This is a genomic window from Hungatella hominis, assembly GCF_014288005.1.
In the GTDB taxonomy this organism is placed as follows: domain Bacteria; phylum Bacillota; class Clostridia; order Lachnospirales; family Lachnospiraceae; genus Hungatella; species Hungatella effluvii.
In genome coordinates, this window is sequence record NZ_JACOPB010000026.1 from 1 (window position 1) to 57,671 (window position 57,671).

46 protein-coding genes, 1 tRNA gene, 1 rRNA gene and 2 pseudogenes (1 of these 50 running past the window's edge) are annotated in these 57,671 nt (G+C 48.8%); 42 read left to right on the plus strand and 8 right to left on the minus strand.

Annotated features, from left to right (window positions below; all coding sequences use genetic code 11):
* The 10 genes from H8S75_RS29620 to H8S75_RS29660 all read left to right on the plus strand — a co-directional run.
* Nucleotides 1-105 (plus strand): 23S ribosomal RNA (locus H8S75_RS29620); the annotation flags it as partial.
* 130 nt (nt 106-235) lie between these two features.
* A tRNA-Gly gene (locus H8S75_RS29625) sits at nt 236-307 on the plus strand.
* A gap of 59 nt (nt 308-366) precedes the next feature.
* Nucleotides 367-552: a beta-L-arabinofuranosidase domain-containing protein gene (locus H8S75_RS33485; protein WP_349769014.1), complete on the plus strand. Its 186-nt coding sequence runs from the start codon at nt 367-369 to the stop codon at nt 550-552.
* 412 nt (nt 553-964) lie between these two features.
* On the plus strand, nt 965-2,344 hold the full coding sequence (locus tag H8S75_RS29630; RefSeq protein WP_187024580.1) for an ABC transporter substrate-binding protein: 1,380 nt from the start codon (nt 965-967) through the stop codon (nt 2,342-2,344).
* Between the two features lie 229 nt (nt 2,345-2,573).
* Nucleotides 2,574-3,272 carry a carbohydrate ABC transporter permease gene (locus H8S75_RS29635; RefSeq protein ID WP_243270522.1) on the plus strand — a complete coding sequence of 233 codons (699 nt, stop codon included), beginning with the start codon at nt 2,574-2,576 and terminating at the stop codon, nt 3,270-3,272.
* A 13-nt stretch (nt 3,273-3,285) separates the two neighbouring features.
* Entirely contained in the window at nt 3,286-4,116 is an 831-nt protein-coding gene (locus tag H8S75_RS29640; RefSeq protein ID WP_110326140.1) for a carbohydrate ABC transporter permease, read from the plus strand.
* A gap of 45 nt (nt 4,117-4,161) precedes the next feature.
* Nucleotides 4,162-5,961: a sensor histidine kinase gene (locus H8S75_RS29645; RefSeq protein WP_187024582.1), complete on the plus strand. Its 1,800-nt coding sequence runs from the start codon at nt 4,162-4,164 to the stop codon at nt 5,959-5,961.
* Nucleotides 5,933-7,423, plus strand: coding sequence for a response regulator transcription factor (locus H8S75_RS29650; protein ID WP_187024583.1), 1,491 nt, complete (start codon nt 5,933-5,935; stop codon nt 7,421-7,423). Before H8S75_RS29645 ends, H8S75_RS29650 begins: the two co-directional genes overlap by 29 nt.
* A gap of 15 nt (nt 7,424-7,438) precedes the next feature.
* Nucleotides 7,439-10,618: a hypothetical protein gene (locus tag H8S75_RS29655; protein WP_187024584.1), complete on the plus strand. Its 3,180-nt coding sequence runs from the start codon at nt 7,439-7,441 to the stop codon at nt 10,616-10,618.
* Complete coding sequence (locus H8S75_RS29660) at nt 10,612-11,301, plus strand: MBL fold metallo-hydrolase (RefSeq protein WP_187024585.1); 690 nt, start codon at nt 10,612-10,614, stop codon at nt 11,299-11,301. The genes H8S75_RS29655 and H8S75_RS29660 overlap by 7 nt, the downstream gene beginning before the upstream one ends.
* A 70-nt stretch (nt 11,302-11,371) precedes the next feature.
* On the opposite strand, the gene H8S75_RS29665 is transcribed toward H8S75_RS29660, so the two are convergent.
* Genes H8S75_RS29665 through H8S75_RS29675 form a run of 3 tightly spaced genes read right to left on the minus strand, consistent with a single transcriptional unit; the run spans nt 11,372 to nt 15,746 of the window.
* The gene (locus H8S75_RS29665) at nt 11,372-13,456 is read right to left on the minus strand and encodes a CocE/NonD family hydrolase (protein WP_187024586.1); all 2,085 of its coding nucleotides are present in this window, start codon (nt 13,454-13,456) and stop codon (nt 11,372-11,374) included.
* A gap of 14 nt (nt 13,457-13,470) precedes the next feature.
* Nucleotides 13,471-14,637 (minus strand): DUF819 family protein, encoded by a 1,167-nt coding sequence (locus H8S75_RS29670; RefSeq protein ID WP_187024587.1) that lies wholly within the window; start codon nt 14,635-14,637, stop codon nt 13,471-13,473.
* 38 nt (nt 14,638-14,675) lie between these two features.
* The gene (locus tag H8S75_RS29675; protein WP_187024588.1) at nt 14,676-15,746 is read right to left on the minus strand and encodes a mandelate racemase/muconate lactonizing enzyme family protein; all 1,071 of its coding nucleotides are present in this window, start codon (nt 15,744-15,746) and stop codon (nt 14,676-14,678) included.
* Nucleotides 15,747-15,937: 191 nt separating this feature from the next.
* Between H8S75_RS29675 and H8S75_RS29680 the strand changes: the two genes are divergently transcribed.
* A complete protein-coding gene (locus H8S75_RS29680) occupies nt 15,938-16,510 on the plus strand; it encodes a helix-turn-helix domain-containing protein (protein WP_187024589.1) in 573 nt (190 codons plus the stop codon).
* Nucleotides 16,511-16,736: 226 nt separating this feature from the next.
* Nucleotides 16,737-17,476, plus strand: a pseudogene (locus tag H8S75_RS29685) (DUF3825 domain-containing protein).
* Nucleotides 17,477-17,734: 258 nt separating this feature from the next.
* Here H8S75_RS29685 and H8S75_RS29690 read toward each other — a convergent pair.
* Complete coding sequence (locus tag H8S75_RS29690; RefSeq protein ID WP_187024590.1) at nt 17,735-18,928, minus strand: response regulator transcription factor; 1,194 nt, start codon at nt 18,926-18,928, stop codon at nt 17,735-17,737.
* 30 nt (nt 18,929-18,958) lie between these two features.
* Nucleotides 18,959-20,797: a sensor histidine kinase gene (locus H8S75_RS33490; RefSeq protein WP_187024591.1), complete on the minus strand. Its 1,839-nt coding sequence runs from the start codon at nt 20,795-20,797 to the stop codon at nt 18,959-18,961.
* Between the two features lie 277 nt (nt 20,798-21,074).
* Between H8S75_RS33490 and H8S75_RS29700 the strand changes: the two genes are divergently transcribed.
* From H8S75_RS29700 to H8S75_RS29780, 17 genes are all read left to right on the plus strand, one after another.
* A complete protein-coding gene (locus H8S75_RS29700; RefSeq protein ID WP_242840534.1) occupies nt 21,075-21,887 on the plus strand; it encodes a carbohydrate ABC transporter permease in 813 nt (270 codons plus the stop codon).
* Nucleotides 21,888-21,889: 2 nt separating this feature from the next.
* A complete protein-coding gene (locus H8S75_RS29705) occupies nt 21,890-22,723 on the plus strand; it encodes a carbohydrate ABC transporter permease (protein ID WP_002602231.1) in 834 nt (277 codons plus the stop codon).
* 35 nt (nt 22,724-22,758) lie between these two features.
* Nucleotides 22,759-24,150, plus strand: a complete 1,392-nt coding sequence (locus H8S75_RS29710) for an ABC transporter substrate-binding protein (RefSeq protein WP_187024593.1) — start codon at nt 22,759-22,761, stop codon at nt 24,148-24,150.
* Nucleotides 24,151-24,215: 65 nt separating this feature from the next.
* Nucleotides 24,216-27,428 (plus strand): glycosyl hydrolase, encoded by a 3,213-nt coding sequence (locus H8S75_RS29715; RefSeq protein ID WP_187024594.1) that lies wholly within the window; start codon nt 24,216-24,218, stop codon nt 27,426-27,428.
* Nucleotides 27,429-27,440: 12 nt separating this feature from the next.
* On the plus strand, nt 27,441-28,784 hold the full coding sequence (locus H8S75_RS29720) for a sulfatase family protein (protein WP_187024595.1): 1,344 nt from the start codon (nt 27,441-27,443) through the stop codon (nt 28,782-28,784).
* A 241-nt stretch (nt 28,785-29,025) separates the two neighbouring features.
* Entirely contained in the window at nt 29,026-29,589 is a 564-nt protein-coding gene (locus H8S75_RS29725) for a type II toxin-antitoxin system PemK/MazF family toxin (RefSeq protein WP_207729249.1), read from the plus strand.
* Between the two features lie 476 nt (nt 29,590-30,065).
* A complete protein-coding gene (locus H8S75_RS29730; RefSeq protein ID WP_187024596.1) occupies nt 30,066-30,281 on the plus strand; it encodes a helix-turn-helix domain-containing protein in 216 nt (71 codons plus the stop codon).
* 281 nt (nt 30,282-30,562) lie between these two features.
* On the plus strand, nt 30,563-31,540 hold the full coding sequence (locus H8S75_RS29735) for an SIS domain-containing protein (RefSeq protein WP_187024597.1): 978 nt from the start codon (nt 30,563-30,565) through the stop codon (nt 31,538-31,540).
* Between the two features lie 92 nt (nt 31,541-31,632).
* Nucleotides 31,633-33,003: an ABC transporter substrate-binding protein gene (locus H8S75_RS29740; RefSeq protein WP_187024598.1), complete on the plus strand. Its 1,371-nt coding sequence runs from the start codon at nt 31,633-31,635 to the stop codon at nt 33,001-33,003.
* A 26-nt stretch (nt 33,004-33,029) separates the two neighbouring features.
* On the plus strand, nt 33,030-33,920 hold the full coding sequence (locus tag H8S75_RS29745; protein WP_187024599.1) for a carbohydrate ABC transporter permease: 891 nt from the start codon (nt 33,030-33,032) through the stop codon (nt 33,918-33,920).
* Complete coding sequence (locus H8S75_RS29750) at nt 33,920-34,768, plus strand: carbohydrate ABC transporter permease (RefSeq protein WP_187024600.1); 849 nt, start codon at nt 33,920-33,922, stop codon at nt 34,766-34,768. Before H8S75_RS29745 ends, H8S75_RS29750 begins: the two co-directional genes overlap by 1 nt.
* 5 nt (nt 34,769-34,773) lie before the next feature.
* On the plus strand, nt 34,774-35,589 hold the full coding sequence (locus tag H8S75_RS29755; protein ID WP_025531049.1) for a PfkB family carbohydrate kinase: 816 nt from the start codon (nt 34,774-34,776) through the stop codon (nt 35,587-35,589).
* Between the two features lie 135 nt (nt 35,590-35,724).
* A complete protein-coding gene (locus H8S75_RS29760) occupies nt 35,725-36,489 on the plus strand; it encodes a GntR family transcriptional regulator (protein ID WP_025531050.1) in 765 nt (254 codons plus the stop codon).
* A gap of 12 nt (nt 36,490-36,501) precedes the next feature.
* Nucleotides 36,502-37,164 (plus strand): helix-turn-helix transcriptional regulator, encoded by a 663-nt coding sequence (locus H8S75_RS29765; protein WP_002602241.1) that lies wholly within the window; start codon nt 36,502-36,504, stop codon nt 37,162-37,164.
* A 144-nt stretch (nt 37,165-37,308) separates the two neighbouring features.
* Complete coding sequence (locus tag H8S75_RS29770; RefSeq protein WP_187024601.1) at nt 37,309-37,686, plus strand: RidA family protein; 378 nt, start codon at nt 37,309-37,311, stop codon at nt 37,684-37,686.
* A gap of 12 nt (nt 37,687-37,698) precedes the next feature.
* A complete protein-coding gene (locus H8S75_RS29775; protein WP_117623645.1) occupies nt 37,699-38,922 on the plus strand; it encodes a pyridoxal phosphate-dependent aminotransferase in 1,224 nt (407 codons plus the stop codon).
* A gap of 15 nt (nt 38,923-38,937) precedes the next feature.
* Nucleotides 38,938-40,350 (plus strand): Na+/H+ antiporter NhaC family protein, encoded by a 1,413-nt coding sequence (locus tag H8S75_RS29780; protein WP_055660306.1) that lies wholly within the window; start codon nt 38,938-38,940, stop codon nt 40,348-40,350.
* A gap of 84 nt (nt 40,351-40,434) precedes the next feature.
* Here H8S75_RS29780 and H8S75_RS29785 read toward each other — a convergent pair whose 3' ends face one another.
* From H8S75_RS29785 to H8S75_RS29795, 3 genes and pseudogenes are all read right to left on the minus strand, one after another.
* The gene (locus tag H8S75_RS29785) at nt 40,435-40,968 is read right to left on the minus strand and encodes a cysteine hydrolase family protein (protein ID WP_187024602.1); all 534 of its coding nucleotides are present in this window, start codon (nt 40,966-40,968) and stop codon (nt 40,435-40,437) included.
* 59 nt (nt 40,969-41,027) lie between these two features.
* Nucleotides 41,028-41,416: pseudogene (locus H8S75_RS29790) on the minus strand (winged helix-turn-helix transcriptional regulator).
* A 118-nt stretch (nt 41,417-41,534) separates the two neighbouring features.
* Nucleotides 41,535-43,472, minus strand: a complete 1,938-nt coding sequence (locus tag H8S75_RS29795; RefSeq protein WP_187024603.1) for an EAL domain-containing protein — start codon at nt 43,470-43,472, stop codon at nt 41,535-41,537.
* Nucleotides 43,473-43,783: 311 nt separating this feature from the next.
* Here H8S75_RS29795 and H8S75_RS29800 point away from each other — a divergent pair, with 311 nt between their 5' ends.
* From H8S75_RS29800 to H8S75_RS29860, 13 genes are all read left to right on the plus strand, one after another.
* On the plus strand, nt 43,784-46,462 hold the full coding sequence (locus tag H8S75_RS29800; RefSeq protein ID WP_187024604.1) for a PRD domain-containing protein: 2,679 nt from the start codon (nt 43,784-43,786) through the stop codon (nt 46,460-46,462).
* 43 nt (nt 46,463-46,505) lie between these two features.
* Nucleotides 46,506-46,922 carry a PTS sugar transporter subunit IIA gene (locus tag H8S75_RS29805; protein ID WP_187024605.1) on the plus strand — a complete coding sequence of 139 codons (417 nt, stop codon included), beginning with the start codon at nt 46,506-46,508 and terminating at the stop codon, nt 46,920-46,922.
* A gap of 14 nt (nt 46,923-46,936) precedes the next feature.
* Nucleotides 46,937-47,407: a PTS sugar transporter subunit IIB gene (locus H8S75_RS29810; RefSeq protein ID WP_187024606.1), complete on the plus strand. Its 471-nt coding sequence runs from the start codon at nt 46,937-46,939 to the stop codon at nt 47,405-47,407.
* 22 nt (nt 47,408-47,429) lie between these two features.
* On the plus strand, nt 47,430-48,200 hold the full coding sequence (locus tag H8S75_RS29815) for a PTS mannose/fructose/sorbose/N-acetylgalactosamine transporter subunit IIC (protein ID WP_055660326.1): 771 nt from the start codon (nt 47,430-47,432) through the stop codon (nt 48,198-48,200).
* On the plus strand, nt 48,187-49,023 hold the full coding sequence (locus H8S75_RS29820; RefSeq protein WP_187024607.1) for a PTS system mannose/fructose/sorbose family transporter subunit IID: 837 nt from the start codon (nt 48,187-48,189) through the stop codon (nt 49,021-49,023). Before H8S75_RS29815 ends, H8S75_RS29820 begins: the two co-directional genes overlap by 14 nt.
* Nucleotides 49,024-49,044: 21 nt before the next feature.
* A complete protein-coding gene (locus tag H8S75_RS29825) occupies nt 49,045-49,872 on the plus strand; it encodes a BtpA/SgcQ family protein (protein ID WP_243270523.1) in 828 nt (275 codons plus the stop codon).
* On the plus strand, nt 49,873-50,616 hold the full coding sequence (locus tag H8S75_RS29830; protein WP_187024608.1) for a tryptophan synthase subunit alpha: 744 nt from the start codon (nt 49,873-49,875) through the stop codon (nt 50,614-50,616).
* A 49-nt stretch (nt 50,617-50,665) separates the two neighbouring features.
* Entirely contained in the window at nt 50,666-51,826 is a 1,161-nt protein-coding gene (locus H8S75_RS29835) for an iron-containing alcohol dehydrogenase (protein WP_187024609.1), read from the plus strand.
* Nucleotides 51,827-51,871: 45 nt separating this feature from the next.
* A complete protein-coding gene (locus H8S75_RS29840; RefSeq protein WP_110326188.1) occupies nt 51,872-52,153 on the plus strand; it encodes an HPr family phosphocarrier protein in 282 nt (93 codons plus the stop codon).
* 470 nt (nt 52,154-52,623) lie between these two features.
* Nucleotides 52,624-54,156, plus strand: a complete 1,533-nt coding sequence (locus H8S75_RS29845) for an ABC-F family ATP-binding cassette domain-containing protein (protein ID WP_187024610.1) — start codon at nt 52,624-52,626, stop codon at nt 54,154-54,156.
* Between the two features lie 100 nt (nt 54,157-54,256).
* Nucleotides 54,257-55,588, plus strand: coding sequence for a glycoside hydrolase family 30 protein (locus tag H8S75_RS29850; protein WP_187024611.1), 1,332 nt, complete (start codon nt 54,257-54,259; stop codon nt 55,586-55,588).
* On the plus strand, nt 55,585-57,192 hold the full coding sequence (locus H8S75_RS29855; RefSeq protein ID WP_187024612.1) for a PucR family transcriptional regulator: 1,608 nt from the start codon (nt 55,585-55,587) through the stop codon (nt 57,190-57,192). The genes H8S75_RS29850 and H8S75_RS29855 overlap by 4 nt, the downstream gene beginning before the upstream one ends.
* A gap of 232 nt (nt 57,193-57,424) precedes the next feature.
* Nucleotides 57,425-57,671: the beginning of an S-methyl thiohydantoin desulfurase family protein gene (locus tag H8S75_RS29860; protein WP_187024613.1), read on the plus strand. Its footprint extends 851 nt past the window's final position; the window shows 247 of its 1,098 coding nt (coding positions 1-247); the start codon lies at nt 57,425-57,427; its stop codon lies off the right edge, out of view.

Consider the following 57,671-nt stretch of genomic DNA (forward strand, 5'->3'; position numbering starts at 1 on the left):
TCGCAAGAGTAAGACCCCTTGAAGACGACGAGGTAGATAGGGCAGAGGTGGAAGCATGGCAACATGTGCAGCTGACTGTCACTAATAGGTCGAGGGCTTAACCAAGTTGGTTTAGGTTGTCAGAAATGGCAGAGGAAGTAAGAACGGATGAAAGATATGTACAATGTGTGGTTTTGAGGGTATATGCCCTAAGAGAAAACGGAGAGATGAGAGTCGCTTCGTTTTTATAGAATAAGCGCGAGTGGCTCAGTGGTGGAGTACAACCTTGCCAAGGTTGGGGTCGCGGGTTCGATCCCCGTCTCGCGCTTTTATTATGTAAGAAAACGGATTTCCAGAAATGGAAATCCGTTTTTTTCATCCAGCTGCATAGTTTACCTTTATAACGCCAATGCGACAATACCGGAGATTCATGGCTGTGCCAGAGCCTATGAAATGACAGGAGAGGAGCAATACAGAAAAGTAGTGGAGAACTACTGGCAGCTGGCTGTAAACAGGCGGGGAAGCTTCGCAACCGGAGGACAGACGGCTGGAGAGAGCTGGCTCCACCGATGAAGTCCGGTTTCACGGAAATAAGGACAATCCACAGTCGATCCTGACTCCTTCCCATGAGCGGGAGTGGGAGCACTGGAAGGAGGATTACCGGACGGTAGGACAGGAACGGAATTTCTGTTTCAAGCCTTTGAAAAATATTGGCAGAGAGATGTATACGGTTTATTTTCCGGTAGCAGATACAGATTCGACAGTGCACAAAAACTAATACGGAAGCGGATTTCTAAGATATGGAAATCCGCTTTTTTAATTCTGCTGCCAATGCAATGCGTTTCCAAAGAGAAGAGATGAATTTCTGCATTCAACTCTGGCGGATTGTCCATGTCGTATGTTAAGGCCGGTATGCTATAATAAGGATACTTTAACAGGCTTCTGTAAATAGACAATGGTAATCAGTATTGAAGGAGGGTATTTTATGAGAAAAAACAGACACATCTTAGCATGGACACTGGCTGCACTGACAGCAGTATCTTCTCTTTCCGGATGTTCCGGCTCTGCAAACCAGACAGCAGCTGTGGAGACAAGCGCAGAAGAAACTACAAGAGCAGAAGAGACCACGAAAGCAGAGGAAACTGCAAAAGAAGAGGAAACCACACAAGCGGAAAAGAAAGACGTGACATTATCTCTTTTGATTGACAACAACGTATCTTTAGACGGACTCCAGGCCGTGTGCGATCTAGCGAAAGAAAAGCTTGGAATTACGATTGAGATCGAGTACAAGGTAGATGACAGTGTGCTTAAGACGAGACTTGCCTCCGGAGAGATGACGGACCTGCTGGTATATAACTCAGGTTCTCTGCTGGACGCATTAAATCCTTCTGAGTATTTTATTGACTTAACCGACCAGCCTTTTGTAGAAAAGTATGATGAGACCTATAAGAATTCTGTTACTGTAAATGGGGCTGTCTATGGTGTTCCATTTGCATCTACGCAGGCAGGTGCAGTTATGTACTATAAGCCAATTTATGAAGAATTGGGATTGAAGATCCCTGATACATGGGCTGAATTCATATCTAACTGTGAGAAGATAAAAGCAGCGGGGTATACCGCCTATATTAGCTCTACGGCAAAAAAATCCATGACACAGGTGCTGTTCTTAGGTGACCACTATAACCTGGTGTCAGCCAATCCAAATTTTGTAGCAGAATTTGAAAAAGGAAATGCAAAATATGCTTCAGATCCGGCGGCTATAAGAAGCTGGGAGAAGTATGAAGATGCGTGGGGCTATCTGCAGGAAGGACACACGGCAACTACATATGATGAAGCTTGCGATATGCTGGCTAACGGAGAGGGGGCTCATTGGATCAGCCTGACGCAGGCTCTGTCCAATATTTATTCTTTATATGGAGAAGACACGGTTAATAAGATAGGTGTATTTGGGGTTCCAGGAGATAAGGCGGATGATCATGGCCTGACCGTTTGGATGCCCAATTCCCTTTATGGGAATATCAATTCCGATAAGAAGGACGACATACTTCGCTTTATGGAGTTCTATATTTCGGACGAAGCACTGAATGCATACGCGGGAGCAATACTTCCCGATGGTCCGTACTGTATTAAGGGGTACTCTCTTCCGGATAACTCTTATGATGCAGTAAAAAATGATATGCAGGCTTACTTTGATCATAATAAAGCAAAAGTTGCCATGGAATTTGAGACAGCAGTGAAAGGTGCGAATTGTTCTACTATTACGCAGTCACTGATATCTGGTCTAACTACTGGAAAAGAGGCCGCTTCCGATTATGACGAGGACTGTAAGCTCCAGGCGCTTCAGCTTGGACTCGATTGGAAATAGTTGATTCAAAATAAGTGATTGAAAATAAAAGAGGATGTGGAAACATCCTCTTTTGTGAAAGCAGGTGAGAGTTTTGAAACAGAAAAAACGATATTCCGGATGGTTTTTAGCGCCTACGTTGGTGGTTTTTATCGGACTTTTTATATTACCACTTATTATCTCTCTTTATTTTAGCCTGACAGTCTGGAGCTTTACGAATGTCACTTTTGTAGGACTGGAAAATTTTAAAATGTTCTTTAAAGATAAAGCGCTCAGCCGTAGCATCATCAACACGTTTCTCTACGCGTTTTCCACTTGTGCCATAAAAGTCGTGCTGGGCTTTTTTCTGGCCGTATATCTAACCGGGAATATCCGCTTAAAAAGAACCCTGAGGTCAATGGTGTTTTTTCCTCATCTGGTCAGTTCTGTTGCTGTAGGAATTACATTTGCGGCATTGATGCATCCATCCAGGGGATTGTTTAATAAAGTTATTATATTTTTTGGAGGACAAGGGATTAACTGGCTTGGAAACCCGGATATTGCATTATTTTCTGTTATAGGTACAGATGTATGGAAAGGACTGGGAGTCGCAACGGTCATCTTTATTTCTGGAATCCAGGCCATAGACAGGATTTATTATGAGGCGGCGGAGGTGGATGGAGCGAGAGGGATTCAGCTTCTGCGTTATATCACAATGCCATTATGCCGGCCGGCAATGAATTCTGTTATTATCCTGGCGCTGGTGACAGGTATGAAAACATTTGACTTAATTAAAGCCATGACAGAGGGAGGGCCGGGGACTGCAACCGAAGTAATCGCACTTTCTGTATATAAACAGTTCGCCGCGGGATATTACGGCCTCTCTACAGCAGGAAACGTTATTATGCTGGTAGTAATTGGACTCATTGCTTATCCTCTGCAGAAGTTTCTGATCAGCCGTGAAGAATAGGAGGGCAGTTAAAATGAAGAAGAAAAATATACGGTGTTTTGCAGCGACTGCAGTCGGTGTTGTATCGGGGTTTATTATATTTGTTATTCCTTTTTTATTTATGCTCGTTAATTCTTTAAAAGACAGAAAATCGGCTAACCAGTTGAGGCTTTCACTACCGGAAAGCGTACATTTTGAAAACTTTCTTGACGTCATAAAGGAGCAGAACTATATGCTGCTGCGGGCGTATAAGAATAGCTTTATTCTGGCGTTCTTTTCCATTCTGCTGCTGGTTGTATTTTCATCTATGGCCGGATATGTGCTGCAGAGGCGCAGCGACAGAAAAATTACAGCCGCAAACGCTGTAATTCTGGTTGGCCTTATGGTGCCGCCAGCCATTATGCCTACGATCTGGGTACTGCAAAGTGTAGGCCTTTACAAAACTATGGTGGGGATGATTCTTATCGAGGTGGCGCTTCATACTCCGTTTACTGTCATGCTGTATCGGGGATTTATGGCATCAATTCCCATTGAACTGGAGGATGCCGGATATATCGATGGATGCTCCCAATGGAAGATGTTCTGGACGGTTGTATTTCCACTGCTAAAACCAGTGAGTGCCACAGTTACGATTCTCAATATGGTTTCCGTTTTTAATGATTTTATGAATCCGCTGTATTTTCTTCCAGGAACAAAGAATGTAACGCTTCAGCTGACACTATACAGTTTTATGGGGCAATTTTCCAGTTCTTACAATTTATTATTTGCGGATGTGATACTGATTGTCTTGCCTATGCTCATAATTTTCTTTATACTGAATGATAGAATTGTTGATGGTATGACGGCGGGGGCGGTCAAAGGCTAGGTTGAGGCATAAGGTCAGCTACGCCCGGAAAAGGTGGGGAATGGTATGAGGTTTCAGCGAAAAATTCTGTTGAATTATGTACTTCTTCTTTTTATATCTGTGGTGATTATAATTGTGCTGTATTATAATTCCTCCCGAAAACGGTACGCGGAACAGGAGTATTCTTACTTACAGACCCTGTCAGGACAGATGATGCAGCAATTGGAGATGGAATACCGATCCATGCAGGAGATGACAGAGTCTCTTCTTTCTGACCCTGTGATTCTGGATAATTTAAAAATTCTGGCTACCATTTATGAGGACAGCGATTATCGGGTAGAAGCGAAAAAGAAGATTATGATCAGACTGAACACCTACCATATTGTGAAAAATTTTTACAGGGTTTTAATTTATAATAATCGTGGCGACATATTTGCAAGCTATGATTTTGATGAACGAAAGATCAAAAATATGATTCCAGAGGAACAGGAGGTATGGATAACAGGCGCTACGGGTAAGAAAGGAAGGACAGGACTGGTTCTGCCTCATGAGGATCCCTGGGGAATGAAGGCCTCACCTGTCATATATGGGGTCATCCGGGAGATTTTAGGCAGCAATATGGGATATTTAGAGGTACAGAAGACAGAAGATTCGCTGAAACGCATCTTTGAGATTTTTGATGACAATATTCGGGTAGCCGCTGTATACGATGGGGGAGGCGCCCTATATGGACTTGAAAACGAAGAGATGATGCAGTACTATGAGGGGCTGGGTAAGAGTGAGAAGCACACAGTAACGGATAGAAAGAACCCTGTGACGGGCCGTAATGAGATCGTGTCCAGTGTCTACTCTGAACTTACAGGAGTTACAATTTTGCTGGCAGAGGACAGACGTGTCATTACGCAGAAGATGTCCGGTCCACTATGGATGGCATTCTGGATTCTGCTTCTTTTCGTGTCACTGTCTATCTTGTTTATTGTCCGTATATCACAGAATCTTGCGCGGCCGATTAACGAGCTGCGCAGGCAGATGGAGCAGACTAATACAGAGAATATGGGGGAAGCAATCCATATAGAGAACAGCATGGACGAGATTACAGCTCTTACGAATACATATGAAAGGATTTTACGGAGACTGAAGGAATCCCTGATTCAGGAGAAGAACTTATCCTATCTGCAGCTTCAGGCAAGATACGATCTTCTGCAGGCTCAGATTAATCCTCATTTTTTTCATAATGTATTGAACGTTATCTCTTCGAGGGGACTGATGTTGGGGGACGAAACCATCTGTGAAATTTGTGGAAGCTTGTCCGGTATGCTTCGCTATGCCACTGGCAATAAAATACGTTATGCCACGATAGCGGAGGAGTTAATCTATTTGAAGCAGTATCTGTATCTGATGAAGCTTCGGTATCAGCATAAGTTGGAATATCTTATCGAGGTGGATGAGACGCTTGGCAGTCAGCTGGTACCTAAAATTGCGTTTCAACAAATTGTAGAAAATTCCATTAAGCATGGGTTTAACGGGAAAAATGACGTGATGAAGATAACTGTTACCATAAAGCTTACGGAGTCGGGAGAACACTGGATTGTGGTATTCACTGATAACGGAGAAGGGATTAAAAAAGAGACGGTGGAACAGCAGATGATACGAATGAGGGATAGTCTGCTAAACCGTCATGAAAACATCGAGATGGAAATTGGCGGTATGGGTCTGCTTAATACCTATGCTCGTCTCGTACTGTTTTTTGGCGATGATGTGAAACTGGAGATTATGGGACTGGAAAGCGGGACAACCGTAGTCATAACGGTGCCAGTATCGGCAGGAGCGGGGGAAGATGTTTCGAGTATTGGTAGTGGACGATGAGCCAAGTGCAGTGGAGTATATCTGCAATATAATAAAAATGAAATGTCCTGATTTGAACGTGGTGGGAACGGCGGAAAATGGACTGGAAGGTCTGGCGGAGTACCAGGTGCTGGAACCGGATCTGGTGGTAAGTGACGTTAAGATGCCGGTTATGGATGGCCTTCTTATGGTAAAAGCCATCAGGGAAATGAATCCTGAGGCACAGATTCTTCTGGTAAGCGGTTATCAGGAATTTAAATATGTAAAAGAAGCTCTTTCGATCGGAGTTTCTGATTATGTTTTAAAACCAATGACACCAGCTAATTTTGTAACATCAGCTGCCCCGATTATTAAAAAGTTGAAAGGCAGGATGTATGAACAGCGGAAAGTACTGGTACGTCAGGTGGTGGCCGGAGAAAAGGCCGATGAGGATGAAATCAGAGCATATTTTCCGGAAGAGGAATACTATCTGGCTGTCATTCGGGAAAATGGGCTTCCAAGGCGTTTTACCGGGAATTATGGAATGGAAATGCTCTCTGAGCTGGAAGATACGATATTTGTGTATGGGCGTGATGAGAGGGAGGCTCTCTATATCTGTCCTGCCAATGCACTTAACGATCTGGCATTCAGTTTTATGATTGAGAAGGAGGCATTCAGAAAAAAGAATGACAGCAACTTTGTGACTACGGTGATGATAGAGAAGGCCGTGGAAAGAAACTGGGTTCCTAAGGCTATGGAGCAGATATACAGAAGTTTAAACAGCCGCCTGTCCATAGGGGTCAACCAAAGATTTTTTGCGGAGGAAGGCGAAAAGGACATGGACAAGAGGAAGGAGCTCTATGATAAGGAGGCGTTAAGGAGCATGGAACGCTTCCTGGAGAAGAAAGAGTATGACATGCTCTTAGAACGACTATGGGAATTTATAAAGAGTACAGAAAGGGCGGCTTATCCGCAGCTCTGTCTGGAGCGGTTCGTGAGGCAGCTGGCGCTTAAAATTCAGCAGTACAGGAACTTTAGGGGGGATGTATTTGAGGATGAGATGATGATGGAGGATGCATTTTACTATGCTGGCAGTGTAGAAGAACTGTTCGACAGCTTAAAAAGTATCTTTATACGGTATTGGAAGGAGGACAGAGAGGCAGTAAAACTGGATTCTAATCAGTTTTTAGACACGATGAAGTGCTATATTGACCAGCATATGGCGGAAGATATCACGGTTTCCACGGTTTGCAGGGAATTCGGACTGTCTCAGTCCTATTTAAACATGATATTCCGGAAATATGGGATGCAATCGTTTAATATCTATCTGCGCACAGTCCGCATTGAGAAGGCAAAACGCATCATGGAGAGGAATCCACAGATGTTTATTAAGGATATCGCTATGATGGCGGGCTATAAGGACCAGTTCTATTTCAGCAGAATATTCAGAGCAGTAACGGGAGTGTCTCCATCGGAGTATATTGAACGTGGTTCGGTGGGATGAGTTGGAGGTAGTTAGGTGTATCGGGTAAATCAGAAAGAATTTTCAGAAGAGATATTTGCAGACCCGCCGGTGGAATACAGGGGGTTTCCATTCTGGGCGTGGAATACAGAGATGACAAAGGAAGACATCGATTTCGGCCTTTCTATTTTTAAGGAGATGGGAATGGGAGGGGTATTTCTTCACAGCAGAACGGGGCTGAATATCCCCTATTTAGGCGAAAAATTCATGGATCTAATTGATTATGCGTGCAGCCGCGCGGAAGAAACAGGGCTTATTCCGTGGCTTTATGACGAGGACCGGTGGCCTTCCGGCTTTGCAGGAGGTCTCGTGACGAAGGAGAAGGCGAACCGCAGCCGTTTTTTGGTCTGGTCTCCAGAGCCGCTTAGGGAAGGACAAATTGTGGAGAACAGAGGTTTTACTTCCTCTGCGGCCCCTGTCAGGAGTGGAGAAAGAAAATTTTACGGTATATATGAAGTAACTGGAAAGAATGGTTATTTAAAATCGTATCGAAAACTGGAGGATATAAACTTACGTAAGGCACAGACGGAGGAGGGAGAGCAGACCTTTCTGTGGTGGGCTTACCTGGAAATCTCAGGGAATAATCCATGGTTTAATGGCCAGTCGTATGTGGATACATTAAATACGGAAGCGATAAAGCAGTTTATTGATATAACCTATGAGGGATACCGTCTAAAGCTTGGCGATAAATTTGGCTGCATGATCCCTGGAATATTCACGGATGAGCCTCAGTTTACACCGAAGCAGCGGGCGGAGGGGATAGAAAGCCGGGAAACGGTCATTCTCCCTTTTACGGATGTACTTCCAGAGCTGTTTTTGGAGAAATACCATTTTGACCTGATGGATGCACTGCCGGAATTGTTCTATGACTGGGAGGACAGAGTTTCCCTGGCCAGGTACTGTTATCATGATTTGACAAGCCAGATGTTTGCCGAAAGTTATGCCGGACAGATTGGTAAGTGGTGCAGGAACCATAGACTGGCTCTGACCGGTCATCTTATGAAGGAACCGCTCCTCTCGTCCCAGACCCAGTATGTGGGGGAGGCGATGCGCATTTATCCGGCATTTGAAATTCCCGGTATCGACATTCTCTGCGACCGGCATGAGTATACGACTGCAAAACAGGCGCAGAGCATCGTTCATCAATATGGAAAATCCGATATGATCAGTGAACTGTTCGGGGTAACGAACTGGGACTATGATTTTCGGGGGCATAAGCTTCAGGGTGACTGGCAGGCAGCTTTGGGGGTTACAATGCGTGCACCTCATCTTTCCTGGACATCAATGGAAGGGGAAGCAAAAAGGGATTATCCTGCCTCTATTTTTTACCAGTCCCCATGGTATCAGGAGTATCGGCTGATGGAAGACTATTTTGCCCGGATTTCGTCTGTCATGAGCCGGGGGAATGCAGTTGTAAGAATCGGGGTAATTCATCCGATAGAAACGTGCTGGCTGCATTGGGGAACACTGGAAAAGACGGGAGAACGGGTAAGGGAGCTGGATGAGCAGTTTTTGCAATTGACGGACTGGCTGATCGGAGGCAGTTTTGATTTTGATTTCATATCGGAGGCGCTGCTTCCGGAATTATACAGAGGGTGTGCCGGGGCTGGTTTTTCTGTAGGGGAAATGAGGTATCGTGTGGTTATTGTACCAAATATGGAGACGATCCGATGGGAGACACTGGAGGCACTAAAGGAGTTTCACAGCAGGGGAGGCGCTGTTGTTTTTTGTGGCAGAATTCCGGCCTGTGTGAATGGAACGCTTTCCAGTGAAGGAGTGAGGCTGGCGGAGCAGTGTAAAACAATTCCGTTTATCAGAAGCAGCCTGTTGAGTGAACTACAGGAGTTTTCAGAGGTTGAATTATTCGAGCAGGGGCGTGGGAGAATTGATGATGTTATCTGCCAGCTTCGGGAAGAGGGAACAGAACGTTTTCTTTTTATGGCGCACAAAAAGAACCCGAAAGAAAAGGATATGGCCAGAGCACGGATTATAACCGTGCGAATGAGGGGGAGTTGGTTATGCCGGCGGCTGGATGCTGTGAGTGGTTGTGGAGAAGATATGGAAGCGCGGCCAGGCCTTGATGGATGGACAGAGACAAAGGTAAGAATTTATGAGCACGACAGCGTATTGATCCATTTAACTCCATTTTTCAGAGAGGGGCAGGAGACACGGACAAAAGGAGAGAAGGCAAGCCAAGAAGGATATGCAGTTAGAGAAAAGGCTGGAGAAGAAGGGGAGAGAGGGGGAAGCAGAGGCCAGGAAGTCCAATACTGCAAACGAACGCGAGTGTCCCTGTCTGAGCCGAACGTACTCGTATTAGATATGCCGGAGTATTCATTGGACGGTGAGGAATGGAAGGAAGAAGAGGAAATACTGAGGATTGACAATGAAATACGGAAACGGCTGGGATATCCTCTGCGCATGGAGGCATGGCCTCAGCCATGGGTAAAGCAGAAGGAGGACGAAGAAATACACAAAGTTGAACTTCGTTACTTTATATACTCGGAGTGTGAGGTCAGGGAGGTATGGCTGGCCCTGGAACGGCCGGAAGAGACTGAAGTTTATTGGCAGGGGAATCCTATTACAGGAGAGCCGGTTGGCTGGTATGTGGACAAGAGGATTCGAAAAGTAACTTTAGGGGGACTGAAAAAGGGCTGGAATGAACTTCGTATGGTCCGTTTATTTGGCAGCAGGACCAATCTGGAAGCGGTTTTTCTTTTGGGTGGGTTTGGTGTTAAGGTAACTGGGCGCAGAGCAGTGGTGACAACATTTTCAGGTTTCCTGGATTTCGGGGACTGGACAGTACAGGGACTTCCGTTTTATGGAGGAAATGTGACCTATCACATAAGTGTTATAGGGAAAGGACATCCGATGAAAATCAAGGTGGGAAAGTTTCGTTCACCGGTTCTCCGTGTTGATTATCGTGAGAAGAAGCAGGGGAATATCGCATTTTCACCGTATGAGCTGATAACGGAAAAAATTGAGAAAGGAGAACAGCGCATAGACATTACGGCGTTTGGAAACAGGTTAAATACATTTGGTGCACTCCATAATTGTGATGATTCCGACCATAAAGCGGCGCCGGAATACTGGAGGAGCGAGGGGAATGCCTGGTCCTATGAATACTGCCTCCAATCAGCCGGAATATTGAAGGCGCCGGAAATCACAAGATGTTAGAACTCCATTTCCTGGGAACAGGAGCGGCTTTTTATCCGGAACTGGGCAATACAGCTGCCTTTTTCCTGCATGGTGATACTTTATATCTGATAGACTGCGGGTCTTTCGTGTTCCACAAACTCTATCAGTTGTCTGAATATAAGGAGGCTCGCCACATTACTGTTCTTATTACCCATATGCACACGGATCACATTGGCAGTCTGGGAGATTTAATTGCTTATTCCTGGTTTAAAAAGGGAATTCGTGTCAAGGTTTTCTATCCGGATGAGCGGTTGAATGTATATTTAAAATTATGTGGGATTGATCGTGAAATCTATGAATATACTGCCTGGTGGCCGGAGGAATTGCCTTTAGGGATTAAGGCGAGACGTGTGTATCACGATCCCTCTATGGGGTGTTTCGGGTATGAGATTGGTGACGGAGAGGAGACAATCTATTATAGTGGAGACAGCGGGCTGGTTGACAGTGAGATGCTTGATGGACTGAGGTCGGGGAAATTCACACACCTCTATTTGGATACCGCCAATTATGCACCCGCTGAATCGGGGCATGGCAATTTCAATGCACTGAAGATGGTGGCGGATCCTTCCCTTAGAGGAAGGATTACCTGCATACATCTTGACTGTGATTTTAAAGAAGAGATCCTGGAGGCGGGATTTTGTGTGGCGAAAGTGGTAAATTAAACAGTTGCTCCGTATCGTAGAACAGGCTCCCAAACCCTGGATTTCAGATTTGGAAGCCTGTTCTTTGTCGTTACGTCTCCTCCCGCAGAACCACCCGCGAAGCGCAGCTTCCGCCCCGGTGAATGCGGTTGTGGGCGGTCTTTATGGCCACGCTGTTGAAGCCATCACGGGTGTTGCGGTTTGGAAAGATGAAATTCTCCGCACTGGAGGTGATGGTAACTCTCAGGCGGTGACCTTTTAAGAAGGTATGAGATACTTTTGTAGTTCTGATCTTTACCGGATAAACCGTGCCCGGCTCCATGAAATCGGGATGATCGAACTGATTCCGGTAGCGGACGCATAAGACTCCGTCGGCCAGCTTCATGGAGCGGCCGGCTTCGTCTACATCTGTGATGCGCACGACGAGATCGGTATCCTCACAGTCGGAGGAAAGAAAAATCTCAGCGGTGGCGTCTCCGGTAATCGTTAAGTCTTCGGTCAGGCATTCGGTGGTATAGCACAGGACATCAGACCGTTTCTCTTCTTCCGCGTAATCGGCAGGGACCTCCAGTTCATTTTCCGACATGTCAATAAGATGGATCGCCGGATCTTCCGGATTATACAGATAAGAATCGGAAGATTCGTGCACCGGAGAGTCCGTAGTCAGAAGACCGCCGTTTGATGCGGCCGCATCCTCGCGGCTGCCATCCAGATAGAGCACCAGCTCTTTTGTCTCTGGTACAGGCCAGTTACTGGCCGTCTTCCACTGGTTGGACCCACAGGTATAATACTCTGCCTTCGGTGTCCGGTCGATTCCGTTATCTACACCTTTTAAATAGTGTTCCAGCCAGGCGAGGCAGATGAAATCCATGTCGTAGCGAAGGGCGTTGCTGCCAAGCGCAAGGCCGCCCGGATCGTAGGACGCATTGCCGCTGTGCAGCCAGGGACCCAGAATGACTTTCTTTTCCGGATAGTCCCGATATAATTCCAGGGCTTCCGTTGTACCCATGCCGTTATCATCAAACCAGCCGGACATGATCAGAGCGGGGACCCGGCTCGCTTCAGTCCGTTCCTTCCAGTTTCCGCGCTGCCACAATTCGTCATAGTCCATATGGCTGAGCCATTTCTTTAAAAATGGGATGTCGTAGCCGAGAGCTTTTGGCGCCAGCTCCTCCAGAGGACGGATGTTCAGAACGTCATCCCAGTCGTCTCTCGCCATGAGCTCCGGGTTGGCATGCTGTCCAGAGACGAGGAAGGCCCAGGCGAGCATACCGGAATTAAAGCAGCCGCCTCTTCGCGGAACATCCACGAAGGGACTGCCGGCACAGACATTGCTGAGCATGGCTTTCAGATGCGGATTGCCGCTGGCCGCCGCTGCCCACTGGACATAGCCCAGGTAGGAACCTCCGGTCATGCTGACGCTGCCGTCACTCCAGGGCTGGCCGGCAATCCAGTTCAGCGTGTCGTCACCGTCCTCGACTTCATAGTACATGGGAAGCCATTCGCCTTCGCTGTCTTCCCGGCCGCGGACATCCTGGATCACCACGGCGTAGCCGCGCTGTACAAAACGATAGTACGCGGCTGTGCCAATGGTTTTTCCATAAGGGGTACGCACTAATACGGTGGGGACTCTTCCCGCGCCCTCCGGCAGATAAATATCCGTTGCCAGACGTATGTTGTCACGCATTGCCACCATCTCTGTGACTGGGGGTTTCACCGTGAAAAGAGGGGTCCCGCCCATTGTCTTCCAAACTTTCAGGATCGTTCTGTCTTCATACCCATCTTTTACCAGAACCGCGCACTGGTCGCGAAACGGAGTGACGAAAGCAATAACGGTTCCCTCTTCTGTGATCAGATCGACTGGAAACTTAATGTTTCGCTGTACAAAGGAGTCTTCGTTTTTTCTCTCATATATCTCTCCGGAGGGAGTGGTGAAGCGCGCTGCCTTTTCCTTTGTGACCTCGCTTATTCCCGCCTCGTAGTCAGGCAGCTTAAGAAGGATATTGCGGACATCCATTTTCCCAAGCTCGAGGTACCAGGTTTCATCCTCTGTAAGCTCTTCCCATTCTTTAAAAAGACCGGTATGTACATCAAGCGGCCGATGGCAGACCCGGTCTTCTGTCCGTTCACAGATACCATATAAAATGCCGGACAGATAAAAGTTCCATTTTTCCATAGATTCCTCCTTGTTTATGCGCCAATGAAAAATTTGATCAGATAAGCAACCATAATGCCCACATAGTTTCCACAGACGCCGCCGATTACACCCATGATCAGCCCGACGCTGACAAGCCGGTTCCATTTGGCGCTGGAGGCGACTAAAGATGCAGTGGTACCGTCGGCAATTGCACCGGTGATTCCCAGAATTACGTATTCGTAAGGAACCTTAAACAGTCTGGAAAGGAATAAGTGAAGCGCGATGCTTCCGACGATAACACAGAAGCAGAAGAGCGTGATCGTCATGGTGGAGCCGAAGAAGGAGACAAGATCTACGCTGAAGCCGATGATGGATAAGTACATTAACCCGAAAAACAGCCCCAGATTCAAATTCCCTCTCAGTTTTCCTACGGCTGGAATCTGGGCGGCCGCGATGGAAATCGTGGAGATCAGCAGGATTCTGCCTGCGCTTGCGATGGAGGAGGGCAGAAGTGCCGACAGTTTGGTGGCGATGGTAACTATGGTAACCGCGATGGCCAGGAGCCATGCGATATCCTGGATACTCCATTTCTGTTCAGCCATCAGCACAGGCTCGTCACCGTCGCCGATGCGGTCCTCATCCGAGAGATGGTAGGGCCAGATCTTCTTTAAATATTTCACATTCTGGAACAGGGCCGGGGCGGCAAACATCAAAAACAGGGTCGGCATACCGATAACATAATCCGCCGCATTAGCGGCAGCGATGGTCTCATTGGCCGCATCAAGTCCGACTGCGATCGCTGTTAAGTTGGAACTTCCGCCGGTGTAGGTGCCTACGAACATTCCGGCAATCTTCCAGCCTTCAAACATCTTGTTTCCAAATATGACACCGAACACCGTAGCCATAAGGCAGACACTGAATACGGCGCAGACCAGAGCCACCAGCGCCTTTCCGGAAAGCTTGGCCAGCTCTTTTAAATTGATATTCAGCAGATAGATCGAGATGGACATCGGGACGCAGTATGTAATGATGACACCGTATACGTCCTGATATCCCGGAACAATGTGCAGGTTTACAAGCGCAAGTCCGATAACGATAACTGTAAGCGCCGGGCCCACGTATTTAAATGCCTTAAAACGCTGTACCCACAGGGAAAATGCCACCATTACCAGTATAACTGTCAATAATTCGTCGGTTGTTTGAAAAATCGGGAACTGCATACTCATACCTCTTTCGTTAGAATTTGTATTATCTCGGTTTACATGTTAAAGGTTATGCCAAATCCCGGCTCATCCAACAGTGTGAACGTATCCTTATCCTGGATAAACCCGCCCTCGACCGGATTCTCTTTATAGTACAGGAAGCTGTCACAGTCAGCTTCGGTCACATTTTTCTTAGCGGCGACCAGACTCAGACCGGCGGTAATGGCCAGCTTGGTTTCCAGCATACAGCCTACCATACAGGTGACTCCGTTGGCTTCGGCGATAGCATTGATCTTGGCAGCAGGATACAGGCCGCCGCATTTCATCAGCTTGATGTTGAGAATATCGGCTGCCTCCAGCCGGCAGGCTCTGGCCGCATCCACCGGTCCATGGATGGATTCGTCCAGCATAATCTGGATTCCGCCTGTTTTTTTGCGGATATAAGCGGAACCTTCCATATCCCAGTGCGGCAGACACTGTTCGACGGCTTCGATTCCATACTCCTTAAAACCTTCCAGTGCGCAGACGGCGCTTGATACGCTGTATCCCTGGTTTGCATCAACACGGAGGCGGACTGCAGGGCCCACGGCTTCGCGGATGAGCTTCATAGCACGGATATCTTCTTTATAGTCGATTCCTGCCTTGATTTTCAGAATGCGGTATCCTTCCGTACAGACAAGCCTCTTCGCTTCGGCTGCCATGGCTTCCGGGCTGGTGATGCCGATGGTGATATCGTTCTGCACCACGTTTCCGCAGCCTCCAAGCAGCTTGTAAACAGGCTGTCCCATGGATTTCCCCATCAGATCGTACATCGCTAAGTCCACGGCACATTTTGCCGCTCCGTTTCCCACGATCACGTTGTCCATCATGGCATGAATGGCTTCGATATCCATGGGGTTCATACCCATCAGTCCCTGCTTAAAGATTTCCAGGACAGCAATGACGCCATCGATGGTCTCGCCGGTGACAGGAGCAAAGGGCGCTGCCTCCCCGTAGCCTGTGAGTCCGTCCTCTGTAGTTACTCCGATCAGTACACTCTCCAGGCTGCTGACGGTAGCAAAGGCCACCTTGAACGGTTCCTTCAGCGGAATCTGTACTTTTTCAATTTTCATACCAGTAATCTTCATGATTATCCTCCTTATATTATGGCTATATCATAATTTTCGCGTTATAATATAAAATAATTTTACTATAGCTTAAAATAGCGGTCAACCATTTCTGGACATTTCGTCATGAAAAACAGGAAATAATCAGTAAAAATCTTGCGAAAGTATCTGAGACACGCTATGATAGAATAATCAGAAAAAAGGAGCTTTAAATGTTAGGTACAAATATCAGAGAATATAGAAAAAAACAGAAGCTTACCATGAAGGAGCTGGCGGAGCGGACAGGCCTTTCCATCGGATATATTTCCCAGGTGGAACGGGGGGAGACAGAACCGTCGCTGTCTTCTCTGCGGAAAATCGCAGGTGAATTTGATGTTCCGGTGTATGTGCTGCTGGACGATCATAAGAATGATTCCAGCCTTACCATACGCAGGGAAGAACGCATGACTGCCCATGTCAGGAAAAACAGTGTGGAATACGAGTTCCTGACGCCATTTTCCTCACAGAATTTTTCACCCAAAGCGCTGATGATAAAAGCCACACTCGAACCACATTCCAGAGATTCGGAAATACCCATCGTCCACCATTCCGAGGAGACGCTTCTGGTCGTCAAAGGAACGCTTAAGGTGGTGGTCGGTGAGGAGACGATCGTGCTGCGGGAGGGAGATACGACTATTATCAAAGAAGATTTCCCCCACACCTGCATCAATGATGATGATGATTACACAGAGGTGATCTCCGTCATCACACCGCCGGTCTGGGGGACGCTGCATTTTCCAGGTTAAAAAGATGAAGATTTTCAACAAGCTGATTGCAGTTTTAGGGTTGGTATGGTATACTGGTTTTACCAACAATAGAAGTAAAAATTAAATGAATATAGATTTATTAAAAACTCCGCAATATCTCGATTGGTTCAAGAACAAACTGTACTTAAACGCGACAGCGCTGTCAGCTGGAAAGCGTACCATTTGACAAGCTTAAGTTATTTTACAGGGGAAGGGGGAGGTAACGATGAAACTATTTCAATTTGCTTTTTGTTTTGATTATGATAAGAAAATTAATTCATTAAGTAATTTGTGTCCTGAAAAGTGGAGTTTTGGTTTAAACTCTGATAATGTTATATTGAAGAATTATGTAGACCACACGCTGGAAAAAGTGTTTGAGGAAAAGAAAGTAATTGAAGGCTCAAACTATTGTTTGTTTAATACGGGATTATATACAAACTTTTATGAAGAAATTTAAGCTTATTTCATTGAAAACCAAAATAAGAATAAACAAAAATGGTTCTTAGACGGATTTTATACATCTTATCAGATTTCTAATATGGGTGTGACAGAGCGCCCACAACGGGCTAATTATTTTACTAATCCATCAGAATTGGTTTTTGATACAAATTGTGAAATTATTCCTCAATATTCACATATTTTTAGTGATCCTGAAAATTTTTTGAGGATTCCTGAAAGTGTAAGGGAAAGCTCTAACAAGACACTTCTTTTTGACGGGGCAATAAAAAGAGCTAAACAGATGATAAATGCAAATTATAAAACAGCAGTTCCTCAGTTTATAAGGGCAAAATACAACTTTTAATTCCAGTTTGCTTAATAAATGAAAATGTACCGGATCTGGCTTTGGTTGTGAGTAAAAATGAGACTGGGAATCAATATTTAGGACATACTTGTTTGACTTTAGATATGGCATATAATAATGCTCATCTTATAGCAAGAGCTGATAGTATTTGGCTTAAACCATAAGAACTTGACATTAGAAGGATATGGTGGTATAGTTTATTCATTAAAGCACATACTATATTATTATTTATATTATATTATTATTTATAATGTAAGATTTAATTATTTTTAGGCAAACCATTTGGTTTGCCTTTATTATTTTTATGAACACTGAGTACAGGGAGGAGCCGTGAGCGAGCCGGCTTCGTAGGGGCGGTCTGCTGCGGCTATCGCAATGGCTGTCTTTATTATGGATTCCCTGTTCCGGCTGGTACAGAAGAATCATGAGTAGGAACAGGCAGCGCTCCTACGCTTATATTCCTTCACCGTACATCCGTAGTACTTCTTAAAGCTGGCGCTGAAATACTGGCTGTTGCGGTAGCCGGTGGCCTCGGCCACCTCGTAGCTTTTCATATCGGTAGTCCGGAGCAGCTCACCGGCTTTTTCCATACGCACAGAAATCAGATAGTCGTATAGATTGATACCGAACTGGTCCTTGTAGAGACTCGTTAAGTAGCAGTGGTTGACATTAAAATGACGGGCGATCATGACCAGGCTCAAATCAGGATTCTGGTAGTTCTTTTCGATATAACACCTGATTTTGGACAGAAGCGTGTAGGTCTCGCTGTTTTTAGACTGCATAGCTGCCTGGCAGGAGGCGTACAAATCGTTTAATTCCTGCATGACGCTTCCCTGGTAAAAGATGCCTTCCAGGAGCAGATCCCGCTTTAGACAGCTGTTGATATACTTCTTCAGTTCCTCCATACTGGTTAAGAAGCGGTTCTTCTCCTTGCAGTCCGGCATGGTATAGATAATAAACAGCTGAAGATTGTCCATGCAGATGAAAAGGCTTCCATAGTACTGGCGCGTCAGCGTATTGCACAGTGTCTGCAAGTATTCCTGGCACGCCGCCGTGTCTGGCGGAGCATCTTTTCCGAAATCCATGAATAAGACCATTCCGAGACCGCCGGTGATGTTGATGTCAAATGCGCGGAAGATTGCATCGTCTGCCTCACGGAAATTTTCATACATCAGTTTGGAAATGTACTGGCGCCGGATCAGGGGGTATTTTTCATTTAATATTTGGTTGACCTCCCTGGCACGGATACATTTTTTCTCGGCCCTCCGGAGAACATCAAGCAGCTGGCTGTTATCGATGGGCTTGTTTAGATAATCGATGGCATCCAGGGCCAGAGCCTGCTTGGCATATTCAAATTCCTTATATCCGGAAAGAAAGATGAAAAACAGATCCGGATAGTAGTCTCTGGCGATTTTCGCCATCTCAATTCCATCCATGATGGGCATCTTAATATCGGATATGATGATGTCCGGTCGGTTCTCCTTCATATATTCCAGGGCATCCACACCATCACGCGCGGTATAGACCAGGTCCCATCCCAAATCATTCCAGTCAATTCTTTGAGCCATATTTCTTCTTGCGACTGCGTCGTCGTCTACAAACAGTATTTTCAACATTTTTATCAATCCTTCCGGTTTTTTCCAAGATCATCGATTCAGACGGGGCGCTTCCGTGTTTTGGGTGCCCTGTTTCTGGCTTAGGGCCTGATAGGGAATTCTCAGTGTCACCGTCGTGCCTTCTTCCAGAACGCTGTCGATGGTGAGACCATAGCCAAAGCCATAGGTAAGCTGAAGACGGTCGTGTACATTTTTAATTCCGTAGATATGAGCGGGCTTTTCTGACATGGAACAGTATAAGGAAGCCCGGATATCTTCGAGAAGCCGGTCGGGGATGCCGCCTCCGTCATCGCTTATGCGGATCAGAAGACAGCTGCCCTCTTTTTCTGCGGAGATCCTTATGGTTCCATCGGTCCGGCAGGGCCGAAGTCCATGATAAACCGCATTTTCCACGATGGGCTGCAGCACCAGCTTGATGATGGAACAGTCCCAGTATTCGGCGGCGACAGAGATCTCATACTGGAAATCTTCGAAGCGCGTCTTTAAAATAGCCAGATACATCTCCACATGAGTCAGTTCATCTCTCAGAGAAATCGCCACCATGCCCTTGCTGACGCCGATACGGTAAAATGCGGCCAGCTGATCCACCATCTGTCCGGCTTTTTCCACCTCACCCAAATCGCACAGCTGGTGAACGCAGTCCAGCGCATTGTAGAGAAAATGAGGATTGATCTGAAAGTACAGGGCCTGTAGCTCCGCATCCTGTTTGGCGAGCATTTCAAACTCCAGATTTTTCATCAGCAGCTTGATCCGGCCGATCGTGTGGTTGATTCCCTTGCAGATCTGATTGATTTCCTTGCCTCCCCATGCGGTTATCGCTGTATCTAAGTGGTTTTCTGAGACGTAGTTCAGCTGCTCCATGAGAGAACTGATGGGACGGGTCAGCAGGTTGGTAACGGTAAAATAGAGGGCGAGGCAGACGGTGAGCAGGAGAAGGCTGAATTTTATTGCGACGTCGGAGAATCGGTGGTAATTCATGTACATTTCTTCCATGGGGATAACGGCCAGTACCCCCATATTTTCATAGGCCAGCGGGCGGTAGATGACGTAGTTTTCACCCAGCTGCCGCGTGATGGTCGTCTCTGGCACCGCATCGCCGGTCAGGGCTGAGATGGCGTGTAAATCCTCTTCCGACAGCTTCTCCAATGTGTCGGTTCCGAAGAGCTCGGAGGAGAAAAACTGCAGCTTTCCATCTTTTACGAGGGTTACGCATGAGGAGGCAGTGATTTTGCAGTTGATCAGTGAGGTGGTGAACAGCCTGTCATCGATGCCGAACACCATAACTCCGTGTACGGTGGAATCAGGAGAACCCAGGACCTCCATAAGCGAGGCCGCAGGCAGGCGTCCGCTGAACGTGGAGTAGGGATATGGCTCTGAAGCACTGGTAATCCAGTGCAGGGAGTATGGCGGGTAAACTTCTGAGAAATCCTCGTAACAGAAATTGGATCGCCGCAGCTGCTCTCCGGTATTGGAACGGAACATACTGACGGTATAGTCGTCAAGAAATAGAAATACGGAGTTAAAGTAGGAGGAATTCATGACGAGAAAATCATGGACTGCGTTGGAGAAGCCACGGTAATTTTCCGCCGAGATAGGTTCCCGGTCCGCCAGAATGTTTTTCCGCAGCTTGTAATAATAGGATGAAGCCGTAATCGTGGTGGGAAGATTGCTTACCGCGGCGATCTTCTGTTCCAAGGTGTCGCTCGTCTGACCGATGATGGCGACCGCGTTCGCCTGAATCAAGTCTGTGATCTCTTCTTTGCCGGCGCGGTAGAAATAGCTGCACGAGAGGAGTACCAGAAGGACAAACGGCAGGCAGAACAGCAGCATAAGACTTCTGATTGACAGTGAAAAAAAATGTTTCTTCACGAGTGATTCCCCCTTATCATTCGATAGAAATACGGTTTTTGTATGTGTTTCCTTTACCATATATAGTTTTGATAAGTTTGTCAACAAAACCTAAAGATATTATAATTTTCACGAAAGATACTTTATTTACCCGTGAAGGCTGATGTGGTTAAATAGAAACATGAAGTTAAGCGCTTACATGAACAAAAAGAAAGGGGAAGAGATTGTGAAAAAGGAAAAGTTTAATTTTGCTCCATATATTCTCATATTACCGGCATGCCTTTTGATGGGGCTCATCATGATTTATCCATTGGGAAAGGTTTTCTACTTAAGCTTCCAGCATTATAATCCGACGAAACCGTTTACCAACGGGTTTGCGGGACTCGATAATTTTATTACGATCTTTACAAAGAAAGAGTTCTACAATGCACTGGGCGTTTCCGCAAAGTTCGTAGCATGTGAGGTGGTACTTCAGCTGATCTTCGGCATGATTGTGGCACTGATCTTAAATCAGAAGTTTAAAGGAAGGGGATTCTTCCGTGCCCTTACATTTATTCCATGGGCTTTATCCGGAGTACTGACCGCTGTTTTATGGAGTATCATGTTCAACCAGCATTTCGGAGTACTCAATGATCTTTTGGCGAAACTGGGGATTATCAAGGAACCCATCGCCTGGCTGGCGAACACGAAATTCGTACTTGGTTCCGTCATTGTGGCGGAATTATGGAGAGGCATTCCTTTCTTTGCCATCAGCCTTCTGGCGGCGATGCAGGGGCTTCCAGATGATATATACGAGGCGGCAAGAGTGGACGGCAGCACGAAGTTTCAGACGTTCCGCTTTATCACGCTTCCGATGCTTAAGAATACCATTGTGCTGACGACTCTGCTCCGCACCATCTGGGAATTCAACAGTGTGGACTTAATCTACAGCCTGACCGGCGGCGGTCCGGTGGGTAAGACGACCACGCTCAGCATGCTGATTGCCAATCAGGCCATCAAGACGAGCAACTATGGATACGGTTCGGCGCTCTCTGTTGTCAGCTTTGCGATTCTGGCCGTTATTGCGGTGATTTATATGAAACTGTCCGGATTTGGAAAGGAGGAGGCATAACCATGAAGGAGAAGAAAAGAGATATTATATTCCTGCGGTGGCTTCCGCTGCTTCTGATCAACGTGTATGTGGTGTTTCCGATTTACTGGTCCTTTATCACATCGTTAAAGAGTGAGGCCGACATTGTCAGCACGCCGATTCAGTATATCCCGCGGTCGCCGTCCCTGAACAACTTTGCGAACGTATGGGTTCACGCCGGATTCAGCCAGTATTTTGCAAACAGCCTTCAGATCAGCATCGTGTCGGTGTCGATCATCGTGGTCCTGTCCATTATGGTGGGATATGCGCTGACGAGATATAAATTCAAGGGAAAAAAGCTGTTTATGGGCTTTCTGCTGGCCAGCCAGTTTATACCGGCGGCGGTGCTTCTCGTTCCGCTGTTCAACATTTTCCAGGGAGTCGGACTCGTGGGAACGAAGACGGCCATCGTGCTGGTAAATATCACCTTCCATATTCCGTTCAATGCGATTCTGATGAAAGGCTTCATCGAGGGAATCCCCTTTGAACTGGAGGAAGCGGCCATGGTGGACGGGTGCAGCCGGTTTAAGGGAGTGGTGAAAATCGTGCTTCCCATGCTGGTACCCGGAATCATTACGGTGGCGGCGTTCGCATTTATCGCCTGCTGGAATGAGTTCCTGTTCAGCCTGATGTTCTTAAACGATCCGGCGAAATATACGGTGCCCATCGGCTTAAAGATGATGCAGGGCGAGTTCAGCGTTCAGTACGGCGCCATGGCATCCGGCGCGATTATCGCCATGTCGATTCCGGTATGTCTGTTCGCCTATCTTCAGAAATATCTTGTAACCGGTTTAAGCGCCGGCGGTGTTAAGGGTTAATAATTATATAATAAAAAACAGGAGGAAGTAAAGTTATGAGGAAGAGAATTACAGCATTAACAATGGCAGGGGTTATGACAGCGGCACTTCTCAGCGGATGCAGCGGCGGAAACAGCACCAGTACCACCACAGCCGGGGGAACTGCGGACACGACGGGAGCGGAAACGGCTCAGACGACGGCCGGGGGCACCGAGGCAGCAGCGGGAGAGAAGGTGGAGATCACTTACTGGGATCAGAACGCGGATACGAAGAGGACGGAGATTTTCAACAAGCTGATCGCAGATTTTGAGGCGGAGAATCCGAACATCACGGTAAAACTGGTTCCAGTTCCCGCCGATCAGGCGAAATCCAAATACGATGTGGCAATCCAGTCCCACACCGCCCCGGACTGCGGCGGTGTCAGCCAGTACTGGATGAGCGATTTCCTGATTCAGGATGCCCTGGTTCCGCTGGATGACTATATTGCAGAATGGGATCAGAAGGACAAGACTCTCTCCGAGTTCGACGAAAGTATCCGCAGCATGGCTCCAGACGGCAAGATGTATGGTCTTGCGCACATGGTAACTGTGCCGGTTGTATGGTATAATACGGAATTGATGAACAAATCGGGATGTGAGATTCCGGAGGACTGGGACGGTGTGTTTGACTGTGTAGAGAAGATGACCGATAAGGCAAACGGCGTCTATGGATTCTCGATCCGCGGCGGCGCCGGAAGCTCCCAGCAGTTTGAGCAGATGATGTATCAGTATTCCGGCCAGCTGGATATGTTTGATGAAAACGGCAATTCCACGGCCAATGATCCGGCTCACGTGGAGCTGCTTGAGAAATTCGCAAGTATTTACAATGTATACACACCGGAAAGCGATATCACCAATGCGGTGGCTGAGATGAATGCGGCGTTCGATTCCGGTTCCGCGGGAATGATCTTCCATAACCTTGGCTCTTATGGCCAGCACGTACAGACCCTGGGCGAGGACGGATTTGCCGGACTGGTACGGTTAAATGCTGCTAATGGAACGAGAACCATCGTATCCAACGGCGCAATGTGCTTATCCGTATTCAAGGATTCCAAGCATCCGGCAGAGGCCTTTAAGTTCGTCAGCTTCCTGGCACAGCATGAGGCGTGCAGCTACATCAGCGAGCAGATTGGCCAGATTCCCTGCAACAAGGAAGCCCTGGAGGACGAGTGGGTGCAGAAGGCAGGACCGATTAAGGAGGCCGCAGATGCACTTCTCGATTCCAGCACGACGGTGACTACGCTTCCGATCAATGTAATCGGTTACTATGATCTGCATCAGAACACCCTGGTGGAAGGATTCCAGAATGTGCTTCTCGGCAACATGACCGCACAGGAATACTTAGACAACTGGGCGTCTGAGATGACGAGACTGAAGTCCGAGTACGACCAGTATTTACAGTCTAAATAGATCAAAGAATGGAACAAAGATTTCAGAGATGTTTTCAGAAAAGCCCATGAGGCGGAGGAGAGAAAATGGATTGGTTGGACGAATTTAAAAATCCTCCCGCCCGATGCCGTATCAAGCCGTTCTGGTTCTGGAACGGCGATATGGCAGAGGACGAAATAAAACATCAGATAGAGGAAATGTCGGATAAAGGCCTTGGCGGGGCCTTTATCTGTGCAAGACAGGGACAGAAGGTCCCCTATCTGTCGGAGGAATGGTTTAAAAAGGTGAGCTTTGCGGCCGAAGAGGCGGTTCGGTGCGGCCTTGAGACGTGGCTTTACGATGAGTATCCCTATCCGAGCGGTATGAGCGGCGGCGAGGTGCTGCTTGAGCATCCCGAAGCGGAGCATATGGTTTTAAACCACCGGTCCCTGAATCTGCCGGAGGGCGGTACATTTGAGATGAATCTGGGATGGTGCGGACTGCTTTATGCGAAGGCATTTCCGGCAGGGGGGCAGGCAGGAGATGGGAGCGTGGATTTTGCCCATCCGGTGGATCTGGAAGCGTTGGCCGGCAATCTTCAGACGGAAGAGATATACCAGACAACCGGTCTGACGAAATACAACAATAAGCGTTTTTTCACCTATCGGCCGGAACGGATTCTGAAGGGAACGCTGCCGGCGGGAAGCTGGCGGGTGGAAGTGTATACCCAGACGGCCCTCGGCGAGTTTAAGTATTACGGAGGCTTTTTCGATCCGTGTTCGAAGGAAGCGGTACAGACATTTTTAAAGACGACCCATGAGAAGTATGAAAAGTATATGGGGGAGAAGTTTGGAAGCCGGATTTACGGCATGTTTTCCGATGAGGTGGGGCTTCTAAGCCCGATCCCGTGGTCCAAACGGCTGCCGGAATACTTTAAGCAGGTGAAGGGGTACGATCTTCTGGAACATTTGCCTGCGCTCCACAATGCCGCGTATGAAAATGCTTATGCCATACGGTATGATCTCTATGACGCCATCCATAAGCTGTTTGTGGAGAGCTACCATAAGCAGGTGTCGGACTGGTGCGGGAGCCACCATCTGGAGTACGCCACAGAGGTTCCCTCCATGCGCATGAGCACGCAGCGCTACAGCGCGATCGTGGGCGGAGACACGGCCCATGAGAAGCTGGGCCGTCCGCTGGAATGGATCTATGATGAATATATCCGCAAATACCGTTCCAACGCGAAAGCAGTCAGCTCTCTGACACGCCAGCTGGGAAAGCAGTTTTCCATGATCGAGAGCTTCCACAGCCTGGGATGGACCATGACGCTTCAGGATGCAAAGTGGATGTTTGACCGGCTGGGAGCAAGCGGAATTAACTTTTACAACGTGCACGCGTTTTATTATACCATCGACAGCATTACGAAGCATGACGCACCGCCTTCCCAGTTTTTACAGAATCCGTACTGGAAGCATTACCGCCTCCTGGCAGATTACGCGGGGCGGCTCGGTACGTGGGTGACGAACACGGAAGCCGATATCCATGTGGCGGTGCTCGACCCGGCGGCGACGCTGTGGGCGTATCTTGGCGAACCGTTTATCGGTTTCGTCTACCAGGGAGAGGATGAAGCGGAACGGCAGAAATGCGACCAGGTGCGAAAGGACTGGGTTGCGGTCTGCAAGGAACTCCTGTTTAACCAGATTGATTATGAACATCTCGACACGGAAATCCTGGAACACGCAGAAATCCGGGACGGCGAGATTCTCATCGGCAGGGCCTCCTACCGTGTGCTGGTCATACCGCCCACCGATTTTATCGAGGCGGCGGCCTGCGAGAAGATCCGGGAGTTTGCCGCCTGCGGCGGAAAGATCGTTTTCCTGGGAAATCTGCCGGAGGCGGTCATCGACAGGAAGCAGGAACGGGCTGACTGGACCGGTCTGGAGCTGAATCAGCGGGAGGACAGGCGTTACTTCGAAGAGATCCGGGATGGCGCCTGGTGTGAATGGTGCAGGGAGGCGGCCGACTTATCTTTCGGAATTAAGACCCGGGATTCGGAGCGAAAAGATATCATCAGCTCTGTCAGGGAAGACGGCGGGGCGTATTACGTATTCCTGGTAAATCAGGGCGGCCGTGATACGGAAGTGTCCGTCACGTGCAGACGGGCTGGATGCGTGTATGACGGGGAGCTGTGTCTCGATACCGGAGAGGTGAAGACGGCGGCGGCTCCGGCTCCGATGGAGGCGGTTTCGCTGCGGGCGTATGAGAGCCGGATGCTGCGGTTTGGAAAGTGCGGTGAGAAGGGGATGGAGGGTGAAGCGGTTGGTATCGACGGTGAGAGCGGCAAGGGCTGCGAGACTGTTAAAGGCTGCGAATCTGTCAATCACTGCGATTATGGCAGCAGGCGTATACTGCGCAGCAGTGAGCAATCGCCGGAAAAGCTGGTAATCGACACTTCCGATCCGATGCCTGTCACCATCGAAGGCGGCAATATTTTCCGACTGGAAGAATTTTTAATATCCCGGGACGGGGAGGAATGGTTTGAGGTGCCCGTGAAGACCTTTATTGAGCAGTGTGCCGACCAGTCCTGCCTGAAACCGGAGGATTATCAGTTTACCGGAGCCTTTGGAATTCCAAAGAAGATTTCGATTCACTATCCGCTGGCGGTGACCTATAAGACCGGCTTTGAGGTGGAAACGGTGCCGGAGACGTGTTCGCTTCTGATGGACCGGGGCGCGGTAAAGGATACGTGGCGTATGACGCTGAACGGGGAAGAAATCGCTACTGAGACATTCCGGAGCGTATTTATCAATGATCAGAACAATAGGATGGCGGACATAGCCCCATTTCTGAAAAAGGGCTGGAATGAACTGGCGGTGGAAGTGACGCTCACGAAGGATTCTGACGGGATCCGGGATCCGCTCTACTTATATGGAGACTTCGGTGTGAGTGAGACGGAGGCAGCAGGCCGCAGAAGACTCACTGCGAAACCGGAGACTGCGGCGTTTACGCTGGATTACATCAGGGGATTCCCCTACTACAGCGGGACGTTTACCTTCCGGACTGTGCTTGATGTGAAGACGGTTCCACAATTGTTTGACTTAGAGCTGGATAAGAAGGATCAGTGCCATGAATGCCTGGAAATCATAGTAAACGGTGTTTCCGCCGGTGTGCGGGCGTTTTCCCCGTATACGTGGCACGGGGACGGAGCGATGTTAAGGCAGGGAGAAAATCAGATAGAAATCCGTCTCACCAATACTCTCGCCCCCATGCTTGACGGAACCTGGTTTGATTATGAGAAACACTGTCTTGTAAAATGTTAAGAGGAGAAGCTTATGAAACCAAATGTGATTGTTTTTTTTACGGACCAGCAGCGATCGGATACTACCGGAGCGGGCGGTAATCCCTGCGGATTGACGCCGAACTTTGACCGGGTGGCATTTACGGGGACGTACGCATCGACTGCGGTTACGCCCCAGCCGGTGTGCGGGCCGGCCAGAGCGGTGCTGCAGACTGGAAAATACGCTACCTGTACAGGAAATTACCGGAACGCGATTCCTCTGGGAAGAGATCAGAGGACCATGGCCCATTACTTCCATGACGCCGGGTATGACACCGCTTATATCGGTAAATGGCATCTGGCGTCGGGGCGGCACGAGGTCCAGAAGGAGGAGCGCGGCGGATATGACTGGTGGCTGGGCGCCAATGCCCTGGAGGCTACCTCCAGACCGTATGATACCCTTGTATATGACAATGAGAACCGGCCGGTGAAGCTGCCGGGGCACCGAATTGATGCCCTGACGGATGCCGCGGTCCGCTACATCGATGGCCATCAGGACCAGGATAAGCCGTTCTTCCTATTCCTGTCCTTTTTGGAGCCTCATTTCCAAAATTGTTTCGACGATTTTTCAGCCCCTCACAGCGGGGCTCCCATCAATCCGCTTTATATGCCGCCGGATTTAGGCGCGCTCGGCGGCACGTCATGGCAGCACCTGGGCGGATACTACGGTATGGTGAAACGGCTGGATGAGGCCTTCGGACGAATCCGGGATGCACTGGAAAGCCTTCATATGACGGAGGACACCATCCTGTTGTTCACCAGCGATCACGGATGCCATTTCAAGACGCGGAATGCGGAATATAAGCGTTCCTGCCATGAAAGCTCTGTCCGCATTCCAATGGCATTTTACGGACCGGGATTTACAGGGGGCGGCAATGTTGCGGAGATTGTCAGCCTGATCGATGTTGCACCGACCCTTCTCGATGCATGCGGGATTCCGGTTCCGGAGGACATGCAGGGCCATTCCCTCATGCCTCTGCTGGGCGGAAAGAAAGCTCCGTGGCCGAAGGAGGCGCTCATCCAGATCAGCGAGGCGGAGGTCGGCCGGGCCATAAGGACGAAACGGTGGAAGTATTCGGTTCAGGCCACTGACCGGGATCCGGTTTTAGACCAGGGAAGCGGCGTGTATACCGAGATGTATCTCTACGACCTGGAACACGATCCTTATGAACTCCATAATCTGATTCATTCCAGGGCCCACCAGGAGGTATGCCTCGCGCTGGGGGAGAAATTGGTCAAGCTTATGAAGGAGGCGGGAGAAGGAGAGGCTGTGATTCTGCCGCAGGAGAAGGAGAAGATTGGACAGCTGGCTGTGTTTGACGGGGAAGAGCTGTTATAGAAAATAAGATTGTGTGAGTGCTTAGAAAGACATGCTGATTATGAAAATCTGTATGTCTTTTTAAACGTTCCTTACAAATGTAATTTATTTAATGTTTTTTAGTTTGATTGCAGTTTTAGGATTAGTATGGTATACTGATTTTACCAATAACGGAGGTAAAAATTAAATAAATATAGATTTATTAAAAACTCAACAATATCTCGATTGGTTCAAAAACAAACTATACTTAAACGCGGTTGCGCTGTCATCTGGAAAGCGTACCGTTTTCCGTGGTCAGGTCTATCAATGCAATTTAGGTCTTGGTGTTGGAAGTGAGGAAAGTAAAAACCGTCCTTGTGTAGTTCTGCAATATAATTCTGCAAACAAGACCTCTCCCAATACCGTGGTGGCTCCCATTACCCATACAGCCTCAACACTTCCTGTTGTTGTCCCAATTGCAGACAAACTGGATCATAACGGAAATGTTATTCTTGATGGAAATGTACTTCTCGGAAATATTGTATGTGTTAGCAAAGCTCGTCTTGGTAATTATATTACAGATCTCACGTCCAATGAAATGAAGCAGGTCGATACCGCCATATCATTATCTTTAGATATTCATCACTATTACCAAACATTACAAAACATTTATAAAGACAAGCTTCAATACATAGAAAAGCTAAAAACGACACGCGATATACTTCAAAAGGAGCTTATTGACCTAAAAGGGCAATTAAACAGCTATCATGATCTGCTTACAAAATATCATCTTTCCGATATTCAGTCTCTGGAAAGTTTTTTAGAAAAACATTCAAAAGGTGAGTAGACAAAACGCATTTAACATGTTAGTATATAAATACAAGCAAGTTACTCACGGGTGGAGTAATTATATTTTTTTTCAAGCAGGGAACTACGAGTGAGTTCCCTATATTTTTAGTAATGAATATTTTTTGCATTTCTACATAAGAATACTATTACAATACTCTCCAGACGGGTGCTGGGGAATCTATTGTACCAAGCAAGGGAGCCACGAGTGGGCTCCCATTTTAATACTTCTTTACTGATCAAGAATAGACATAGTCTGTATGTTTTATATATATTTTTTTTCTTTCATAATAACTGAACCGTCAAAAGTTATTTTCCCTAATAAGCCCTCTGATCAGTGTAGCTTAAAGGCTCCATCTGTTTCTGTTTAATTTGGATAAGTCTGGTTGCTGCATCATAAACCTGATAAAATGTAAGAGCAAAAGAACTCGGAAGTTTTTTAAATCGAAGTTTAATATCATGAAGGAGGTATACACAATGCCATTTACTGAATTAAATGTAAAGGAAACCATAGATAGAGAAAGACAGAGTAATCCGGAGTTTGCAAAAGTATGGGACGAAAGCAGAACGGAATATAAGCTGCTTGCCGAGTTGGTCCTTTTATGGAAGGAACAGAAGATGACGCAGATGGATTTAGCAAAAGCTACAGGAAATAAGCAGCAGGTTATATCAAGAATAGAAAAACGAATGTAATCTGCAAATTGTGAAACGTGGTAAAGTATGAGTTCTGAAGCAGCTGTCAATAGACATACCGATTATGATTGAAATCAAAGGATTTCCATAGTCTGTATGTCTTTTTTTATATAAATTACTTTCATTATAAGCAATATGCATATAAGAAAAAAAGAAAAAGAATAAAAATCAAACATAATTTACAAATATATCTTGACATCCATGCTACAATCGTATATTATATAAACACATCATATAACGTTATATAACAACATATAATAATATCGAGTGGAGGATTCATTATGAGACAAGAGCACATCGACCAGATTAACACAGCAGTGGCAGCAGTGGCGGCCAAGGAAGTCATTAATCATTTTTACTTTGTAGCGTGTGGAGGTTCCCAGGCTTTCATGATGCCGGCACAGTACACCTTTGACCGTGAGATTTCAATTCCGGCCAGCATCTACTCTTCCAACGAATTTGTTCACAGAGCTCCAAAGGCATTGGGACCGGATTCCGTAGTCATCACCTGTTCCCATTCAGGCAATACTCCTGAGACCGTAAAGGCAACGGAGGTTGCCAGAGAAAAAGGTGCGCTGACCATCGCCTTATCTCACTTAGAGGATTCTCCATTATGGAACGCCGCCGAATATCCGATCCACTATGACTGGGGAAAAGAGGCGGATGCAAGCGATTTAAACAAGGCTGTGCTATACTATCTGATGTTCAGCATTTTAAACGCAGTCAATCCATGTGAGAAGTATGAGAAGGGCATCGCTTCTGTAGCGAATTTAAATGACGCGATCGAGAAGGCGAAAGCTCAGTATGCGGACACCGTTAAGGCGTGGGGCAGCAAGTACAAGAGAGAGCAGATGATCTACACCATGGGCAGCGGCGCCTGCTACGGCGAGGCATACTCCTTTGCCATCTGCCTGCTGATGGAGATGCAGTGGATTCATTCCCACGCAATCCATTCCGGCGAATATTTCCATGGACCATTTGAAGTGACTGATTTTGATGTTCCGTTCATCATCATCGAGGGCATCGGCGCAACGAGACCGCTCGATGAGAGAGCCTACAGCTTCTGCCAGAAGTATTCCGATAAGATTATGCTGGTGGATGCGGAAACCTTTGATATGACAGGCATTGACGAGGAAGTGAGAGAGTACTTTGCTCCGCTTCTGGCCGGGGCGGTACTTCGTTCCCTGGCAGACGCATTTGCATATGAGAGAGGTCATGACTTAAGTGTGCGCCGCTATATGTGGAGAATGGAATATTAATCTGAACCTTGAAAGAATAAGAGAGAGCGACGGAGTTTTAGCAGGAAGGCTGGAATTCCGTCGTTTTTAGAAAAGAACGAGGAGGATATCATATGAAGAAAAGTATTAAGAAAATCATGGCACTTGCACTGGCTCTTACCATGGGACTGTCACTGACCGCATGCGGCGGGGCAAAGGATGGCGGGGATGCCAAGGCACCCGCAGCGCCGGAGAGTAAGGCGGCGGATACCACTGCGGCAGGCGGCGAAGCGAAGGCAGAAGAGGGATCCGGAGAGAAGGTAGTGATTAACTTCTTCCACCGCTGGCCCAACGACCCGAAGAATTCCATGTTTCAGGAACTGATCCAGGAATACATGGCCGAGAATCCAAACGTCACAATCAACATGGACTGCATCTTAAACGATCAGTACAAAGAAAAAATCCGTATGGTCGTTGCGACAGACGAAGTTCCGGATATCTTCTCTTCCTGGTCGGGAACCTTTGCAAAAGAAATGATTGACTCCGGCAATGTCATGGAGCTGAACGACATCTATGACGGTGACACCGAGTGGTCCTCCAAGATTGCAGGAGCCAGCGTCGATGGCTTTACCTTTGATGGAAAGATCTATGGGGTTCCGTGGTCGCAGGATGGCAAGGCTTTCTATTATAATAAGAAGATATTCGCAGAAAACAACCTGGAAGTGCCGAAGACATGGAATGAATTTATCGCGGCGCTGGACACTCTGAAGGCAGCCGGTTATGAGACCCCGGTGGTTGAGGGATTATCCGATAACTGGGCAATTCTTCACTATCTGGGAACCATGAATCAGAGAATGGTAGATCCGGCTGTGATCGCAAAGGATTACGATGCAGCGACCGGTGAATTTACAGATCCGGCCTACGTAGAGGTGCTTGAAAAATGGAAACAGCTCACCTCCTACATGGGAGATACCTGTGTAGCCATCGATCATGAAACAGCCAGAAATACATACTTTGCAACCGGAGAGGCTCCGATTATGTATTTACAGTTCGCAGAGATCACCATGCTTGAAAAGGTTATTCCGGAAGGCTTTGAATACGGCTTCTTCAATTTCCCGGCTTTCGAAGATGGAAAAGGCGATCCGGAAGGACTGACCGGCGCGCCGGAAGGATTTATGATCAGCAACAAGTCTAAGAATCCGGAAGAGTGTGTGAAGTTCTTAAAGTGGCTGGTCAGCAAGAAGGGCGGAGAAGCTCTGACAACAAAGAGCGGAGAGATATCCAGCGTAGCGGGTGCAGTGGATGAAACCAATGCCCTCCCGGCACAGCTGGAGGCGATGGAGATTATCAAGTCCGCATCCACGCTGGTACCGTGGTTTGACAATGCCTGCGACGCGTCCGTTTATACCGTATACGGCCAGGGGGCACAGGCGATTGCTACCGGCGACGAGACTCCGGAAAGTGTTATGGAACAGGTAAAGGAGGCTGCGGCTGCCTTACATTAATAAAAGGTAACGGGGGGGCTATCCGCTTGAAAAGAGAGAAAAAAAGAAATTTACAGGCATTGGCATTTGCCATACCAGCTATTCTGATTCTGGGAATATTCGTATATTTTCCGCTGATTAAAAATTTTATATACAGTTTTCAGTCCTTTACCCTGTCTTCCACAACGAAGGAATGGGTGGGGTTTGACAACTACAGGCATCTGCTTTCCGATAAGACCATTTTGGTCTCTCTGAAAAACAACATCCTTTATGCTGTCATCTCTATTGTCATTCAGGTGGGATTCGGACTCGTGCTGGCGGCGGTACTGGAGGACATCGCATTCCATAAGTTTGCCCCGACGCTGCGCAGTATCTATTTTATCCCTACCGTGATATCCATGACCGTCGTATGTCTGTTGTTTGATTTTATATACAATCCACAGATGGGCCTGTTAAACAGCTTCCTGGAGCTGGTCGGGCTTGACGGCTTAACGAGGGTATGGCTGGGAAGCAAGAAGACAGCGATGTATGCGGTGATTGCGGTTTCTCAGTGGCAGAGTACCGGGTATGTTGCCATGCTGTTCATTGTGGCCATCCAGAAGATCCCCCGGGATTTATATGAGGCGGCAGAGGTGGACGGTGCCGGAAAGCTGAAACGCTTTTTCTATATAACGGTGCCGCAGGTGCGCCAGATGTTCTTTGTTACCATGATTTTAACGGTTGTCGGTGCATTTACCGTATTCAACGAACCGTATATCTTAACCGGAGGCGGACCGGGAACGGCGACCATGGTGCTGTCGCTTCATATGTACCAGACCGGTTTCGTTAAGAACAATATGGGATACGCATCCACGATCGCCATGCTGATTTTTGTCATAACGGCAATTTTATCTTCCGTACAGTTCGCAAGCTTCGGAACGGAAAAGGAGGATCGCTGATGGAGAAGGTGAAAGTAAAAAAGAGAAGAGTATACGGACCCGGAGAGCTCCTTTGGCTGGCCATTTTATTCCTCCTGGCCGCCCTGATTTTGTATCCGCTGTTCTGGATTCTGATGTCGTCCTTTAAGGACTACAACGGCATTTACGGCGATGTGTGGGGGCTTCCCGATGTCTGGCATGTGGAAAATTATATGACAGCCTGGAACCGGGGGATCTCCCAGTATTTCCTCAACAGCCTGATTGTAACAATATGTACGCTGGCTGGTGTGGTCTTTGCATCGACCTTTTCCGCATTTGGAATCTGCCAGATGAAGGGCAGACTGGGAAATTTCGTATTTCTCTTCTGTCTCTGCGGCCTGCTGCTGTCACCGCAGGTCTGCCTGCTTCCGCTGTTCATGCTGCTGAAGAGCCTGAAGCTTAAGAATACGCTGTTCGCCATGATACTGCCTTACATCGCGTTCCGGCTTCCGGTATCGATCATGCTGATCCGGTCGTTTTTCGTCGGGATATCCAAGGAACTGGAGGAGGCGGCCACCATCGACGGGGCCACGCTGATGCAGATTTACGGACACATATACTTACCGCTGTCCAAACCGATCATCTCAACGGTCATCATCATGACAGCGTATTACGCGTGGAACGAGTTCGTATTTGCCACGATCTTTGTGGACAGCTCGAAGCTTCGCACCATTCCGGTAGGACTGATGGTGTTCCGTGACGGACTCATGACGGAATGGGGCGTCGTATTAGCAGGTATGGTCATCTCCTGTCTTCCGATTATCGTTCTCTTCCTGCTGATGCAGAAGAGCTTTGTAAGAGGCATGACCGCCGGTGCAGTGAAAGGATAGAGGAAATGAAGTTAATTGCAATTGGAGATAATGTAACGGACTGCTATATGGATGAGGGCGTCTATTTTCCGGGGGGCAATGCCGTCAATGTAGCAGTAAACTGTAAGAGAAATGGTGCAGAGCGCGTTAATTATATCGGTGTATTTGGGGATGATGAGCGGGCGGATTACATCAGGGAGTGCCTGACAAAAGAGGGTGTGACCTTCGACCGTTCGAGAAAGGTGTACGCCCATACGGCACAGCCGCGGGTATACCTAAAAGACGGAGACCGTGTCTTCGCTGCGGGGCTGCGCGACAGCTGCCAGCACTTGTTTGCCATGAAAATCGTGCCGGAGGACATGGAGATTATCAAAGAGTATGATATCTGCCATTCCAGCTGTTACTCCAATCTGGAGTATGAGCTTCCGACGCTAAAGGACATATGTGAAGTATCCTTCGATTTCTCCGATAAGCGGGATGAGGCGTATTTGCAGCGGACGTGTCCGTATCTGACGTACGCATTTTTCTCGGGTTCCGACCTGGAGGAGGACGCATGTATCGCCCTGATGAGGAAGGTTCATGAACTGGGGACCAAAATCGTGGGAGTTACGAGAGGCCATAAAGGCGCCGTCTTCTATGACGGAGAACGGGTCTGGCACCAGGGGATTAAGAAGGTGGACGCCATCGATACCATGGGGGCGGGAGACAGTTTTATCGCGGGATTTTTAACTGCGTACGGAGACGGGAAAGGAATGGAGGAGGCACTTGACTATGCCGCCGACCGTTCCGCCGCCACATGCATGATTCGGGGAGGCTTCGGCTACCCTCATAAAATGGAATAAAAATGCAGATTAAATCCGCTTCCCCGGGCTCTCAGGGAAGCGGGTTTTCGGGTTAAAAAGGTTGCCTTGACCGATTTTGTGAGATATAATTGTAAATGGGCATTAAGGATGAAGAAGAGGACAGGAGACGCAGATATGCTAAATCAGAATGCATTGACTCCATTATATGAGCAGCTTAAGAACGCAATTAAAGATGATATACACGCACAGATCTACAGGCCGGGAGACCGGATGCCGAGTGAGGCAGAGCTGGAAGAAAAGTATCAGGTGAGCAGGATTACGGTTCGCAGGGCGGTGAAGGAGTTATGCGAGGAAGAGATACTGGTCCGGAAGCAGGGAAAAGGTACATTTGTACTGAGTACCGGAGTGCAGAGCCGGATCGACCAGCTGGCTGGATTTCATGATTCCATGGAGAGCCAGGGAAGAACGGTTCGGACGGAGATACTGGAGAAATCCATTATTTTCGTGAAGCCATCCTATGCGAATGACCTGCAGATCTCGGTGGATGACAAGGTGGTGTATTTAAAGCGTGTCATGTATGCGGACGATATCCCCATGATGCTGGATATGTGTTACATTCCGCTTAAGCGCTTCCCGGGGATATTTGAGAAAATGGAAGGCAACGTCTCGGTATTTCAGCTTCTGCGCCAGGAGTATCACGCAAAACTGGACCGCTACTACAAGGTGCTCAAGGTGAGAAAGGCCTCCAGGGAATTCTCTGAATATTTAAAATGCGGATTGGGTGATCCGCTGTTCGATATTTTCAAGATCACCTACAACGAAGAGGGCGTGGCCCAGCATATTTCCATCAGTATTTTAAAGGGGGAGAATACCTCCTATGTAATTTCTAACAGCGAGAATGACCAGATGACCCATAGTGGGATCAGCTGGCGGGTGTAAAGGAGAAGTTTTATGGCACAGGGGAATGTTGTTTTCACACCGGAGGATCATCTGATTCTCGAATCCTACAAAACTGTGGTGGAGGGGCTTGCTGAGTATCTGGGAGACGGATACGAGCTTGTACTTCACAGTCTGGAAAATCTGGACAGCTCTGTTATCAAGATTATCAACGGACACTACACCGGAAGGACGGAGGGAGCTCCGGTGACGGACCTGGCGCTGACCATGCTGAACCGGATTCAGACGGAAGGGCTGTCCGGCCATATTTCCTACTATACCCACAACAAGAAGGGCGAACCGCTGAAATCCTCCACGATTACCATCGAGGGGACAAATGGGAAGGTCATTGGCCTGCTCTGCATTAATTTTTACTTAAACACATCGGTCGAGACCTTTGTGTCCGGTTTTCTCCCAAGGGCCGCGGACCACAGCTTTGAAAGCGAAAACTACGCGGACAATCCCCAGGAACTGGTGAACCGTGCCGTCACCGCGGCACAGGCCAAAGTGGAGGCGGATCAGTCCATACTCCCATCGCTGAAGAAGCGGGAAGTGATCGCTCAGCTGGAAGAGCAGGGGATATTCCAGTTTAAGGAAAGCGTGCCTCTGGTTGCTGATATTCTGGGACTTTCCAGAAATACAGTCTATCTTCACTTACGGAATTTAAGAAAAAATTGAATATAATTAATAAAAATTATTTTATTTATTTTTGGATTGACTAAAATATATTTTAGTGATATAGTATTAGTACAGCCAAGGGTGGTATTGACGTAACTTTCAATACCACCCTTTCGTGCATTTTAGAGGAAAGAAGGATGGGAAATGGAAAAAGTAGCGACAGCAGCAGCACCGGCAGCGATCGGACCGTATTCACAGGCGATAACTGCGAATGGATTCGTGTTTACATCGGGGCAGATTCCGCTTGATCCGGCGACCGGAGCGGTGGTGGAAGGGGGGATTACAGAGCAGGCCCGCCAGTCCATGAAGAATGTAAAGGCAGTGCTCGAGGCGGCGGGGGCCGACTTAACCACTGTGGCAAAGACCACATGCTTCCTGGCGGATATGGGAGACTTCGCGGCATTTAATGAAGTGTATGCCGGCTATTTTACGGGGAATCCGGCGAGGAGCTGTGTGGCGGTAAAGGACCTGCCAAAGGGTGTGTTGTGTGAGGTGGAAGCAGTAGCGATTGTAAAATCATAGGAGGGATGTTACATGGATGTAAAAAGGAGAATGAATGATCGTTTCAAAGACCTGGAGGGCGGATTGTTTTCAGCGGTGACCAAGGCCGATGTCGGAGAGGGCGTGGGAAACTTCCTTGCGGCAGGCGGCGCAAACATGGCGTGGGCGGATCCGTTTTATCCGGATCCATCGGTACCGGAATCGGCAAAAAAGGCTATGATGGAAGCGCTGGAGAGCGGAACCGTCAGCCATTATGTGATGCCGATCGGGGACCTGGCATTAAGAAAGGCGCTGGCGGAGAAGATCAGCAGGAGAACGGGACTCCCCATCGATCCGAGCCGTAATGTGATCGTGAGCCCGGGATCGGACAGCGGCCTTCTGTTTTCCATGATGCCGTTTATCGAGGAAGGGGACGAAATCATGATCCCTGATCCCAGCTATCCCAGCAACTTTTTAAATGCAAAGCTTCTGGGCGCGAAGGCGGTTCCGGTGCCTCTCTATGAGGAGGACGGATATCAGCCCAGAATGGAAGAGTTTGAAAAGAGGCTGACGCCGAAGACGAAGATGGTGCTGATCAGCCATCCCAACAATCCGACGACGACCGTGTTCCGGAAGGAGAAGCTGGAGGAACTGGCGGCGTTTATCGTTAAGAATGATCTGATTCTGGTATCCGACCAGGCGTTTGAAGATCATATTTACGATGGAATCGAGTTCGTGGCGCCATGCACGCTGCCCGGAATGTGGGAGAGGACATTGACGGTCTGCTCCATTTCCAAGGGACTGGGACTGTCCGGGTTCCGGATTGGATATATTTACGCGGATGATCATATCATGGATGTGCTTTACGGCGCGGCCGTCAACGTGCTGGGGGCTTCCAATACCCTGGCCAGCATCGGAGCGGTGGCCGCGGTAAGGGATGAGGCATTTTTAAAGAGCAACTATGAGCGCCTGCTTCGCCGCAGGGACTTAGCGTATGAGATCCTGTCAGAGATTCCGGGTGTGACGATGAAGCCAAGTGAGAGCGGAATATTAAGCTGGCTGAACGTGAGCGCGCTGGGGACCAGTGGCGAGGTGGCGGACTACATAAGGGATCACGCCAACATTATGGTCAATCAGGGAACGCCGTATGGTGCACAAGGGGAAGGGCACATACGGATTGTAACAGCCTGTTTTGCCGATGATGAGGAAGCGGCGGGACGTTTCCGTGATATCAAAAGGGCGCTGACAGAACTTGCAAAGGAAAAGGGGATCTGCTAAAAGGGGGAAGCAGTTATGGGTGAGACAAATGCAAATACAAAAGAGAACTTGAAATTTCGCGGCGGTATTTTTATGTCGCTGGTTCCAGTCGCAATATTTTTTGGTTTCTGTGTCGTTTTATTTGTTATTTTCAAGGCATTTAATATGGAAGCGCTGGCCATGGGTGGATTCGTGGCATTGCTGGTCGGCGGAGTGTTCTGCACCAGTTATACAAAATTCTGGGATGCGGCAATTAAGGGCATCTCTTCGATCACAAGCGTTTCTGTTATCGTTATTTTCTTCGTTATCGGTATGTTCAGCGCGTTGATGAAGGCCAGTGGCCTGTCGGGCGGTTTCGTGTGGCTGGCCAATACCATAGGTATGAACGGCGGACTGTTCGTGGCATTTACCTTCTTTGCTACCTGTGTGGTATCGACTGCGACAGGCAGCTCGATCGGAACCATGTTTACCGCGTTCCCTATTTTCTTCCCGGCGGGAGTGGTACTGGGGGGCAGCCCTATGTTTATGGCGGGAGCCATTGTATCGGGTGCGATTTTCGGTGACAATCTGGCGCCGATCAGTGACACGACCATCGCGTCGTCATCGACACAGCAGTTTAAGGACGGCCATCCGGCCGATGTAGGCGGTGTGGTAAGCAGCCGGTTAAAATATTCCGCAGTGGCGGCCTTGATCAGCGTAGTGCTGTTCGCAGTGCTGGGCGGTATGGGCGGAACGTATCAGGGCGGTACCATCGAGGCGGCAGCAAGCCCTGTCAGCCTGATCATGCTGATTCCGGTTATTATCATGCTGATCGTGGCGACTAAGAGCCGCAACATCTTCGCGGGAATCGGAGTCGGACTTCTGCTGGGATTGATCGTGGGTCTGGCAGCAGGACTGTTCACCTTCCAGGACGTATTTGCCAATGATCCGGCCAATAATGCCGCGGTTGGCTTCCTGATCAGCGGTGTGCAGGGAATGCTGGGAACCGTGGGGCTGGTTATCGCGGTATTCGGAATTATGGGCGTGCTGACGGAAGCCGGTATGCTGGATTATATGGTGGAGGCCATCTTAAACAGCAAGGCGGCTACGACTCCGAGGGGCGCCGAGCTTATCTGTATGCTGGGGATCAGCCTCTGTACCATTATCTTCGGCGGTGTTACGAGCGCTTCGATCCTGACGTTCGGCCCGGTGCTTAATAAGGTGGGAAGCGCGAAGAATATCCATCCTTACAGAAGAGCAAACCTGCTTGACGGAACGGCCAACAGTATTCCGGCGATTATTCCGTTCATGAGCGTGTTTGTATTTATCGGAGCGGCTCTGACCGGCTTATCACCGGTGGTTGTGGCCGGAGGTACGATTTATGCGTTTGCATTGTTTGGAGTGTTCTTATTCGCGGTGATTACCGGATGGGGACGGACGATGGAGACGGAGAGTGGCGGAAAGAAGTAGAATTGTATTGTTGAGAGAGTTACCATAAGTCCGTAAATACTGGAAAATCCCGTATTTACGGACTTTTTTTAACTGATTATATTTTTAGAACATTTCTGAACCCAACTTGATGTTGGCAAACTTCTGATTTAATGAAGCCATATATGTGCTCTGAATAAGGCTGGCCGGGAGAGTAACGCCATTCCATTCCAAATCTTTAGTTGCACAGCCATCTGATATCAGTGTAATTTCATAGCCATAATCTTTTGCAGCTCTTATCGTTGTGTCAATACACATATGTGTCATCATTCCACAAACAACCAGTTCTGTGATCTCATTCTCCACCAGTTTGTTTTGCAAATCCGTTTCATAAAAACTATTTGGCTCATGCTTAACAATAACCGTTTCTGTACCCAGTGGTTTAATATCATGATGAATTTGTACACCATCTGTATTTGGATTAAAAAATGTTCCCTGTAAAGACTCATGACGAATGTAAATAACCGGCAGATTCTGCTTCCTGAAATTTTCTAATAAATCTTTTATCGTTTTCAACGCTGCCTCTGGTTTATACAACGGGCATTTTCCATTAGAAAAATAATCATTTTGCACATCGATAATAAGTAATGCTTTTTTCATAGTCTCATATCCTTTCCTGATTCTAATGAAATGATATCGGATAATAGCTTCTATGTAAATTACTTACTTTTTCGTACGTATGGCAGGGTTTCATAACAAATTCCTTTTTCATCAAGGATTTCTGTCATACCATGCCCGACCATGTAGTCTATACCAATTTCCTGCATTATTTTAATTGCGGACAGCATCTTTTCCCCCTGCCCGGTTAAAAAATATTCCACTTTTAGAGGATATCCATCATACGTTTTTTATCAATTAATCCAAAGTGTTTCAATTCACGCAGTTGCTCCAACAGCATTTTTTGGGTAATTCCGGCTATACTGTGATGGAGTTCAGAAAAAGAACATTTTCCATTTCTAAGTTGAAAAATAATGATCGTTTTCCATTTTCCCTTTATCATATCATGAACAAGTTCTAAGGGGCATGTGTAGCTTTCTCTAAGTTTCATTTCATCATCTCCTGTGTGCGATATCTTACATTAATAGGTCTATCTTTCAAAAACAGGGTATGGAACGACTATATTCCATACCCTGTTTTTTCGCTTTTTTCTGTTATGGGATAATCCCTTACGATTTCTCGATTCTCTCCGCCAGAAACCGCTTCGCATCTTCTCCAGGCATCGGCTTCGCATAGTAATATCCCTGAATCCAGTCGCAGCAGCATTCCTCGGCGAATGCCCTCTGCTCGTCTGTCTCCACACCTTCCGACACGACCCGCATGCCCAGTTCGTGAACGGAGCGGGCCAGGCTCTTCATCATGATGGCCGTTTTCTGGTCCTTCTGAGCCGCCCACAGCAGGCTCTTGTCCAGTTTGATCACATCCACATCCATGCTCAGCACAGAGACGAGGTTGCAGTAGCCGGTTCCAAAGTCGTCCAGACTGACTTCCACGCCCTTTGCGTGCATCAGATCGATAAATTCTTCCAGCTCCTGGCGGCTTTCCGCGAGAACACTCTCTGTGATCTCAATCTTGATCATCCGGTAGGGAATCCCGTGGCTTTCGATGATGGAGATCACCTTTTCCGCCGGATTATGCTGGGAAAACTGTACGCCGGAGAAATTGACGGTGACGCTTTCCAGCATCGTGATTCCGCTGTCTAAAAGGTCGTGTACGAAGCGGCAGACCGTATCCAGCACATAGTATGTAATATCCACGATCAGTCCGGTCTCCTCGGCTATAGGAATAAATTCCGAGGGATATAAGGGACCCAGCGGGGTGGAAGGCAGGCGCAGAAGCGATTCCGCCAGGGTAAAGCACTGCTTCTCCACAGACCAGATGGGCTGGTAATACACTTGAAAACCGCCCTGGGTCAGAGCATCCTTCAGGACATCGATCACCTTAAAACGCCGTTTGACATGGTCCAGCATACCCGGGCCGCAGTAGCAGATGTTGCCGTTTTTACCGTCTTTGGCGACGGAAACCGTGTATTCCAGCGCGTTGATTAAGTCTTCCATCGTATCCGCACTTTTCGGATAGGTAGTGACGGCAATTACCGTTCCGATCATGCATCGGAAGTCACGGCTTTTCCATGGCTGGTTGAAGCGTCCGTCTATGGCTTTGACCAGACGGATGATGGTCTCCTTATCGGATTCCGGAATCAGTACGGCGAATTCATCACCATTGTAACGGTAAAGCTGATACGGTTTCACCGTGTTGCTCAAGTAATTGCAGACGGTTTTTAAGAACTCGTCGCCGTTCTGCTGGCCGTAGGTGTCATTCACCTGTTTGAAGTTTCGAAGGGAAACGAGGAGTATGGTGAAGGAGGCATCCTTGTGGCGTTTGATCTGAAGCTGGAGGGAGTTTAAAAATTCCTTATGGTTGGGAATCCCCAGCAGATAGTCAATGGATATCTGTTTGTTCTGCAGATACAGATAAAGGATCAGCAGTGCGCAGGTGGCGGCGGAACCGGAGAGAATGACCTCCGGAAATATCTGCTGGATGATGACGACCAGGGCCGCGATCAGCGGGAAACACGCCAGAATATTGCGGATCGTGGGATCCACCCGTTTTCCCAGTGCCACGACCGTGACACAGGTGAACAGGCAGTAAATATAGAAGACGAGGTAAGTGGTGATGATGAGAGGCCCCTGCTCATACCGGGTCTCCAGGCTTAAAGAAAACAGACTGCCGGTAAAGGGATTGGAGATGACCAGGAGCAGATAGAATACGGCTGGAAGCAACAAAAAAAGCCACCTTTTAGGAAAACGCGGCTGATTTTCATAGAGTATGGAGAGCGCATAATAGAAATAGATGACGCCCATAAGCGGAGTGGCGATAAAGTAGATGGTCGTGACCGGCCAGTTCACCCACAGCGGAATCACTCCGGTATTCTGAATACAGATCGTCGATAAAATGTTCGACGTCATAGCCAGAAACGTCGTTAAGAAACAGACCTGAAACAGTTTGTTTTTCAGTGTCGGCAATGAATGGCTCTGCCTGGAGTAGTTCCAGATGATGCAGAGCATGACGGTTGATATGCATTCAGCAGCAATATTCCAGCTCACAATTTTTTTCCTCAATTCCCCCAAAGTGTACTTGTTCTTATCTTATCATGATGGGATGAAGCGCGCAAGCGGAAAGTCGGAGCAAATCTATAATAATTCTTACGGATCATGTATAATAAATTAATGTGCAGAATACATGCTCTTTTCGACACTAACTTGCCAATAGTGGCGGCGATTGAAAACTAATATACAAAAATCAAGGCGATATATCAATAAGTGTCTGTAAAAAGGGCGTTACTGTTCAAAAACGTTGACAAAGTCCGCAGCTGCATTGCAGCAGGGTATAATTTAATCAGAAAGAGGGAGAACGCATGGAATCTAGCACAAAACAGGAAATCGTCATTTGGATCATGAATGCGACCAGGGCGGCCGTTTCAGGAAACTGGGAGACGGTCAATGCGCAGGCTGCTGCGGAACAGCTGAATATCAGCAGGAATCTTGCGAGTCAGTATTTGAACCAGCTTGTTCATGAGAACGTGCTGTTAAAGATCAATTCGCGCCCTGTCTGCTTCCTGCATATCCGGGCCCTGGAAGAACTCACGGGGCTTCGGATCAGACGGGAGATGTTTGAGGATCTCGATGAGTTTCATGATTACATCCGGGGGCAGCACCACAGCTTTCAGTCGCTGATCGGGTTTGATGGAAGCCTGTCGGATTGCATCGAGCAGATTAAGATAGCGGCGTATTATCCGCCGAACGGGCTGCCGATGATGCTGATCGGAAAGAGAGGAACGGGAAAGAGCCTTCTTTGTTCCCTGACCTTCCAGTACATGAAGAGCATGGATATTCTGTCCGATGACGCGGTCTATATCCGAAGCTCTTTTCATGCCAGCGGCACCAGAAATGAGGCGGTCATCAAGAAGCTGTTTGCAGACAAGGAATCCGTGATAAGAAAGAACCGGACCGGACTTATGGTCCTGGAGAAGTTTCACAGGTTGGACAAGCCCCTGCAGACGCGTATCCTGGATTTTGTGGATCAGCTGAATACAGAAAAGAATTCTTCCTGGCGCGTGATCCTCACATCGGAGCCGACGGAAAGCCATGAGATAGAAAACTTCTGGAGGAACCGGATTCCGGTAATTGCCTACTGCCCGGAATTGAAACAGCGGTCGCGTCAGGAAAAGGAACGCATGGTGCTCCAGTTCTTTGTGCGGGAAGAAAATTCCATACAGAAAGCCGTCCGAATCAGCAGAAAGGTGTTTACCCATCTGGTGGATTACCGGTTTGACAATAATATAGAAGGTTTACAGAGCGAAATAAGGAAAATGTGTGCGAGGGCATACTTATACCAGAAGGATGAGACGGCGCTGTCGATTCACTCCTACTATTTTTCTGAGGAGTTGTTAAATAACATAACGGTGGAAAAGGATTTTGAGGAGGAACTCTGGATATCTCCCCGTCAGAGAGAAGAACTGAACGAGAAACAGGAGGAATACGGCCTGGGGGAGGCAGTATACGATGCTTTTCGGGAGGCGGAGTCCGGGGAGAGGCCATTTACGGCAGTTCTTGATCAGTTGTATCAGGTGTTTCAGCGGCGCATGAAGGAATATACCTATCAGTTTATCGAGGAGGAAGCACCTGAAAAAAGACCGGCTGACGTGATCTATGAGGGTCTGGTCACACTTGTGGAGAACCGTTTTCACTGTGTAATCCCACGAAACTTCGCCAAAATGCTTCAGGCCTGTCTGAGAAGACAGATGCTGGGGCTGGGAGAGAAGGAAGAACGGAGGCAGGAGGCGGAGATATTTAAGCGCCGTCTCTATGGAAAATACCAGCAGGAAGCGGAGGCGGTAGAGTATCTCTCCGGTTTGATTGAGGTGAATCTGGGAATTAAACCGGATGACACGACGGTGATCTTGTCTCTGGCTGGTCTGAAGTATTATAACCAGCAGTTAAGCGACAGGCATTTGAGTGCCGTGATTATTTGCCATGGAACCTCCACGGCTTCCAGCATGGCGGAAGCCGTGAATACACTACTGGGGCGCCACATCTTTGACGCTCTGGACATGCCGCTTCACATTCCTATGGAAAAGATCGCGGAGACGCTTAAAAACTATGTGGAGAAAAGCTGTATGTCCAGCAGGATGATTATTCTGGTGGACATGGGTTCCCTGGAACTGATCGACGAGAAATTGAGAACACTTCCGGGAATCCGTCTCGGGATCATGAATCACGTTTCTACCAGTCTGGCGGTTCATATCGGCTCAATGCTGCTGGAGGGCCGGGAAATTCCCGATATTTTAAGGGAGGCTTCGGCGGATTCTGTCTCCGCGTACCGTCTGATCGAGAGCCAGGAAAAGAACAAGGAGCCGGCCATCTTATTCATGGGGGAGAAGGGGACGGACATCGCACTGAAGATGAAGGAGCTGTTCTGGAGCAGCTTTCCGAAGGAGATACCGGTGAAGGCGCTGTACTGGAATACCGGACAGCAGAACAGTCTGGAAGAGTATATCAGAGATTCAGAATACCATATCCTGTTTTCCATTGGCGTGGACCGGTACGAGCTTCTCGATACGCCTCATCTGGATATCAGCGAGGTGATTACCTTAAACCGTAATCCCAGAGTGTATGAGATTTTAAAGGATTACTTTACCGAGGAAGAAATACGGACGCTGCTAAATAATCTGGTGAAGAATTTTTCACTTCAGAATATTATCCAGCACCTCACTATACTTAATCCAGTGACTCTGACCGACCGGATCGAGGTGTCCCTGGACCTCCTGCAGCACTACCTGAATATACGGTTTAAGCCAAATACGATTATGAGTCTTTATATACATCTGTCATTTTTGATTGAGCGTCTTGTGACGAAAAATCCGATCGAATCGTACAGGGATCCGGAGCTTTTTAAGAAGGAACGGAGCGGGTTTATAGGTATGGTGGAGAAGAGCTTTCAGAATATTACAGACCATTACCACGTGGAGATACCTATAAGCGAAATCGCCTATATCTATGATTTCATCGAGCACAATGACGATGGGGAAAATTAGCGTTAACGCAACGCAGCATAAAAACTAGAGCGGAGGAGAGAACATGAGACATATTATAGTGGCAACCCACGGGAAATTCGCGGAGGGAATCCTGGATTCTGTCAGGCTGATTATGGGTGAACATAAGGAAGTGCAGCCATTCTGCGCATTTGTGGAGCAGGGGGTGAATTTAAACGACCAGGTAGATGCGCTGCTTTCGTCCATACCGGAGACGGATGAGATTCTGGTGGCAGCCGATCTGATGGGAGGAAGCGTGTGCAATGAATTTATCCGGAGGCTTGACCGGCCCGGACTTCATATCGTGGCGGGCTTGAATCTGGCCATGCTTCTGGAGATGATCGCAAATGTGGATCTTCCGATTGACGATGTGATCCGCAGTGCGGTGGAACTGTCCAGAGAATCTATTGTATTTTGTAACCCGCTGGCGGTGGGTACGCCGGTGGAATGCGACAGTTTTTAAAGGAGGGATGAACTATGATCAAACTGTTGAGGGTGGATAAACGCCTCCTGCATGGCCAGGTAGCGTTCACCTGGACGTCGTCGCTGGGGGCCGACTGCATCCTGATTGCGTGTGATACGCTGCAGAATGATCCGCTTCGGCTTACCACGATCAAACTCAGCAAACCGTCGGGGGCGAAGCTGGTGATCAAGAACGTGGAGGAATCGATTGCTGCCATTAACGAGGGAAAAACGGATAAATACGTCCTTTTCATCGTTGTGGAATGCATAAAAGACGCATACCGTCTGCTGAAAGGTTGTCCGGATATTGGCGGGGTAAGCCTGGGCTACACGGATGCGAGAGAGGGGTGTGAAAAACTGGCAAATTCCATATTTGCCACCGAAGAGGAAGTCGGACTGTTACGGGAACTAATTCAGGATGGGAAAGACGTGACCATCCAGACGGTTCCAACTGCCAAGGCCACGTCTGTCAAAAAAATGTTATAGCCATGAAAAGGAGGAGAAAAATATGTTACAAGCATTGCTGTTGGGGTTATGCGGGGCGTACGGACATATCGATTGGGGAATCGGAACACCGTTTTTAAACCGTCCGCTGGTATTGGGGCCTATCGTTGGTCTGATTCTGGGGAATGTGGAGCAGGGAATTATCATTGGCGCAACTCTGGAGGTATTCTTTTTAGGCGCCATGGCAATCGGCTCCTATATTCCACCGGATGCGTGTGTCGGCGGCGTTCTGGGAACTGCGTTCGCCATTAAAGCCGGACTGTCTGCAGAGATGGCGCTGGCCATGGCGATACCGATCGCCATTATCGCCACATCATTCCAGAATATTTTATGGTCTATTTTTTCCATGACCTCCAAGATCGCTGACCGCTACGCGGATCAGGGAAATGAGAAGGGGATCGCGGCCATTATGTTCATGGAAGGAACCTTAAACGTCCTCCTTAAGTTTTTCCTGGTATTCTTCGCCTGGCTGTTTGGGGCGGAGCAGGTATCCTATCTGCTGAATCAGATTCCGGAGGTGTTTACACATGGAATGACCGTAGCCGGCGGACTGCTCAGTGCCATCGGACTTGCCATGCTGATGCGCATGATCGTGAACAAGAAAGTAGCGCCATACTGGTTTTTGGGATTTATCCTGGCGGCCTATTTAAAGATTCCGGTGCTGGGACTTGCAATTCTGGGTGTTATCTACATTCTGACAAAGTTTGATTTTAGCATGAAGACCGTAAACGCTGTAAATGAAAACGGGGAGGTGGCAGCAGATGACGACTTTTAATTCCAACAATGAGAAAGACCGGATGTTTTCAAAACAGGATATCCGTAGAATGTGTTTCCGTTCCCTGACAGGTGGATTTTCCGTCAACTGGGATCGTCTGGTACATAAAACCTTTACATTTATGATCGCTCCGTTCTTAAAGAAAATTTATGCGGATGACAAAGAGGCGTATATTCAGTCTCTGAAGCGAAACATGGAGTTTTTCAACATTACACCGCAGTTCCATTCGTTCATGGGCGGTCTGACCATCGCTATGGAAGAACAGAATGCGAAAAATAAGAATTTTGACACATCGACCATCAACTCCGTAAAAGCGGCGCTCATGGGTCCATTATCCGGAATCGGTGATTCCGTATTTCCGGGCACACTGCGCATTATCGCAGCAGGTATCGGTATCTCACTGGCCATGCAGGGGAATATCCTGGGACCTATACTGTATGCGTTAATATACTGTATTCCTTCGTATTACGTGCGTTTCGCAGGTGGACAGCTGGGATATCGGCTGGGCGTGGAATTCCTGGATAAGGTTCAGCAATCCGGACTGATGGACAAGATTATGACAGCGGCCTCCATCCTGGGCTGTATTGTGATCGGAGGCATGGTCAGTGCCATGGTGGCCACCAACTTTGCCATTTCCTTTGGTTCCGGTGAAAGTGTCATGACACTGCAGAATGCGCTGGACAGCATCATCCCGGGTATTGCAGGGGCGGGAATCACATGGCTGTTCTACTGGCTTCTCGGCAAGAAGGTGAGCACCGTGGTTCTGCTGCTGGGAACCATAGTCGTATGCGTCCTTTTAACCGGACTTGGAATCATGGCTTAAACAGACAGAGGGGAGTGAACTATGGGGATCGATCAGATGATGGAAAAAATGGCGCGGGGACAGAAGGCCGTAATCGGCATGGTACATTGCCTGCCGCTGCCGGGTACGCTGAATTACCGGGGGAGCGTGGAGGAACTGTTTGAACGGGCTGTAACGGATGCGGTTACGCTGTGGCGGTCCGGAGTCGACGCAGTGATCGTGGAAAATACGAATGACCTTCCTCAGAGCCGTTTGCTGGAGATCGAGCAGGTGGCGGTATTGTCCGCCATCGTCCGGGCGGTTGTGGAGCAGACCAAAATCCCCGTTGGGGTGGATGCATCCTTTAATGACGGAGTAGCCGGAATGGCTATCGCATATGGTACAGGTGCCTCTTTTATCCGGTCCACGGTGTTTGTGGACCGCGTGGTGGTCACAGGAGTGGGAGAGATCGGGCCATGCTGTAAAGAGGTGATCCGCATGAGGCGTTTCTTAGGAGCAGAAGAGGTAAAAATCTTCGCGGATGTGCAGGTGAAGCATTCTCATATGGCAGATGAAACCGTATCGCTGGAAGAATCTTGCCGTGCTGCGGTGGACTCTGGTGCGGACGCATTAATTGTCACGGGAGTGAGTACTGGTAAGGAGACTCCGTTAGATTCCATCCGTACCGCAAAACAGTCGGTATCTGTGCCTGTTGTGATCGGAAGCGGCTTCCATGCAGGAAACGCGGGCGAACAGTTTCAGTCAGCCGACGGCGCAATTGTGGGAACTGCCCTCAAACGTGGTGGTATCATAACCAATCCGGTGGATGGAAAACTGTGCAGAGCTCTCATGGAGGAGATCGGGAGAAGACCGTGGGAGGGACGTGGATAGATGGCAGATAAGATGAAGCTGATTGCGTATCTGTCCGGCGGTTATCCCACCATGGATAAGAGCGTAGAGATGGCAAAGCTATATGTGGCGGGAGGCTGTGATGCCATCGAATGGAATTTTCCGCCCCGGGATCCCCATATGGAGGCCGACTATATCGCGGAAAAGATGGCGGCGGCCAGGCGGCAGTGTGACGATTACAGCGAATACATGGAACGGCTGGCGCGGTTTAAGGAGAAGGAGCCGCAGGCAGAGGTAATTCCCATGCTTTACCAGGAGACGGTTCTGGATATCGGAGCCCTGCGTCTTGCCGCCTATTTAAAAGAAAACGGTATGGACACAGTCATCACGGCGGATATCAGCGCGCCGGATATCCTGGAGGTATTTGATCAGTATGGAATTATGATTGCGCCCTTCGTATCCTTTCAGATGGAGGAGAAAGCGGTGGCAAGGGCGGTGGAAAGCAGAGGCTTTGTATATATGCAGGCCATGCCCACAGCTTCGGAGAGAACACCGGTTTTTGACTGGGACACACTGAAAAATTGTGTGGAAACGCTGAGAAGAAGGGGGGTACGATGCCCCATCTACTGTGGCGGCGGAATCAGGACCGCGGAGGACGTGGCATTCATCAGGCGGTCGGGCGGAGACGGATTCTTTCTGGGAAGCAGTTTAATGGAGTATTACGAGGATCCGGTGCAGCTGATGGCGGTAATGAGAGCGTTTCGTAAGGCTGCTTCCGGTGAGTAAGGGTATTAGATGGATAACATCAGAATAAGACAAGAAGGAGCATGAGACAATGGACAATTTTTTATATCACATTCCAACGAAGATTCACTTTGGCAGGGGAAAGGTGAGCGAGCTTCCCGGAGAGGTGCAGGTATACGGAAAACGGGTTCTGCTGGTTTACGGCGGCGGAAGTATAAAGAAGATCGGGCTGTATGACAGCATCACAAAGCTCTTTGCAGATGCCGGAATCGAGTGGTATGAGCTTGGCGGAGTGGATCCCAATCCGCGTGTGGAATCGGTGCGGGAAGGCGTCAGGTTCTGCAGAGAACATGGAATCGACGTGGTGGTTCCGGCAGGCGGAGGAAGCGCCATCGACTGTGCAAAGGCCGTGGCAGCCTGCGCTTCCTATGAGGGAGACGCTTGGGACATGGTGAGCGGAAAGGTAAAGGTGGAGGAGGTTCTGCCAGTGATCGCGGTCCTTACCGTGGCAGCGACCGGTTCCGAGATGGATACATCCGCTGTTATCTCCAATCCGGAGACCAGGGATAAGATCGGATTCTCTAACGCAGCCATGAGACCAAAGGTATCCATTATGGACCCGGAGTATACGTACAGCGTCTCAAAGTATCAGACGGCAGCAGGAACCGCCGACATCATCAGCCATGTGCTGGAGGTGTATTTTAACAACAATCCGGGGGCCTATCTTCAGAACCGTTTCTGTGAGGCGGTGCTTAAAACGGCAGTAGCGTACGGTCACCGGGCGTACCGGGATCCTGAAGACTATGAGGCGAGGGCCAATCTGATGTGGGCCGGTAGCTGGGCGATCAATGGGCTTCTCTCCAAGGGGAATCCGGTTGGCTGGAGTGCTCACTCGATGGAACACGAACTCAGCGCTTTTTATGATATCACCCACGGAGCGGGGCTTGCCGTGCTCATTCCTCACTGGCTGCGTCATATGATGCGGGAGGAGAATCTCTATAACTATGTAGAATACGGTGTGGAGATATGGGGAATTGACCCATCCCTCGATCCTCATGAGATCGCGGAGAAGGCGATTGGGGCGACGGAGGCTTATTTTAAGGAGATGGATCTTCCTTCTACGCTTAAGGAACTGGGAATTGATGAGGAATACTTTGACGAGATGGCGGAGAAGGCAGGCGCGGGACTAAAAAAAGCGTTTATCCCCATGGAGAAAGAGGACGTGCTCGCTATTTTTAAGGCAGCATTATAAATCAGCATTATCAATCAGACAGAGACGACACTTAAGGAGACGGGTATGTATTCAAAACAGGCTACGGTAATCAATGCCACCGGCATTCATGCGCGGCCAGCCAGCCAGTTTGTTGACCAGGCGAAGAAATTCAAGGCCGGCGTGACCGTGCGGAACACGGGAAATGCCGCCGGCGGAGGAGTCAGTGCGAAATCCATTATCGGTATTCTGTCACTGGGGATGAGCCAGGGGACGGTAATTGAGATTTCAGCCGAGGGAGAAGACGAGAAGCCGGCGGTCGATATGCTGGTGGAGCTGGTAGAAAGCGGATTTGGAGAAAAAATCTGATTCAGAAAAGGAATGGCGGATGCGGACCGTGTATCGCAGATGCTGTTCCTTTTTTACGAAAATTGACATCCCCAATCCATTGTGATATAATAAGTGCGTTTCAGCAAAGGAGAATTATCATGAACTTTTATTTGACAAGCCAGCTTAAAAGGAAACTGAACTCTGTACAATCCATACCGGTGAAACATTGTGCAGAGTATAGCGTATAAATGATGTATTGAGATTTCATCGGGAAACAGGGCAATATCCATACCTGACAGGTATGGATACTGTCTGTTTTCCGTACGGGAATCTGACGGATCAGAGGCTATGGACAATGTTTTGTCCGTAGCCTTTTGTGTTTCATAAGCTCTTTTCGAGCTTACAGGCAGAAGGCTGCTGCATCGGCGGATGCGGAAGTGCCTTCTGCCTTTTTGCGTTTTTACGCGGGATAACTGGATTTATAACAGAGAAGAAAGGAAATAAAAGCTATGAGCTTATTGGAAATAAATGGATTGACACATGCGTTTGGAGATAACCTGCTCTATAAAAACGCGGAGCTGACACTGAACAAAGGAGAACACATCGGCATCGTCGGAAGGAACGGAACCGGAAAGAGCACCCTGATCAAAATATGCACCGGGCAGGTGATACCGGATGCCGGGCGGATCGTCTGGCAGCCCAGACTTTCTGTCGGCTATCTGGATCAGTACGCGGAGATGGATCACAGTATGACGATGAGGGAGTTTTTAAAGTCGGCATTTAAACGGATGTACGAGATGGAAAGTGAGATAACCGCACTGTACGAGAGGGCCGCGGAGGGAGACACAGGCTTACTGGGGCGGGCGGCCCGGTTTCAGGAGGAACTGGAAACCCTTGATTTCTATTCCATCGACACCCGCATCGAACAGGTGGCAAACGGTCTGGGACTGTCCGCCATAGGCCTTGACCGTTCCATCGGACAGATGAGCGGCGGACAGCGGGCAAAGGTGATTTTAGCGAAGCTTCTGCTGGAACAGCCGGAGGTCCTGCTGTTTGATGAACCGACCAACTTCCTGGACCGGGAACACGTCGCCTGGCTGGCCGGCTACTTATCCGGCCTGGAGCATGCATTCCTGGTCGTGTCCCACGATTACGGCTTTCTGGATAAAATCGCAAACCGCATCTGCGATATCGACAACGGCACGATCACGAAGTATTATGGCATCTATTCCGAATTTCTGAAAAAGAAGACGCTGCTGCGGGAAGATTACGTCCGGCAGTATGCGGCGCAGCAGAGAGAGATTAAAGAGACCGAGGAGTTTATCCGGAAAAATATTGCCGGTCGGAAGTCCAGAATGGCGAGAGGCCGTCAAAAACAGCTGGACCGCATGAAAAAGATGGAGAAGATGGACAGAAAGGAGATAAAGCCGCTCTTCCATTTCCCGGAACTGCCGCTGACCAATACGGAGCATCTGGCGGTGAGACACCTGGCCGTCGGATACCAGTATCCGGTGCTGTCTAACCTGGATTTCAGCATTGGAGGCGGTCAGAAGGTGGTTATTACGGGCTTTAACGGAATTGGAAAATCAACGCTGCTGAAGACACTGGCAGGCCAGATTCCCTCCCTGCGGGGCAGTTATAAATTCTCCGATCAGGTGGTGCCCGGATATTTTGAACAGGAGCTTAAGTGGAACGACAAAACGATGACGCCCATGGAGCTTATATCAGATGCCAGACCGGATCTTGCGGGGAAGGAAGTCCGGAAAAATCTGGCCCGGTGCGGCATCTCCAGCGAACATGCCATGCAGCCCATTGGAACCTTGAGCGGCGGAGAACAGGCAAAAGTAAAGATGTGCCTGCTGACGCTGAAACCGTGCAATTTCCTGATTCTGGATGAGCCGACCAACCACCTGGATGTCCTGGCGAAGGAGGCGCTTAAGGAGGCCTTGGCCGAATTCCCGGGGACTGTCCTGCTGGTTTCACACGAGGAGGTATTTTACCGGGATCTGGTGCAGCGGGTGATTGAGATCGGAAAAGGGTGAGAAAAGACGGCATGGAAGCTGTACTATGTCAGATGAAAGTGGATACAGAAGTCTCATATCATGGTATAATAATCTCAGAATCGTTAGAGAGGAGAATGAGATGAAGATTATAACAACCGATGTAGCTGCCGGCCGTTATTTTGATGAGACAGCGGCAGTGTGGAAGGAGGAACCGGACCGGGAGAGCGGGCTGGTCACCATTTATCCGGAGAAACAGTATCAGCCGGTCCTGGGATTCGGAGGCGCATTTACGCAGGCGGCCGGTTACGCGTGGTCTGCTCTGAACAGCGAGCAGAGGTCGGAAGCGGTGAACGCGTACTTTTCAGCGGACGGGCTGGGCTACCGTTTCTGCAGAACCCATATTAACAGCTGTGACTTTTCGCTGAGGAACTACTGTTACGTCGCAGATGGTGATGAGGCGCTGGCCACCTTTTCCACGGACTGCGACGAGGAGTACTTACTGCCCCTGATCCGTCAGGCGAAAGAGGCCGCGGGCGAAGGGCTGTGCCTGCTGGCGACTCCGTGGAGCCCGCCTCCGTTTATGAAGACCAACGGGGAAATGAACCATGGCGGAAAACTGAAGCCGGAATACCGGAACCTGTGGGCGGAGTATATCGTCCGTTACCTCATCTCCTACCGGGAAAAGGGCATCCGCGTGGGATACGTGTCCGTTCAAAATGAGCCGAAGGCTGTTCAGACCTGGGATTCCTGTGTCTACACGCCAAAGGAGGAGCGGGACTTTGCCCTTGGATATTTAAAGCCGGCTCTTGACCGGGCTGGCCTGGACGTAAAGATTCTGCTGTGGGATCACAATAAGGAACGTGTCTATGAGAACGCGAAGACGTATTTTGAAGGGGATTCGGAAGGAATCTGGGGAATGGGCTTTCACTGGTACAGCGGGGATCATTTTGAAAATCTTCAGATGGTCAGCGAGGATTACCCGGAGAAGTCCCTGATTTTCACGGAGGGCTGCGTGGAGTACTCCAGATTTGACAGAAATAACCTGCAGCAGCAGGCGGAGATGTACGCCCATGATATGATCGGAAACTTTAACCATGGCTGCAGGGCCCACATCGACTGGAACTTATTCCTGGATGAGAACGGCGGTCCGAACCACGTTGGAAATTACTGCGCGGCCCCCATCATGCTCCATACAAAGGAGCATACGATCGAACGGCAGCCCAGCTACTATTACATCGGCCATTTCAGCCGCTATGTGAAGCCAGGAGCAGTGAGAATCGGGATTTCCAGATACACTTCAGAAGTGGAGGTGTGCTCCTTCTTAAATCCTGACGGAAGCCTGGCGGTCATCCTCTTAAACCGGGAGGATCACCCGGTGGAAGTGGTCCTGCGCCACAGGACGAAGACCTCTGCACTGGAGCTTGCGCCCCACACGATCGTTACAGTGACGGACGAGGGAGAGAAGCAATGAGTGTGACTGTGGCGGATCTGCTCCGTCTCTCCTCCCTGCGAAATGCGCGGGTGGAGGCGGGCAGGGGCGGCCTGTCCCGCATCGTGGCGTCTCTGTCCGTACTGGAATACGCGGACCCGGATCAGATGGTGGATGCCTTCTTCCGAAATGATGACTACTACGGAAGCGAAATTGTCATAACCGGTTTCATGAATAACCCGGAGGACGAGGAGCGGCAGTGCGCGGTGACTAAACGGCTGGCCGAGGCCGGTGAGGTAGGGCTGATTCTTTATTACGTCGGCCTCTTTATGCCGCGCATTCCCGAGGCCATGAAGCGGATCGCCGATGCGTATCATTTCGTCCTGATCGTCATGCCGGAAAACCGTATGGATTTCCGTTATTCCGACGCCATCAGCGAGATCATGGAGGCCATCGTCAAGGACCGGCTGAATAATACGGCGTTTGTCGGGGAGCTTCTGGATCAGGTGGCGCGCCTGCCGGAGCACCAGCGCTCGGTGGGAACCATGCTTAAGATGCTTAGCGAGAGAATCATGGCTTCCATACTCCTGACCGATCAGTCCTTCCGTGTCCTGAATGAAGCGGTCTGGCCGCTGAACCAGGAAAAGACGCTGAGCCGATTCCTGACAGAGGGAAAACTGCCGGAGATGGGGAGTGAGAGAACCGTATACACTTCGGACTCTGAGTACGTTCTGGCCCGCTTTCCCATCCTGCTTCACAAAGACCGTCATATGGAGCTGTTTATCTTTAAAGAGGGAGAACCGCTTGTGGAGACTGTCCGGCAGCAGGTTGTGGAGGCTGTGCAGCTGGCGGTCAATATCTGGAGCACGCAGCACGATGAGGTAGACGTGACGGAGCTGGTCCGCGCGATCTTAAAGGACGAGCCCATGAAGATGCGCCGGCTGGCCGATATCTTCCATATCGATGTGGCCTCCATCCACTCCATGATGATCTTTCACGTGGAAGAGGATTGGCAGAAGATGAACGGCGTCTCCGCGCTTAAGGGCCTCACAGGATTACTGTCCTCTTTTTATAAGACTGTGTTTGCAGACATCTGCGAGGGGGAGATGGTGATCTTCGTGGAAGGCCCCCGGTCTCTCGGTGAGGAAAAGGAAATCCTGACGGCTGTCCAGGCGTACATGGAGCCGTATACGGTGTTTTACACCATCACCTGCTGCAATCATCTGGCCGATACCGCCGCGGTGCGGGAAGCCTTTCTGCTGCACCGGGATTATATTGAAGACACCATTGCGATCTTTCCGGAAAAGGAGGCGTACCACCTTCAGGAGATCGGCTTTGCGAGAGACTGCCGTGAGAGAATCGGAAGAGGTGAGGAGGCGGTGCAGGAGGCCTTAAGGCCGCTTGCCGCCCTGCGGGACGCGAAGGAGGAGAAGGATGCTGTCAGGACGCTGGAGGTCTATCTCCTGGATGCCCAGTGCAGCTACTTAAAGACGGGAGAACTGCTCTATCTTCATAAGAATACGGTGAAATACCGCATTCAGCGTTTTTCCGATATTCTTGGCTACCGCATCGGTGATTTCCCGGACACCTTTTCCTTATACTGTGCGGTGGCGGTGAACCGGCTGCTGACCTTTTGTCCAAAGTGACAAAAAATACGGCTTATTTTCGTTTTTCCAGGGGATTCATTTTTCCGAATAAATAATTTATGATAGTAGAAAGGTCAATAGGTCAACGAAAGACGTTGGCCTTTCTGTTTTTCTGGCGGCGCGGGTTCTGAAGTGTGGCAATGTGGTATTTGATGTGCATAAGTGTAAGTTTTGACTGCGGAAATGTGGAATATGGCCTGCAGAAATTTAAAGATAAGGAGTGTGGCGGCACATGCGAAAGATCGGCTTGAGTGAAATTGAAGATATTGCCCTGGGCGCTTCCCTGCTGGGAGCGGGCGGAGGCGGAGACCCTTACATAGGAAAACTGGTTGCCATGGGCGCGGTAAAGGAACGGGGGCCGGTGACGCTTCTGGACCCGGAGGAGATTCCGGATGACGCGCTGGTGGTTCCCATCGCCATGATGGGGGCGCCTACGATTCTGGGCGAGAAGGGCGTTGGGGGAAAAGAGTACGAAGTGC

Excerpts from the sequence above, each read along its gene's own strand:
- H8S75_RS29690 (WP_187024590.1), bottom strand. The coding sequence starts at position 18,928 with ATGTTGAAAATACTGTTTGTAGACGACGACGCAGTCGCAAGAAGAAAT.
- H8S75_RS29750 (WP_187024600.1), top strand. The coding sequence starts at position 33,920 with ATGGAGAAGGTGAAAGTAAAAAAGAGAAGAGTATACGGACCCGGAGAG.
- H8S75_RS29780 (WP_055660306.1), top strand. The coding sequence starts at position 38,938 with ATGGGTGAGACAAATGCAAATACAAAAGAGAACTTGAAATTTCGCGGC.
- H8S75_RS29710 (WP_187024593.1), top strand. The coding sequence starts at position 22,759 with ATGAGGAAGAGAATTACAGCATTAACAATGGCAGGGGTTATGACAGCG.
- H8S75_RS29660 (WP_187024585.1), top strand. The coding sequence starts at position 10,612 with ATGTTAGAACTCCATTTCCTGGGAACAGGAGCGGCTTTTTATCCGGAA.
- H8S75_RS29820 (WP_187024607.1), top strand. The coding sequence starts at position 48,187 with ATGACGACTTTTAATTCCAACAATGAGAAAGACCGGATGTTTTCAAAA.
- H8S75_RS29645 (WP_187024582.1), top strand. The coding sequence starts at position 4,162 with ATGAGGTTTCAGCGAAAAATTCTGTTGAATTATGTACTTCTTCTTTTT.
- H8S75_RS29845 (WP_187024610.1), top strand. The coding sequence starts at position 52,624 with ATGAGCTTATTGGAAATAAATGGATTGACACATGCGTTTGGAGATAAC.
- H8S75_RS29630 (WP_187024580.1), top strand. The coding sequence starts at position 965 with ATGAGAAAAAACAGACACATCTTAGCATGGACACTGGCTGCACTGACA.
- H8S75_RS29735 (WP_187024597.1), top strand. The coding sequence starts at position 30,563 with ATGAGACAAGAGCACATCGACCAGATTAACACAGCAGTGGCAGCAGTG.
- H8S75_RS29765 (WP_002602241.1), top strand. The coding sequence starts at position 36,502 with ATGGCACAGGGGAATGTTGTTTTCACACCGGAGGATCATCTGATTCTC.
- H8S75_RS29755 (WP_025531049.1), top strand. The coding sequence starts at position 34,774 with ATGAAGTTAATTGCAATTGGAGATAATGTAACGGACTGCTATATGGAT.
- H8S75_RS29680 (WP_187024589.1), top strand. The coding sequence starts at position 15,938 with ATGTTAGGTACAAATATCAGAGAATATAGAAAAAAACAGAAGCTTACC.
- H8S75_RS29715 (WP_187024594.1), top strand. The coding sequence starts at position 24,216 with ATGGATTGGTTGGACGAATTTAAAAATCCTCCCGCCCGATGCCGTATC.
- H8S75_RS29770 (WP_187024601.1), top strand. The coding sequence starts at position 37,309 with ATGGAAAAAGTAGCGACAGCAGCAGCACCGGCAGCGATCGGACCGTAT.
- H8S75_RS29805 (WP_187024605.1), top strand. The coding sequence starts at position 46,506 with ATGAGACATATTATAGTGGCAACCCACGGGAAATTCGCGGAGGGAATC.
- H8S75_RS29650 (WP_187024583.1), top strand. The coding sequence starts at position 5,933 with ATGTTTCGAGTATTGGTAGTGGACGATGAGCCAAGTGCAGTGGAGTAT.
- H8S75_RS29850 (WP_187024611.1), top strand. The coding sequence starts at position 54,257 with ATGAAGATTATAACAACCGATGTAGCTGCCGGCCGTTATTTTGATGAG.
- H8S75_RS29815 (WP_055660326.1), top strand. The coding sequence starts at position 47,430 with ATGTTACAAGCATTGCTGTTGGGGTTATGCGGGGCGTACGGACATATC.
- H8S75_RS29840 (WP_110326188.1), top strand. The coding sequence starts at position 51,872 with ATGTATTCAAAACAGGCTACGGTAATCAATGCCACCGGCATTCATGCG.
- H8S75_RS29855 (WP_187024612.1), top strand. The coding sequence starts at position 55,585 with ATGAGTGTGACTGTGGCGGATCTGCTCCGTCTCTCCTCCCTGCGAAAT.
- H8S75_RS29665 (WP_187024586.1), bottom strand. The coding sequence starts at position 13,456 with ATGGAAAAATGGAACTTTTATCTGTCCGGCATTTTATATGGTATCTGT.
- H8S75_RS29705 (WP_002602231.1), top strand. The coding sequence starts at position 21,890 with ATGAAGGAGAAGAAAAGAGATATTATATTCCTGCGGTGGCTTCCGCTG.
- H8S75_RS29810 (WP_187024606.1), top strand. The coding sequence starts at position 46,937 with ATGATCAAACTGTTGAGGGTGGATAAACGCCTCCTGCATGGCCAGGTA.
- H8S75_RS29635 (WP_243270522.1), top strand. The coding sequence starts at position 2,574 with ATGTTCTTTAAAGATAAAGCGCTCAGCCGTAGCATCATCAACACGTTT.
- H8S75_RS29700 (WP_242840534.1), top strand. The coding sequence starts at position 21,075 with ATGATTTATCCATTGGGAAAGGTTTTCTACTTAAGCTTCCAGCATTAT.
- H8S75_RS29670 (WP_187024587.1), bottom strand. The coding sequence starts at position 14,637 with ATGCAGTTCCCGATTTTTCAAACAACCGACGAATTATTGACAGTTATA.
- H8S75_RS29835 (WP_187024609.1), top strand. The coding sequence starts at position 50,666 with ATGGACAATTTTTTATATCACATTCCAACGAAGATTCACTTTGGCAGG.
- H8S75_RS29800 (WP_187024604.1), top strand. The coding sequence starts at position 43,784 with ATGGAATCTAGCACAAAACAGGAAATCGTCATTTGGATCATGAATGCG.
- H8S75_RS29825 (WP_243270523.1), top strand. The coding sequence starts at position 49,045 with ATGGGGATCGATCAGATGATGGAAAAAATGGCGCGGGGACAGAAGGCC.
- H8S75_RS29775 (WP_117623645.1), top strand. The coding sequence starts at position 37,699 with ATGGATGTAAAAAGGAGAATGAATGATCGTTTCAAAGACCTGGAGGGC.
- H8S75_RS29730 (WP_187024596.1), top strand. The coding sequence starts at position 30,066 with ATGCCATTTACTGAATTAAATGTAAAGGAAACCATAGATAGAGAAAGA.
- H8S75_RS29720 (WP_187024595.1), top strand. The coding sequence starts at position 27,441 with ATGAAACCAAATGTGATTGTTTTTTTTACGGACCAGCAGCGATCGGAT.
- H8S75_RS29830 (WP_187024608.1), top strand. The coding sequence starts at position 49,873 with ATGGCAGATAAGATGAAGCTGATTGCGTATCTGTCCGGCGGTTATCCC.
- H8S75_RS29640 (WP_110326140.1), top strand. The coding sequence starts at position 3,286 with ATGAAGAAGAAAAATATACGGTGTTTTGCAGCGACTGCAGTCGGTGTT.
- H8S75_RS29785 (WP_187024602.1), bottom strand. The coding sequence starts at position 40,968 with ATGAAAAAAGCATTACTTATTATCGATGTGCAAAATGATTATTTTTCT.
- H8S75_RS29740 (WP_187024598.1), top strand. The coding sequence starts at position 31,633 with ATGAAGAAAAGTATTAAGAAAATCATGGCACTTGCACTGGCTCTTACC.
- H8S75_RS29675 (WP_187024588.1), bottom strand. The coding sequence starts at position 15,746 with ATGAAGATTACTGGTATGAAAATTGAAAAAGTACAGATTCCGCTGAAG.
- H8S75_RS29760 (WP_025531050.1), top strand. The coding sequence starts at position 35,725 with ATGCTAAATCAGAATGCATTGACTCCATTATATGAGCAGCTTAAGAAC.